This is a genomic window from Rhizobium sp. 42MFCr.1 (assembly GCF_000377185.1).
Taxonomy (GTDB): domain Bacteria; phylum Pseudomonadota; class Alphaproteobacteria; order Rhizobiales; family Rhizobiaceae; genus Rhizobium; species Rhizobium altiplani.
The window spans coordinates 1-44,622 of sequence record NZ_KB897862.1 but is presented as its reverse complement, the minus strand read 5'-3'; the positions used below and the strand labels follow the sequence as shown (position 1 = coordinate 44,622).

The following is a 44,622-nucleotide window of genomic DNA, read 5'->3' as shown; positions in this document are numbered from 1 at the left end:
GGATGCCGAACAGGTAGCCAATGAACAGCGCCTTGAACATCAAGGTCGGATCGAGCGGCGGGCGGCCGTTGTCGGCGCAATAAAGCCCCGCAACACGATCATGGATGAAGGAAAAGTCGATCACCGCGTCGATCTTGCGCAGCAGGTGATCCTTCGGCACCAGACTGTCGAGCGTCACCATCTCAAGAGCCGTCTGGGTGGGGGCAGGTTTCTTCAACATGTCCCAATGAATCACAAACCCCCAGACGGTGCCAGGGGTTTGTCAGCAATCTGAGGGCGCCCGAAGGCGCCCTTTTTCATTTCTGCAGTTGGCCCCGCATTGGGTGGCCCTTGTAGACGCCGAGGATGCGCACCTTCTCGGAAAAGAAGCGCAGCTCCTCCAATGCACGCCGGACATTCGGATCGTTCGGGTGACCCTCAATGTCAGCATAGAACTGCGTTGCGACGAACTTGCCGCCGAGCTGATAGCTCTCCAGCTTGGTCATGTTGATGGTGTTGGTCGCAAAGCCGCCAAGCGCCTTGTAGAGTGCGGCCGGGATGTTTCGGACGTTGAAGACAAACGTCGTGACGAGCTTCTCCTCGGCCGAGCCGCGATGCGCCCATTCCTCGTCGCGTGAAAGGATGACGAAGCGAGTGACATTGTTTTCCGTGTCCTCGACATTCTCGGCAACGATGTCGAGACCGTAGAGATCGGCGGCAAGGCGCGGCGCCAGCGCCGCCATCGAGCGGTCCCCGGTTTCCTTGACGAGCTTTGCAGCACCTGCCGTGTCGCCAGCGATCACCGGCTTCCAGCCGTGCGAACGCACGATCTTGCGGCACTGCCCAAGGGCGTGGATGTGGCTGTGAACCGTGCGGATCTCATCCTTGGTGACGCCCGGGAGCACCATCAACTGGAAGCGGATCGGCATGAAATACTCGCCGATGATGTGCAGGCGCGACTCCGGCAGCAAGTGATGAATGTCGGCGACGCGGCCAGCGATCGTGTTCTCGATCGGGATCATTCCGATATCGGCATCGCCATTCTCGACCGCCACGAAGGCATCCTCGAACGTCTGGCACGGCAGCGGCTCCATGGTCGGAAACATGTCACGGCACGCCATGTCGGAATTCGCGCCGAACTCACCCTGGAAGGCGATCCTGTTGGTGGTGATGTTCATGGAAAATCCGTCACTTCGTTCTTGCGGAGAGAATGCGCCGCGCCTTTTCAAGGTCGGCGGGAGTATCGACACCGAGCGGAACCGTGTCAACGATCTCGACATCGATGCGCATGCCGGCTTCCAGCGCGCGCAGCTGCTCCAGCGACTCGCGCTTTTCCAAGACCGATGGTCCGAGCGTAACGAAACGCTCCAAGGCCGAGCGGCGGTAAGCATAGAGGCCGATATGGTGATAAAGCGGTCCATCACCGTAGGGTGCCGTCGTGCGAGTGAAGTAGAGCGCCTTCAGGCGGCTTTCCGAGATCGGCGAGCCGACGACCTTGACGATATGCGGTGCCGTCTTGTCGGCCTCGTCCTCGATCTCGATCGTCAGTGTTGCGATGTCGACGCTCGGATCCTCCAGCGGGCGCAGCGCGGCGCGAACGGTTTCCGGCTCGATCGTCGGCAGATCGCCCTGCACGTTGACGACGAACTTGGCTTTCCCCTCCGGATCCACCTTCATGAGCGCCTCGTAAATGCGATCCGAACCGGACTGATGATCCTTGCTGGTCATGATGACTTCAAAGCCTGCCGCGGCCACGACATCATGGACCTGTTGGTCATCAACCGCGACAACGACGCGGCCAATTTCGGCTTCCTTCGCCCGCAGCGCCACCTGCACGATCATCGGCAGCCCGCAAATATCGGCGAGCGGCTTGCCTGGAAGACGGGTCGATGCCATGCGGGCCGGGATCAGCACGAGCACGTCATCTAAATTTGGACTGGTCATTGTTCGGGCCTTCTAATCCGGGCGGAAAGGTGTCAAAAAGTCTCACGCAACAGGCCATTTAGACTGTTGCAACGAATAGCCAAAAGACATAGGTTCCGCGCGATTTCAAGATGGTCCGGTTTTATGTCTGCCGGCTGCAAGGGGAGCATTGCAGATGAATTCATACGTGAATATGGCTGTGGGGGCACTGCTCGGAACGGTTTTCGTTCTGATGACCGTCTCCATCGCGTCGGAGGGAATCTTTCATTCGGAGAGCCCGGAGAAGGAAGGTTTCGCGATCGTCGCCGAAGAGGCCGCTGCCGCTGGTGGCGGCGAGGCCGCACCGGCTGCAGCCGTTCCGATCGCACAGCTACTTGCAAAGGCAGACGCCAAGGCTGGCGAGGCTGTTTTCAAGAAGTGTCAGGCCTGTCATGACGCGACCAAGGGGGGACCGAACAAGGTTGGTCCGAACCTCTTCGGTCTCGTCGATCGTCCGATCGCCACGCATGAAGGTTTTGCCTACTCGTCGGGCATGAAGGACTTCTCCAAGGGCGGCAGCGAGAAGTGGACCTTCGATCATCTGAACCACTTCCTGGCAGCACCGAAGAAGTACGTTGCCGGCACGGCAATGGGCTTTGCCGGTCTTCCGAAAGACACGGATCGCGCCAACGTCATCCTTTACCTTCACACGCTGGCCGATTCGCCGGTTCCGCTTCCGGATCCGAACGCACCGGATAGCGCGACGCAGTAAGTCGCTGCTCGGTTCCAGACGAAAATCGAAGCCCGGCTGACGCCGGGCTTTTTCTTTGCCTAGCCGCCGAGCAAAAAGGCCCAGAACGAAACGGAGATGGCGCCAAGCGCCGTCGTTAGCGTGATCGTCGACGCTGCCAGGCTGTGGCCGACACCGAAACGGTTGGCGATCAGCCAAGCGTTGACGCCGGTTGGAACCGACGAAATCAGCACCAGGGCCGCCGTCCAGTCACTGGCAAGCCCGACCAGATGGCTCGCCGCCCAGACGCAGGCCGGCAACAGCAACAACTTGAAGGCGGAGGTGACGCTGGCGATGCCGGCGTTGCCTGAAATGCCGTATTTCTCAAGCGCCATGCCGAGCGAAATCAGCGCGACCGGCCCGGCGACACCGGCGATCTGATCGATTATGGCGCCTACCGGTCCCGGCATGGTGAGCCCTAACAGGTGCATGGCAGCACCGCCGGCCAAGCCGATCACCAGCGGGTTTTTGACGAGATTGTGGGCGATCTGGCGCACCACTTTGGCGATGCTGCGCTCCTTCTTGCCGGCGATCTTGTGCTCGGCGCGCTCCATCAGGATGGTTCCGATAATCATCATCACAGGCAGATGGACCGCGATCAGAATCGAGAGCGGCACGAGCCCCTTGTCACCGACCGTGCGCTGAACGAGCGGCAGTCCGATGAAGATGGTGTTGGCGAAGGCTGACGATACACCGGCAAGCACGCCAATGCGGTCATCGCGCCCGAAAAAGCGCGTCGCGGCGATATGGGCCGCGACCCAAGTCACTCCGACGCCCGAGAAATAGGCGATCCAGAGACGGAAGGGCGAGGCACCGTGAAAATCGGCGTTGGCGATCGTGCGGAACAACAACAGCGGCACGGCGATCTTGAAGACGAACTCGCTCAGCGCATCGCCGATCTCCGCCTTCATCAGCCGTAGTTTCACGGTCAGCCAGCCGATAAGGATCATGATAAAGATGGGAAGGACGTCGAAGATGATGGCTGACATTCAATGCGGCTGCCTTGCGAGGGAATAAGCATGCCTAGCAGCAAAACGGCCGTGATGACAAACCGCCAAAACATAAAAGCAAAAAAAGCGGGCTCTGCCCGCTTTTCCGCATCCGGTCCTGCCGGATAGCCGGTCTGCAATGCTGCCAGTTCATCCGTGGTCAGCGTTACTCCGGTATCGTCGAAGGGCGTCATTCCCTTCTTCATTGGCTGCCGCTCGGAAGCCGCTCATGCCAATGTCATTGAGGATGCTTATAGGACGGGGAAATGACATGCGGATGACGGATTCCCGCTATATGAAATGCGGAGGACCACCAGCCGCACGCTTATAGGTGGGACGCAACCGTGTCGTCTTGGCATGCGCAAGCTCAGAAGTCGGCCACGGCCACCAGAGCAACGCGGTGTCCCGCTGTATTTTCAAATGCTCTTGTGCCCACGGGCAAAATCGTGCGATGTCCGATGCCGGCTGGGGAGACCAACATGGGGGTAAATTTTGCCAACAGGTAAAGTCAAGTGGTTCAACCAGGACAAGGGCTTCGGATTCATCACTCCGGATGACGGCGGAACCGACGTCTTTCTTCACATCACGGCCGCTCAACGAGGCGGGATCGACACCGTGAAAGAAGGAATGGGCATAGCGTTCGAAGTCGCGCAGGACCGTCGAACCGGCAGAACGTCTGCCGACAATGTCCGGCAAGTTTGAAAACGGTCAGTGCGGCCGAAGGGCCGCACTGACTCCGCCGCTCGGAGACGACATGAAGCGTACTTTGGCTGCCTGCCTCGTCATTCTCTTTGCCGCCGGGCCATCATTTGCCGATGACGCGAGTTCCAAACTTTCATTTTTTTACGACAGCTGCGTTTCCTCTGGCCCGGACTTCGAGCGCACGGCTGAGCGTGCGAAAGCCGACGAATGGCCTTCGATGGCAGAGGATATGGCGCTGACCTTCACCCCGATGGAGAATCCGGAAGCGCTGGAAGGATGGATCGTCAGCGGCGGCGAAGCTGAGAGCTTTCAAGCGCTGGTGGTCTCGCGGGCGGATGTCGGCGGCAAAACCGTCGAAGGCTGCACGGTGGCACTGGGGGACGTCGACGCGGATGTTTTCGAGAAAGCGCTGGTCGAGAAGGTGAACGCTGTCTCGGCGGGTGAAGAGCAAGGGCAGGATCGCGTTTACAAGCGATATACCGCCACCATCAACGGGCGCAGCGAGGCGATCACCTTGACGCTCCCGCTCTATGCAAAGGGTTCCGATCAGATCATCGCCAGCACCGTGGCAGAGCAGCAGATCGAACACTAGCTCGCCGCCGTCGGCCATGCGCCCTTATCAGATGATATGAGATTTTAATGTCGGAGGCCCGTCGTCCGAATGGAACGGCTATGGCTTTGTCCGCATCCTGTGACGAGAGGTCACGAACCCCGGCCGCCCGTCGAGGGCATATTCACGTGCCCTGTTTGCCAACCAGCAGGAAACGTACATGCATCCCCAAAGGAAGCCATTTGTCGTGGAGATCAAGAAAACACGTCGTCTTTTTCCAGGGTCGCCATCAAAAAGCGACTTTCATTTGGAGAAAGCCAGCCCCGACGACGAAAAGCGCGCCCGCGAGGCTGCGCAGGGCACACGACCAAACGACGAAAGATAGTAAATTAGGATGGTAAGCAGGAACCTCCCCCATGAGTATTTCTTCCTCAACGGCGCACTTTCCGACGGACCGGTTATCGGCCATATCGACGGCACACCGATCCCCGCTCGCGTAGTCGACACCAGGGGCAGCCGCTATCGTTTTGTTGGAATTGCCCGTCGTGATCGACGTGGCAGGCTCGATGTCACTGCCTTGCGCAAGAACGAGTGGCTCGTAAAGCCCGACCTGATCTATGCTGCCGCTGCTTGAGACGCGCCTTTTGAACGCCGCGGTCACGGGGGGGCGGCCGGCGACATTTGACCCGTCACAGTGCATTTTTGCGATGAGATAGACGGCCCAGCGGCATTTCCGCTTCCCATGCGGCGAAAATTCGCTAAGACCGGTCACCGGCTATCACCTAACCCGGGACCTTCCCTTTCATGACCAAATTCGATGTTCTGACTGTCGGCAACGCGATCGTCGATATCATCGCGCGTTGCGACGACCAGTTCCTCATTGACAATGAGATCACCAAGGCCGCGATGAACCTCATCGATGCCGAGCGCGCAGAACTTCTCTATGCGCGCATGGGACCGGCGGTGGAGGCCTCCGGCGGCAGCGCCGGCAACACGGCCGCGGGTGTGGCGAGCTTCGGCGGCAAGGCCGCCTATTTCGGCAAGGTCGCGGAAGACCAGCTCGGCGAAATCTTCGCGCACGATATCCATGCGCAGGGTGTTCACTATCAGACACAGCCGAAGGGGACATTCCCGCCGACCGCGCGCTCGATGATCTTCGTCACCGAAGACGGCGAACGCTCGATGAATACCTACCTCGGCGCCTGCGTCGAGCTCGGGCCCGAAGACGTCGAGGCCGATGTCGTCGCCCAGTCCAAGGTCACCTATTTCGAAGGCTACCTCTGGGATCCGCCGCGCGCCAAGGAAGCGATCCGCGAATGCGCCCGTATCGCCCACGAGAACGGCCGTGAGATGTCGATGACGCTTTCCGACAGCTTCTGCGTCAACCGCTATCGCGGCGAATTCCTCGACCTGATGCGCTCCGGCACCGTCGACATCGTCTTCGCCAATCGTCAGGAAGCGCTGGCGCTCTATGAAACCGACGACTTCGAAGAAGCGCTGATCCTTATCGCCAAGGACTGCAAGATCGCGGCCGTAACGATGAGCGAGAACGGCGCCGTGATTCTCAAGGGCAGCGAGCGCTTCTACGTGGATGCTATCAAGATCAGGGAACTGGTCGACACCACAGGCGCGGGCGATCTCTTTGCCGCCGGCTTCCTCTATGGCTACACACAGGGTCGGACGCTGGAAGACTGCGGCAAGCTCGGCTGCCTCGCGGCTGGCATCGTGATCCAGCAGATCGGCCCGCGGCCGATGAAGTCGCTGGCCGAGGCCGGCAAGCAGGCGAACCTTATTTAAAGGCTTCGCCTGGATAAGCGCCCCAGATTTCCGACTGCGCCACCCATCCTTCGGCGCCGTCTATCTTGGCAAAGCACCAGTCGCCATTGCACTCGCCGATGTTCATCATGACGCCGGGCTCGAGCTTGGCGACGACGCTTGCCGACGGCTGGGCATCGCGGCGCATGTTGACGTAGACAGACTTACCCTTGCCCTTCATCCACGGGGCGGCGATTGCCGCACGCGAGCCCGACAGCAGCGATTGGTTGACCCAACCCTCGGTGCCGTCGGCATCGCGGATCTGGCGCCAGTTGTCGTATTCCTGAATGATTTCGACCGGCAGGCCGGCCTTCAGATACATCCATGAGGCCGCATAGTCGGTGCCAGGGCCGATGCGCAGGTTGACGCGCTTGGACTTGAGCGTGACGAAGCGCGGCAGCGGCAGGCCACTCGGTCCCTTTGCAGCCTGTGCGGAGGCCATTTCAGCCGTTCCCGCAGAAAGCACGAAACCGATCGCAAGGGCGAGGCAAGATTTCAGGACTTTGCTATGCATGGGACTTCCGTTTGCTCAGAGGAGGGCAGGACTGCTGCCTGATTCCGGGAATTCGACATTCCTGCGCACGCTGAGCGAGTTTTGTTTGTCTTCGCGCGCGGGTCTGGTAGAAATTCCCCGGAACGGGAAAATTATCCCGCGTCTTGGTTAAGGACCTCTGAACAAGTTAGCGCCGGCGCACATGACGACGAAGAAAAAACCGAAGGTCTACATCACGCGGAAGCTGCCCGATGCGGTCGAGACGCGCATGCGCGAACTCTTCGACGCGGAACTCAATATCGACGATGCACCGCGCTCCAAAGCCGAGCTGATCGCCGCCGTCAAAAGCGCCGACGTGCTCGTTCCGACCGTCACCGACCGGATCGATGCCACGGTGATCGAGGAGGCCGGGCCGCAGCTGAAATTGATCGCCAGCTTCTCGAACGGCACCGATCACATCGACGTCGAGGCGGCGGCTCGCAAAGGCATCACCGTCACCAATACGCCGAACGTGCTGACCGAAGACACCGCCGACATGACCATGGCGCTGATCCTCGCCGTTCCGCGCCGCTTGGGTGAAGGCGCGCGGGTGCTGACCGACCATCCCGGCGAGTGGCCCGGCTGGTCGCCGACCTGGATGCTCGGGCGACGGATCCACGGCAAGCGCATCGGCATCGTCGGCATGGGGCGGATCGGGACCGCCGTTGCGCGCCGCGCCAAGGCTTTCGGCCTCTCGATCCACTATCACAACCGCAAGCGCGTCAACCCGGCGACCGAAGATGAGCTGGAGGCGACCTACTGGGAGAGCCTCGACCAGATGCTCGCCCGCGTCGACATCGTTTCTGTCAATTGCCCCTCGACACCGGCAACGTTCCATCTGTTGTCGGCCCGCCGTCTGGCGCTGCTGCAGCCGACGGCCTACCTCGTCAACACCGCCCGCGGCGACGTGATCGACGAAGCGGCACTGATCAAGAGTCTGCGGGAGGGAAAGCTGGCGGGCGCCGGTCTCGACGTCTTCGAGAATGAACCGGCGGTCAATCCGAAGCTCGTCAAGCTCGCAAATGAAGGCAAGGTCGTACTTTTGCCGCACATGAGCTCGGCGACGATCGAAGGCCGCATCGACATGGGCGACAAGGTGATCATCAACATCCGCACCTTTATCGATGGCCATCGCCCGCCGAACCGCGTGCTGCCGGGCCGCTAGGCCGGAACAGGCTTGCGCATCTCGATCGATGTCGTCCTGGTGAATCCGGGATGGGCATTTTCAGCAGTCTTCTCAAATCCCCAGCGGATAAAGACATCGTGGTTTTCGACAAGCTCGATGCGCGTTTCGAGCCTCAGTGATGGCAGGGAGTGGGACCGCGCCACTTCTTCCGAGACCGCCAGCAGCCGACGGCCGATACCCCGGCCCTGCGCGTCGGGCGCGATCGCCAGCTTGCCGACATAGAGGCAGGCTTCTTCTGGTCGCAGAAAGACACAGCCACATAAAGCATCGCCTTCCGTTGCCGCATAGGCGATTTCAGAACGCGCCTTATCGGCAAGCGTCGTCGGCGTGAGCTTCAAGGCGGAGGATGGCGGATCGATCCGGTCGTTCATATAGGCGAACGACGACAGGACTAGCGCCAGCAACTCCTCCCAGCGTTGAAAGTCTTCATCGATCCGAATGATGTTCATGACGCCGGGCTCTGTTTCTGGCGACGCCTCTTGTAGCGGATCGTGTCGAAGCGGGCGGCAAGCGCATCATAGAGCAGCAGCCGTCCAATCAGCGGTTCGCCCGTGCCGGTGACGAGCTTGATCGCTTCCATTGCCATCAGCGTGCCGATCACGCCGGTCAGCGCACCGATGATGCCGGTCTCCGCACAGGCCGGGATCAGACCAGCCGGCGGCTTCTCGGGGAAGAGATCGCGATAGGTTGGGTTCGGTGTGCCATCCTCCGCCGTCTCGTAGGGCTTGAGCACTGTGACGGAGCCATCGAAGCGACCAACCGCGCCTGTCACCAAGGGGATTTGCGCAGTCTCGGCAGCGTCGGCCGCCGTATAGCGCGTATCAAAATTGTCGGAGCCGTCGATCAGCAGATCGAAGCCTGAGAGATGGCGGCGCGCCGTGTCAGGCGAGAAGCGCTCTTCGAAGCGGATCACGTTGACGTGCGGGTTCAACCTTGCAATCGCTAAGGCGGCGCTCTGCGTCTTCAGTTCGCCGATCGTGCCGGAATCGTGGATCACCTGCCGCTGCAGGTTGGAAAGCGAAACGCGGTCGTCATCGGCGATACCGAGCGTGCCGACGCCGGCGGCTGCGAGATATTGCAGGACCGGCGCTCCCAGCCCACCGGCACCGATGACAAGCACGCGGGCGGATTTCAGTTTCTGCTGGCCTGCGCCACCGATCTCGGGAAGCAGGATATGGCGCTGATATCGCGCGATTTCTTCCGGGCTGAGCGGTTCCATGGGCGCGATGCTAGCATGGCCTTTGGTTGAGGGGGAAGCGGCATCGGTCATTCGAAAACCTTTCCATCGGCGACGGTGAAGAATTGCGCGCGCTCGCCGAGAGCGGAAAACATGGCGCAGTCCGTGCCTGTCATGAAGGCCTGGCCGCCGAGCGCGTCAATGAGGTCGAAAAGCGCAGCACGCCTGCCTTCGTCGAGATGCGCGGCAATCTCATCAAGCAAGAGAATCGGCGCATGGCCCGTGAGATTAGCCACCAGACGGGCATGGGCAAGAATCAGTCCGACCAGCAGCGCCTTCTGCTCGCCGGTGGAACAGCGCGATGCTTCCATCTGCTTTTGCCGGTGGCGGACAAGCAGATCTGCGCGATGGGGGCCGTCGAGCGTGCGGCCGGCCGCGGCATCGCGGTAGCGGCTCTCGGCAAGCATAGCCGCATAGTCATCCTCAAGATCAACGGCGGGGCGCGAGAACTGACCATCCATAAAGCCCGCAAGCTCCAGCGCAGCGGCGGGAAAGGGCGAGGTTTCGTGCGTCTCGTCGATGAGGCGGGCAAGAAGACTGAGCATCTCCTGGCGTGCCATCGCCATGGCAATGCCGAGGCTTGCCATCTGCTGTTCGAGGCCGGAGAGCCAGGCGGGATCGAAGCGACGCTCGTCGAGCAGCTTGTTGCGGCTGCGCATGGCGCGCTCGAAATCGCTGGCACGGCGGCCATGGGCCGGATCGAGCGACAGCACGAGCCGATCAAGGAAACGGCGGCGCTCGGACGAACCACCGGTGAAGAGGCCATCCATCGAGGGCGTCAGCCACAGGAGACGGAGATGGTCGGTCAGTTCATCGGCCGACTTTGCAGGCGTGCCGTTGATCCGCAGGCGGCGGGAAATGCTGTCGTCGGTGGTATCGACACCCGTGCCGATTTCCACCTCGCCTTCTATGCCATCGAGCTCCGCGAAGATCGAAAATCCGGCCGTCGCACCGACACGGGTGACATCGCCATAGGTGGCACGACGCAGGCCGCGGCCCGGCGACAGGAAGGATACGGCCTCCATCAGATTGGTCTTGCCGGCGCCATTGTCCCCCGTCAGCACCACATGCCGACCGTCGAGCGACAGCGAGACAGACGCATAGTTGCGAAAGTCGGTCAGCTTGAGACGGGACAGGGAGACCTTGTGCGGCATTCGATATCCGGATTCGTGGTGCCCGAGAGCTAAGCGCAACGGGGCCGGATGGCAAGGGTGCGGGTGTAGTCGGGATGCCGATGATGCATGGGTGCGCACCTGGATGTTGGCCACATGACCGGAGAATCGTATGATGACGTCGAGGTTGGGGGGACTTCGATGAGACGTTTGACGAAAACACGGATGGCGATCGGCGGTGTGGCGGTCTTGTTGGTCGCCTATCTGCTTGTCACTTATTTCCTCATTCCCGAAATATGGATCCATCGCGACGCCAGCCGTATTGCGGAATTCGGTCCAATGGTGACGACCACCAAGCAGGATATTCCCGGCGACCCCATCAATGTTGGGCTCGTCGGTTCGAAGGAGAACGTGCTTCGGGCATTTGCATCGGCTGGGTGGGACCCGGCCGACAAGATCACGCTGCGGACATCAGCCGAAATCGGCTTGAGCGTCGTGCTCGATCGGCCCGACCTCGACGCTCCCGTGAGCCCATTGCTGTTCGAGGGCCGCCAGCAGGATCTGGCATTTGAAAAGGCCGTGGGCAAGAGCGCCGACGAGCGCCACCACGTCCGTTTCTGGCAAACCAAGAGCAGCGGTGCAGATGGGCAACCGCTGTGGCTTGGATCGGCGAGTTTTGATCGCGGGGTAGGCTTCAGCCACGATACCGGCCAGATCACCCATCACATCGCGCCTGATGTCGACGCTGAGCGAGATCTTGTTATCGGCGATCTTCAGGCAGCCGGGCAATTGTCGTCGACTTACGAGATCGCGGGCATCGGCGCCACGAGGACCGGCCGCAACGGTGGCGGCGATCCCTATTTCACCGATGGAAAGGCGCTGATCGGCGTGCTGCGCGCTGTCGGCGCCCCTTAACGCGCTTCGCCTCGCGCACCTTCATCGTCGCCAATTTGCGGTTCCAAATAGCGTCGAATAGTTGAAAAATGCGGGCCGAATCGCGAGAGGTGCGCCGTTGAAGATAGCCGCAGCACAGACCATCGTTTCGCCTGACATTACCGCGAATGGCCGAACAATCCGGAGCATGATTGCGGCCACCGCTGCTGATGGCGCGCGGGTCATCAATTTCTGCGAAGGCGCACTTTCGGGATATTCGAAATCGCAGATCCTGCATCCCGAGGACTGGGCCAGCTTCGATTGGCGGCAGCAGGAGGCCGAGCTTCGGGCAATCGCCGATCTCTGTGGTGATCTTCGCATCTTTGCGGTTGTCGGCGGAGCACATCGGCTGGCGGAGGGCTACCCCCCGCACAACAGCCTGTATGTCTTTTCCGAAACCGGAGCGCTGCTTACCCGCTATGACAAGAGGTTTCTGTCGAACAGCGAACTTGGCGGCTGGTACTCTCCCGGCACCGCGCCGATCACTTTCGATATCAACGGCTACCGATTCGGTTGCGCGATCTGCATCGAAGCTACGTTTCCGGAGGTATTCCAGGAGTATGCCAATCTCGGCGTCGATGCCGTGCTCTTCTCCTCCTATGGCATTCCCGAATATTTCCAGATTGCGCTGCGCGCGCATGCGGGACTGAACTGCATCTGGATCGGCGCTGCAACGCCGGTGCAGAAGGCCGCCAAGGGGCCGGCCAGCATCATCGGCCCGGATGGAAAATGGGTGGCGCAGTGTGCTGCCACTCCCGAACCAGGCCTGGCAACCGCGGTGTTGAACCGAGACGACCCGGCATACGACATTCCGCTGCAGAAGGCCCGACCGTGGCGCCTCAAGGCGCGACAGGGTGATATCTATCGCGAGAGGATGGCGGACGATCCCCGAAGCGAAGACAGAAGCGGCTACTGACGCGCAATGCTGCCTTGCGTCGCGGTCCCTTCATCTCGAGACGCAGATGGCCTATATGAGCGCTGTCGCGGATTGCGACGCGCCGGAGTTGACGATGGATACAGAAATTCAGGGCCGCGCGGCACATGTCGCCGCCATACGCGAGCGTGCCGAAGCCGAGATGAAGGCGATGGGCGTCGACGAGGCGTTCATCGATCGGTTGGTCGAGACGTTCTACGCCCGTGTGCTGCAGCATGCGACGCTTGGACCCGTGTTTGATGCCCGGCTTTCCGGCCGCTGGTCCGACCATATGCAGAAGATGAAGAGCTTCTGGTCATCAATTGCCTTTCGCAACGGCGCTTATGGCGGCAAGCCGGTGCAGGCGCACACGGGCGTCGCGAACCTGACGCCCGATCTCTTCCCGCAATGGCTGGCACTGTTTTCCGCGACGCTCAGCGATATCGCGCCGAACCCTGAGGCCAAGGCCTGGTTCATGACGACCGCTGAACGCATCGCCAAGAGCCTGACGCTGTCGCTGTTCTACAATCCAGCACTCGACGCGCCCCAGGCCAAACCCGCCTGAGCGCCACTTCAGGCGACACGCTTGTAGAAAAATGTGGTGGCGCAGAGGCCGCCCTCCGGCCACAGCGCATAATCCGGGATGACACCGACCGGCTCCCAGCCCAGCCTGGGGTAGATCGCCTCGGCATCGCTGCCGGTTGCCGTGTCAAGCACGAGGAGCGTCTTGCCGCGGACGGCGGCTTCTCGTTCCGCAGCATCCATCAGCAGACGTGCAAGGCCCTTGCCCCGGGCCGAGCGATGCACCAACAGCTTCTTCAGATCGCCGCGATGCGGCTGATTCGGCATCTGTGCGGCACCGACCTGCACCGTGCCAACGGCTCTGCCGTCGATCTCCGCCACGAGGAGCAGCGTTGCACCGGACGCGACGGCATCGGCGACGCCCTGCCAGTAAGGCTCGGCATCCGCGTTGCCATAAGGCTGCATGAAGCCGACCGAGGCGCCGCCGTTGACGCAATCGGTCAGCACGTCGCAGAGGTCGGGGATCGCCGCACGGGCTTCTGCCGCATCAAGAAGGCGGATCGTAGCTGTCATCACTTTTTCTCCTCAAATGAATTAGCGCCCGCGCCGATCGAGTACGACGCAATAGCGGGCGGGAATGTTGCCGGGGTTATGAAAAACATGGCCTTCGCCGACCGGCATGAACAGGCAGTCGCCAGGCAGCAGTCGGTAGACGGTGTCGCCCGTCGTCATTTCCATTTCGCCATCGAACAGCCAGACATGCTGTGTCATGCCGTTGCTGGCTGCGTGCGGCGGGAAACTAACGCGACCGCCTGGCGGGAATTCGACATCGACGATATCGACAGACGAAGCGGCTCCCGGCGGGGAGACGGAGCGCCTGACGTAACCGGTCTCCGGATCCCGCCAGACCTGCTGGTCCTGACGGCGCGACAGCGGCGAGACCTCGCCGTCCTCGGCAAAGAAGGCCGACAGCGACAGGCCGAGCGCTGCGCAAATCCTGGCGAGGAGCGGGGCCGTCGGGCTCGCTTCGCCGCGCTCGATGCGGGAGATCATCGCCCGGCTGACGCCGGAGGCGTTGGCCAGGTCTTCCAGCGTCAAATTCCGCTCGATCCGCAGTCTGCGGATGCGAAGGCCGATCGCCGTTTCGAGTTCTTGTTCCATCACTGGATCCGATTTTCTATTATAATAGACTTTCACGATCTGATAATAGAATCAAGTATCATGTTTCGGTCCGCGAAACGGCGACTTATCGTAAACGAACCCCTGCTTTTCCGCTTTGCGGCAAGGGTCGGCGCTGCTATATGGCGCGCATGAGCACCAATTCGACGACTCCGCTTTCCCATATCCGCAATTTCTCGATCGTGGCCCACATCGACCACGGCAAATCGACGCTTGCCGACCGCCTGATCCAATCGACCGGCGGCCTGGCAGAGCGCGAGATGTCCGAGCAGGTGCTTGACAACATGGATATCGAGCGCGAGCGCGGCATCACCATCAAGGCCCAGACGGTGCGTCTGCACTACAAGGCCAAGGATGGCGAGACCTATATCCTGAATTTGATCGACACGCCCGGACACGTCGACTTCGCCTATGAGGTCTCGCGCTCGCTCTCGGCCTGCGAAGGTTCGCTGCTCGTTGTTGACGCCAGCCAAGGCGTGGAAGCCCAGACGCTCGCCAACGTCTACCAGGCGATCGACAACAACCACGAGCTTGTCACCGTCCTCAACAAGATCGACCTGCCAGCCGCCGAACCTGATCGCATCAAGGAACAGATCGAGGAAGTGATCGGTATCGATGCCTCGGAAGCCGTGTTGATTTCGGCAAAGACCGGCCTCGGCATCCCCGATGTCCTCGAGGCAATCGTTCAGAAGTTGCCGGCGCCGAAGAGCCCCGGCGGTGAAAAGGCACCGCTGAAGGCGCTGCTCGTTGACAGCTGGTACGACACCTATCTCGGCGTCATGGTCCTCGTCCGCGTCATCGACGGCGTGCTGACCAAGGGCCAGACGATCCGCATGATGGGCACGGACGCCAAGTACCAGGTGGAACGCGTCGGCGTGCTGACGCCAAAGATGGTCAATGTCGACAGTCTCGGGCCTGGCGAAATCGGCTTCATCACCGCCTCCATCAAGGAAGTGGCCGATACGCGCGTCGGCGATACCATCACCGAGGACAAGCGCCCAACGACGCAGGCCTTGCCGGGCTTCAAGCCGGCACAACCGGTCGTGTTCTGCGGTCTCTTCCCCGTCGATGCCGCGGATTTCGAGGATCTGCGCGCGGCGATGGGCAAGCTTCGCCTGAATGATGCCTCCTTCTCCTTCGAAATGGAATCATCGGCCGCACTCGGCTTCGGCTTCCGTTGCGGCTTCCTTGGCCTGCTGCACCTTGAGATCATCCAGGAACGCCTTGAGCGCGAATTCGACCTCGACCTGATCGCCACTGCGCCTTCGGTCGTCTACCAGCTGACGATGACCGACGGCAGCGAGCGCGAACTGCACAATCCGGCTGACATGCCCGATGTCGTCAAGATCGACGAGATCCGCGAGCCCTGGATCAAGGCGACGATCATGACGCCTGATGATTACCTCGGCGGCATTCTCAAGCTCTGCCAGGATCGTCGCGGCATCCAGACGGAACTCACCTATGTCGGCACCCGCGCAATGGTGACCTACGAGTTGCCGCTCAATGAAGTTGTCTTCGACTTCTACGACCGGCTGAAGTCGATTTCGAAGGGCTACGCCTCCTTCGACTATCACCTCGAAGGCTACCGCGAAGGTAACCTCGTCAAGCTGTCGATCCTCGTCAATGGAGAGCCTGTCGATGCGCTCTCCATGCTCGTCCACCGCGCGTCTGCCGAGAAGCGTGGCCGCGACATGTGCGAGCGGCTGAAGGAACTGATCCCGAAGCACATGTTCAAGATCCCAATCCAGGCAGCGATCGGCGGCAACGTGATTGCCCGCGAGACCATCTCGGCGCTGCGCAAGGACGTGACGGCCAAGTGCTACGGCGGCGACGCCACCCGAAAGCGCAAACTTCTGGACAAGCAGAAGGAAGGCAAGAAGCGCATGCGCCAGTTCGGAAAGGTGGAGATTCCACAGGAAGCCTTCATCGCCGCGCTCAAGATGGGCGACGAATAAAAGCATCATTTTCAGCCCGGCCGGCGCACGACGCATGGCCGGGCTTTTTGATCCTGCGCTGCCTCAACTGCAGGCCATGTATTCCTTCACCAGCCCTTGATAGGCGTCCATCGACGGCAGCGCCTCGTAGCTGCGGACCGCGCCGGTTTCGGCGAAGGGCAGTTTTTCGCGGGTCCAGGTCTCGATGAACGGCCGGAACCAGCGCGGATCGTCCAGCATCGTCGGACGCAGGTTGACGAACCAATCCATCCCGTCCGAACGTGTGAACATCCAGGTCATGCAGTGGCCGCAGAAATAGTGGTGCGCCTCGACGCCGTGCAGCCCACCGATGACGGGCTCTCCTTCGGTGATTTCGAAGGCCTCCGCCGGGATCGCGGCACTCAGCGAAAAGGCGCTCGACGACATCTTCTGGCACCCTGTGCAATGGCACGCCATGGTCAAAAGCGGCTTGGCGCGGATCTTCAATCGCACGCGGCCGCATCGGCAGCCACCGGTCCAAGGTAGATTTACTTCGGTCATCGCGACCTCCCTTCGTCATGCTCAATCTAGCGGCAGGCGGCGCGGCGTCAAACTGTCGGCTGCAGGCAAACCGGCATCGCCTCCTAGGAATCGGAAAGCCATGATCGCGCGGATATTCGCGCCACTGGCAGCGACCAAGCGATAGCGACCTTTGGATCGAGTGCACACTGGCCCACCTCCGCACCGGCCCGCTTGTCGACCAGAATCAACGCACCGTTTTCCGTCAGCGTCTGCAAGCCACGGGCGAAGACCGGTGCCACCTAATCCAGTCGTTCCCCGAAATCGCGGGACAACGCAGCATTTCAAAAACAGACGGCGGCAAGATGTCGCAAACGAGCCTATCCGTCATTGAATAGTCAACGTAATTCGCCGCAAAGGCATCAAAAGATGAGCCGGCTACCCTCGGTATCTGCAATCATTGATTGAATGCATTGAAGCTTGCCCATCGTACGAAACGGCACAGCACGGGCGAAATCCCTCCTTCTGCGGCAGGCCGGGCGGCTACAGACTAGAAATTTTCGCGGCGGCAAGGAGTGTCGCTCGCTGCTTCATTTGGGGACTTGCAACGGCAGGCCTTTACGATAGGTTGTGCGCTGACCTGAACGTAACTGGTCATGGGAACAAACGACTAATAAAGGCGAAAAGCCTAGAAAGGTGGCCCCCATATGAACTTTCTCACGAAAAAATTCCTGGCTTCAGCCGTGCTTGGCTCACTGCTGGCCGTGACCGCGCACGCCGCGACACTCAACATCCACAATGGCGGCGACCCGCAGTCCCTCGACCCGCAGAAGCTGTCGAGCGACTATGAGAACCGCATTGCTGGCGACATCTTCGAGGGCCTCGTCACCGAAGACCCGAAGGACGATCCGATCCCGGGACAGGCTGAAAGCTGGACCGTCTCGCAGGACGGCAAGGTTTATACCTTCAAGCTTCGCGACGGCATCAAGTGGTCGGATGGGCAGCCGGTGACGGCCGGCGACTTCGTCTTCGCCTTCCAGCGCCTTGTCGATCCGAAGAACGCCGCGGAATACGCCTATCTGCAATTCACCATCAAGAACGCGGAAAAGATCAACAAGGGCGAAATCACCGATTTCAGCCAGCTCGGCGTCAAGGCGATCGACGACAAGACGCTCGAGATCACGCTTGAGAACCCGACCCCCTATTTCATCAATTCGCTGATGCACTACACCGCCTATCCGCTGCCGAAGCATGTGGTTGAAGCAAAGGGCAATGACTGGGTGAAGATCGGCAACATCGTCACCAACGGCCCGTACAAGCCGACCGAGTGGATTCCGGGCGCGTCCGTCACGACAGTCAAGAACGACCAGTACTACGGCGAGAAGGACCTGAAGATCGATGGCGTGAAGTTCTTCACGCTCGAGGATCAGGAAGCGGCTCTGAAGCGCTTTCGCGCCGGCGAATTCGACATCATGACCGACTTCCCGACGGATCAGTATGAATGGATGAAGAAGAACCTGCCGGGCCAGGCCCATGTCACGCCGTTCCTCGCCAGCTACTACTACGTCCTCAACGCCACGAAGCCGCCGTTCGACGACAAGCGCGTTCGTCAGGCCCTCTCGATGGCCGTCAACCGTGAAGTCATCGGCCCGAAGATCCTCGGCACCGGCGAACTGCCGGCCTATTCCTGGGTACCGCCGGGCACCGCGAATTATGGTGAGCCGGCCTATGTGAGCTGGAAGGACATGCCCTACAAGGAAAAGGTGGAAGAGGCGAAAAAGCTGCTCAAGGAAGCAGGCTTCGGACCTGACCACCCGCTGAAGGCACAGCTCCGCTACAACACCAATGACAACCACAAGCGCGTAGCTGTGGCGATCGCCTCGATGTGGAAGCCGCTCGGCGTACAGATCGAGCTCTACAACACCGAAACCAAGGTCCACTATGACGAGATGCAGCACGGTCAGGTCGAAATCGGCCGCGCAGGCTGGATCGCGGACTACAACGATCCTGATAACTTCCTGGGTCTACTCGTTTCCGGCGTTTCCATGAACTATGGCCGCTGGAGCAATGCCGACTTCGACAAGCTCGTCAAGGAAGCAAACGCTCAAACCGACCTGAAGAAGCGCGCCGAAATCTTCAAGCAGGCCGAACAGCTTGCGCTCGACGACAGCGCCGCCATTCCGCTTTATTACTATGTCTCGAAGAACGTGGTCTCGCCGAAGGTCCAGGGCTTCGTCGACAATATTCAGGACATCCATCGCACGCGCTGGCTGTCGGTCAAAGAATAAGGAACACCGGCCCTTCCCGCTGAATGTGGGAAGGGCCGATCCACGACCATGATCAAATATGCACTCCGTCGCCTGCTGTCGACGATCCCCGTGATGTGGATCGCCGTGACACTCAGCTTTTTTGTCTTGCGCCTTGCTCCCGGCGGCCCGTTCGATGGCGAGAGGCCATTGCCGCCGGTGATCCTGAAGAACCTCGCGGCTCACTACAATCTCGACAAGCCGCTGATCGAACAATACCTGATCTACGTCTTCGACGTGTTGAAGGGTGATCTAGGCCCGTCGTTCGCCAACGAAGATTTCAGCGTTGCCCAGCAAATCATGATCGGCGTGCCTTACACGTTCACGATCGGGGGCCTCGCCTTCATTTTTGCCATCCTTATCGGCGTGACAGTCGGCTGTCTTGGGGCACTTTATCAGAATAAAGCGCCTGACTACCTCCTCGGGCTGCTCGTTCTCGTTGGCCTCGTTCTTCCGAACTTTCTGATTGCGCCTATCCTGCAGCTGGTCTTCGGTATCCATCTCGGCTGGCTGCCTGTCGGCGGATGGGGTGACGGCTCGTTCCGCTATCTCGTCATTCCGATCGTTGTGCTGGCTTTGCCACATGCGGGCCGCATCTCGCGCATGACCCGCGGCTCGATGATCGAGGTGATGAACCAGAACTACATCCGGACCGCCAAGGCCAAGGGCATCGGCCCACGGCTAACCGTTATTCGTCACGCGCTAAAGCCCGCCATGATGCCTGTCGTTTCCTATCTCGGTCCGGCGGCAAGCTACCTTCTCACCGGCTCGCTGGTTGTCGAGAGCATCTTCGGACTGCCGGGCATCGGCCGCTACTTCGTCAACGCAGCGCTGAACCGCGACTACGGCATGGTTCTCGGCACGGTCATCTTCTACATGGTGCTGATCGTCTTTCTGAACCTTCTCGTCGACATTGCCTATGCATGGCTCGATCCGAAAGTGAGAAACCGATGATCCTCAATCCAGCAAAGAGAGAGCTGCTCGCGGCCGAGCTTCTCGAGGCCGAAGGGCTTTCGCACAAGAGCCGCTCGCTGACCAGCGATGCGCTGCGTCGTCTCTCCCGCAACAAGGCAGCAGTCGTCGCCATCATCGTGTTGCTGCTCCTGATACTGGTCGCATTCATCGGCCCGTACCTGATCCCGTTCGACTACGAGGAACCGGATTGGGCGGCGTTTCGCATGCCGCCGGATATGGAAAGCAGCCATTATTTCGGAACAGATCCAAATGGCCGCGACCTGCTTGCGCGCGTGCTCTACGGCACCCGCGTCTCGCTTGCGGTTGCGGCAACTGCCACGATCGTTTCGGTGGTCATCGGGGTGCTCTATGGAGCGATCTCCGGATACATCGGCGGCAGACTCGACGCGCTCATGATGCGCTTCGTCGATATCATGTATGCGCTGCCTTACATCCTCTTCGTCATCCTGCTGATGGTGGTGTTCGGCCGAAACGTCTACCTGCTTTTTGCGGCAATCGGCGCGCTGGAGTGGCTGACCATGGCTCGCATCGTGCGCGGGCAAACACTCTCGATAAAGCAGCGCGAGTTCATCGAGGCGGCACGTGCATCCGGCCAGAAACCGTTCAAGATCATCCTCAAGCACATCATTCCGAACCTGGTCGGCCCAGTGGTGATTTTCGCCGCGTTGACCGTTCCTGAAATCATCGCGACCGAAAGCTTCCTGTCCTACCTCGGCTTCGGTGTTCAGGAACCGCTGACATCACTCGGGACGCTGATCGCCGAGGGCACCGACGCCATGGAAAGCATGCCGTGGCTCTTGGCCTTCCCGGCCTGCTTCCTCGTCGCCCTGCTGATGAGCCTGCTTTTCATCGGCGACGGCCTGCGCGATGCGTTCGACCCGAAGGATCGATAGAATGCGACACGAAACCAAAAACGATACGCTTCTCGAACTGAAGGACTATTCGATCACCTTTGCGACGCCGGATGGCGAGGTGAAGGCCGTCTCGAACATGAACCTGTCGATCCGGCGCGGCGAGCGCGTGGCGATCGTCGGCGAGTCCGGCTCGGGCAAGAGCCAGACCTTCCTCGGCGTCATGGGTCTGCTTGCCAAGAACGGCCGCACCAGCGGCCAAGCACTACTCGAGGGCAAGGATGTGCTGGCGCTAAGGCCGCGCGAGCTCGACCATGTCCGCGGCAAGGACATGGCCATGGTGTTCCAGGACCCGATGACCGCGCTCAATCCGTCTCTGCGGATTTCCCGGCAATTGACGGAGCAGCTTGAGGTTCACCGCGGCTTCACCGCGCGGGCTGCCTCCAACGAGGCGCTCGATATGCTGAAGCGCGTCGGTATCCCCGACCCGACGCGGCGCTTCAGCCTCTACCCGCACGAGCTGTCGGGCGGCATGCGCCAGCGCATCGTCATTGCCATGGCGCTGTTGACGAAACCGAAGCTGCTCATTGCCGACGAGCCGACGACGGCGCTTGACGTGACGATCCAAGCGCAGATCCTCGATCTCTTCAACGACCTGACGGCGGAAATGAACACGGCGCTCGTCATGATCACGCATGATCTGGGCGTCGTCGCGGGCCTCGCGGATCGCGTGGCCGTCATGTATGCCGGGCGGATCGTCGAGGAAGCGCCAGTCGACGAGCTCTTCGAGGTACCGGCGCATCCCTATACCGCTGCGCTGCACGCTTCGATCCCGCGGCCGGACCAGGACGTCGATCAGCTCGCCGTCATTCCCGGCCGCCCGCCCAATCTGCAGCACCTGCCGAAAGGCTGCAGCTTCTCGCCGCGCTGTCCAATGGTCCAGAACGATTGTATCGACGCGTCGCCGAAACTTGAGATGTTGGCGAAAGGCCATTCCGCGGCCTGCTTCCATCCCTTCCCCCGCCGCGAGGAGGTTTTGAACCATGGCTGAACGATCACTCCTAAGGGTCGAGAACCTCACCACCCAGTTCGAAATTCCGTCGAAGAGCTTCTTCAAACCGCCGATGACGCTGACTGCGGTGAACAATGTCAGCTTCGACCTCAGAGAAGGCCGGACGCTGGGGATCGTCGGAGAGTCCGGTTGCGGCAAGTCCACACTTGGCCGCTCGATCCTGCGTCTGTTGAAATCGCAGAAAGGCCGCATTCTCTGGCAGGGGCGCAATCTGCTCGACCTGTCGGATGAGGAAATGCGCGCGGCTCGCCGCGACATGCAGATCATCTTCCAGGATCCGATTGCCTCCCTCGATCCGCGCATGACGGTCGGCGACATTATCGCCGAACCGCTCACCGTCTTCGAGCCGAAGCTTACAAAAGCGGAACGCGTGGCGCGCGTACAGGAGATCATGGGTGCCGTCGGCCTCGTGCCTGAAATGATCAACCGCTATCCGCACGAGTTCTCGGGCGGCCAGGCACAGCGCATCGGCATTGCCCGCGCAGTCGTAACACGGCCGAAGCTGATCATCTGCGACGAGCCGGTTTCGGCGCTCGACGTGTCGATCCAGGGGCAGGTCATCACGCTCTTGCGCAAGCTTCGCAAGGAGTTCGGGCTGACGCTGATCTTCATCAGCCACGACCTTTCGGTCGTACGTCTGATCTCAGACGATGTGCTGGTGCTCTATCTCGGCAAGGTGGTCGAGGCTGGCGATTGCGCCACCGTGTTCGACAGCCCGGCGCATCCCTACACGCAGGCGCTCTTCTCGGCCGCGCCAGTGCCCGATCCGAAGCTTGCACGCAACCGGCAGCGTATCCGGCTTCAGGGCGACCCGCCCTCGCCGCTCAATCCGCCGCCCGGCTGTGTCTTCTCTCCGCGTTGCTGGAAGGCCACGGACATCTGCCGCACGGAGATGCCGCCAACGGAGCAGGTCAGGCCCGAGCAAACCGCCGCCTGCTATCACATGGACCGGTAAGCCGGCATCGACAGAACTGCAAACGGCCCGCCCGTTTTCCAGCCGGCCGTTTGACCTATTCGACACCGAAGGCATAGTCGCTAGTTCTTGGCAGGTGTGGTCGTGCTCATCGAGGCGCGCTGTGCTTCGACCCGCTCCATCAGCAGGCTGTAGGCGATGTAGTATTTGAAGATGTTGCTGACATATTGGACCGTTTCCCGGCCGACGATGGCAGCTGCGGCATTCTCGACGTTTCCGAACCAGACATTGGGATCGAGCCCCATATCCTTTGCCTTGGCGCGAAACTTCCGGAGATTTCCCGGACCCGCATTGTAGGCGGCAAACGCCATCAGCTGCTGGTCGCGCGGCGAAACACCCTCCCCCTTGATGGAGACTTCAACCAGATAGCGTAGGTATTTCGCGCCGGCCTCGACATTGAGATTCTCGCTCTTGGCGATGCCGGTTATGCCGATCTCCTTGCCCGCCGCCGTGGCAGGAAGCAGTTGCATCACGCCGACGGCGCCCCTCGGACTACGCCGCGACTGGTCAAGCTGGGATTCCTGATAGCCCTGCGCCATCAGCATCAGATAGTCGAACGAGTACGTGCCCGCATGCTTGCGGAAGATTTCGACCAGTTCCTTGAAGCGATCGACATCGGCAGGCGAATAGGCACGCCGCAGAATCGTATCGCTCTTGAAATAGCGGTTGCGCAGCAGATTGCCGAAGGTCGTGCCAACCTTGTGCTGCTCGGCGAACTTGTCGAGGACGGCTTTCAACTGCGGACTATTCTTGCGGATCGCCCAGGCGATCTGCCCGTGAGTGGCCACGGCGACATCAGGATGGACCTTCAATTCCGTGAACACCTTCGCCCATATGTCGGCCTTGTATCCATCGACCACCGTCCAGGGCAGGAGGCCGGCATTCACCATCTCCATGAGATCCTCGTCCTCAAGGTTCTCGTCGATCGGCTTGACTTGGATCTCCGGCTTTCCGTCCTTCTTCAATTGCTCGTTGAGCGACAGAAGATGCTCGTAGTAGCTGCTCGTCTGACGGACGCGGATTTCCTTGCCTGCCAGATGGGCGATGTTGGTAACCGCCTCCGCGGATGGCCCTGATACCAGCACCTCGCTCGCGTCGCTGTAGATCGGCGCGCTGAAATCGACGTCCTGAAGCCGCGCAGGGGTGACCGTCAAGTTGGCCATGATGATGTCGCCGAGCCCTTCCTTGAGGGCTGGAATCAATCGATCTCGCCCGGTCGGAATGAAGGCGACGCGGATGTGTTCGATCGCTTTTTTCCTGCCCTTGTTGAGCTCGGCCTCCAGGGCCGTCCCAAACTCCACCGCGGTTCCGAACTGGCGTCCCTTGTCGATGAAATAGATGGTCTTGCTGTAGGGCACCAGGATTCGAACGAGGCGGATCTTGGTCATAGCATCGAGATCGCCCGTATTCGGCTTCGGCATGATCCCGCCGACCTCGACATTCGTTTGGGCGAACGCAGCAACCTGACCGAACAGAATGGTGATGATTGCAAGCACTATGCTGAAAAGAAGACGTCGCATGACTTGCCCCCAGCTGATGCTGCGAGCGTACCACGTCTGTTGCACAATCAAAGGTGTGCAGGCGCCTTGAGCGGAGATTATCCGTACCGCTCAAGGCTGGTCAGGCAATCAGCGGGCACCCCAGGTATCGGTCAACCGATAGCCTTCCGGCCAGGGGTCGGACGGATCGAGCATGTGCTGATGGGTACCGGTAATCCAGGCGCGGCCGGAGATCTCAGGCAGGATGGCCGGGCGACCGCCAACATCGGTCGTGCCTAGAATGCGGCCAGAGAACGTGGAGCCGATCAACGACACCGCAGTCAGACGATCTTCGAGCGTCATTTGTCCACGCGCGTGCAATACGGCCATGCGGGCCGACAGCGCCGTTCCCGTGGGCGAGCGATCGACCTTGCCGGGCTGGATCGCGACGGCTGCACCCGCACGTAGACCTTCGGCGGTACGCTCCACCGGCCCTGCAAAGAGGCAGAAGGAGAAATGATTCCAGTCCGGATTTTCCGGGTGATGAAATCCGAGCGCGGCGTTGGCGGCATTGGTAATGCGCACGCCGAGCTTCGCAATGTCATGGGCCTCGTCGGGCGACAGGCTGAAGCCCATCGCCGCCGCATCGACGATGACAAAGCTGTCACCGCCATAGGCGGTATCGACGGTCAGCGTACCCGCGCCCTCGACTTCCAGCTTCGCATCCAGTCGTTCCGCGAAGCTTGGTAGGTTCTGCACGAAGATGCGCTCGGCCTTGCCGTTGCGGCACTCGGCGCGCACACGGACGAGCCCGCCGGGCGCTTCGAGGGTGATCTCGGTGATCGGCTCCTGCATCGGCAGGATGCCGCTGTCCAGCAGCACCGTGGATACGCAGATCGAATTCGATCCCGACATGGGTGGCGTATCTTCCGGCTCCATGATGATGAATGCGGCATCGGCGTCGGGATGCTTCGGTGGCACCAGCAAATTGACGTGCCGGAAAACGCCGCCGCGCGGTTCGTTCAGCACGAAATTGCGCAACGTCCCGTCTTGCGCAATCCAGCGGCTTTGCTCCCAGATCGTTTCGCCGGGCGGCGGCGTCACACCGCCGACGATGACATCGCCCACTTCGCCCTCGGCATGGGCGGAAACGACATGGATGGTCTTGGTGCTGTGCATGATACCTCCTCAGGAAAGCCAATCGGGCAACTGGGGCGGAACGCGCCCAGTCAGAGCGGCGGTGACGCAATCGGCAAGGCTGCCGAAGCGAACGGCACGACCGGAAAGGCCGGGGCCATAGTGGGCATATTTGCCCGAGTTCGTCATCAGGGAGCGGGTTCGCGTCGGGAACACGGGCTCGGAAATCGAACACCAGCAGAGATCGGGCAGGACCTGCACGCCTGCATCCTCCAATCTCTTCAACAGGCCTTCGTTGCGCGCTTCGCTGATGACCTGGCGACCGGCGGTCACGATTACCGTGACATCCGCGTGCCGGCTGCGGCCGGCAAGCGCTTCTTCCAAGGCTCGACATTCGGTCAGGGAGGCATGCGGGCTGCCAATGGCAACGAGTTCCACCTCTTCCGGCCCCTCGTTTAGAACCGTCCAGGCCGCAGCCATGTCGGCGCGCGAGATGACAACCCGATCGGCATCGTCGCGGGCCGAGCCGGCAGCTTCGGGCGTAACGCCCTCCACATGCAGCATGGGTGCTGCTGACGTGGTGCCAAAAGCGGCGCACAGCGCCTTCAGGTCGTCCTGCGAAGGCCGCGCGGAGCTTAGGCCGCGCAATAGCGGGATGCGATCCGGCGCCGCGCGACCTGCGAGATAACCGATGAGCGGCCAGAAAGCGTCATCGACGCGCTCGGGCAATTCGACATCAATGATCCGTCGTGCCTTGCGATGCTCGTCGAGATAAACGCCGGACAGCGGCGCACGTCCCGTTAGCGCGATGCAGAGATCGAGGAAATCGGGGTGTTTTGCCGTCCGCGCGCCGAGCACGGTATTGGCGAAGATCACTGCGTTGGACTCTGCCCATGCAATCGATTCGCCCGCCTGCGGTGCGCTATCCAGCAGATAGGGAGAGCAGGTGAAGGTCGGGCGACAGCCCATGCGCACATAGGCATCGGCAAGCCGTGCAGCCGGGTCGCCGAAGCTTTCCGGAACGCCTTGCGCTTGCCAATTGGCGCGGTCGACGGAAATGGCGTTCATAGTCGTCGGCACGCGGACCTGTGCGCCCATATCAGCCATCTTTTCCGCAAAGGTGAGATTGGCGGGGCTCGCATAGATGCAGCCGTCGATATGGCCCTGCGTGACATCCACGAGGCCGCGCGCGCCCTGCTGCGCCGCCATGGCGCAGATGATGCGCATGGCCTGCTGCACGGCGATGCCCTGCTGCCCGTCAAGCATGGCGCGATCTGCATCGTTGAGGTCGAGCGCAGCGGTTGCCGGAGGAGCGATCGGAATCTCCACCTCGTCTGCGACAACCGCCGTATCGCTGATCTCGGCGGTCTTCGCGCGGGAGAGCGCCGCAAAGGCCTCCGGCCCAAGCCGTACGACGGGCAGAGGCTTGCCGAACATTTCGGACGCGATCAGCGCGCCGAGCGTCAACACATCCTCGGCTTCGGAAAAAACCAGGGCGGCCGGTGCGCGACCCGTCAGGACGAGGTCGAGGAGTACGCCGGAACCCGTGCAGGATCCGCGGCTCGAGGGCATCATCAGAATGCAACCGGTGAGGCGGCTTCCGTGAAGCGGGTGGTGGACGTCGATCACCAAGCCAGTAGCGGGATCGACCCCGCCCCAGAAGCTCAATGCCTCCTTTGCGACAATGACGGGGCCATTCGCGGTACCGCCGAGAATGCTGCGATCGAGTGCGAGGGTTTTCATTTCACCACGAAGCCTTGAGCGGAGGGAGTCATTCACCAATGGGGGCTGATGCGGCCAACTGTCATGAGCGCGCTCCCGCCTCCATCAGAACCTTTGGGGTGAGAAGGATGCAATGTCGATCGCCGGCTTCTTGCCCGTGAGCAAATCCGCGACGATGCGCGCGGTGCCAGCCGACTGAGTCAGGCCAAGATGGCCGTGACCGAATGCATAGACAACGCGCTGCGTGGCGCGGGCGTGACCGACGGCGGGCAGGCTGTCCGGCAAGGATGGGCGGAACCCCATCCACTGGACGCCGCCCTGAGGCTTCAGGCCGGGCAGGAAGCTCTGTGCCTTCTTCAGCATCGCCTCCGATCGACGGAAGTTCGGCGGAAGCTTCAAGCCCCCAAGCTCGACGGCGCCGCCCACGCGGATGCCTGTCGACAGCCGGGTAACGACAAATCCGTGCCCGCCGAAGGTAATCTGCGTGCGCAGATCGAAAGCCTCGGGAGGGAGCGTGGTATTGTAGCCCCTTTCCGTTTCGAGCGGGATATTCTCCCCGATCGTACGGGCCACCTGATGTGAAAATGCACCCGCCGATAGGACCACCTGTGCTGCCCGTCGCGAAGCGCCGCCGGAACTGACGACATCTACGCCGCCATCAACAGGACGCAGTGCGATGACCTCCGCACGCTCGATGGAGCCGCCGATGGCGCGGAAGTGGTCTGCCAGGGCAAGGGTATAGAGCTTGGGATCGGCGATGGAGTACCAGCCAGGCGTGAAGGTGCCATGGGTGAAGCGAGGCGCGATACCAGGCTGGATCTCATTGATGCCGGCCGCATCGAGGTGATGGAACTCGATCCCATGCTCCTCCCGCGCTTTCCAGCCGGGAAGCGAAGCCTTCAGTTCCGCTTCGCCCTCATAGACCTGCAGATTGCCATCCTTGCGCAGCATGCCCACGGTGCCGCTCTGCTGCAGGAACGGCTCAAGCTCCGCCTTCGAAAGGTCCATCAGCGCGGTTTGCGCCGCAGTCGAATGGGCGACACGGCCCGGCGCGCAGGCGCGCCAGAAGCGGAACATCCATGGCGCGATCTGCAAGGCATAGGCTGGCGGCACCGAAAGCGGGCCGAGCGGATCGAGCAGCCACTTAGGTGCTTTCTTGAGGATGCCCGGCGAAGCAAGCGGCAGGATGTCGGTAAAGGCGAAGGCGCCGGCATTGCCAGCCGAGGCGCCGGCAGCGGGACCCTCCCGGTCGAGTACGACCACCGAAAGCCCCCTTGCCTGTGCCGCGATTGCAGCGGATAGCCCAACGACCCCCGCGCCGATTACGATGACATCCGTCTGAATTTGATCGTTCATCATCGCCTCAATGGGTGGCAGCGAGGAAAGCCTGCAACTCCGGATCCTTCGGCGCACCGAACAGCTCTTCCGGGGGAGCGATCTCGGCCATCACGCCCTTGTGGAAGAAGGCGACGCGGTCTGAAACCTCACGCGCAAACTTCATTTCGTGCGTGACGCAGATCATCGTCATGCCTTCGGAGGCCAGCATGCGCAGCGTGTCGAGCACTTCGCCAACCAGCTGTGGGTCGAGCGCCGAGGTGACCTCGTCGAACAGCATGTATTCTGGCGACATGGCAAGCGCACGCGCAATCGCCATGCGCTGCTGCTGGCCGCCCGACATGCGGTTAGGATAGACCTTGAGCTTCTCCCCGAGGCCGACGTGGGTGAGCTGCCTTACCGCGATCGCCTCGGCTTCCGCCTTGGAAAGGCCGAGCACTTTTCGCGGCGCAAGCATGACGTTTTCCAGCACCGTCAGATGCGGAAAAGCGTTCCACTGCTGGAAGACGATGCCGAGCTTGCGGCGAAGCTTGTTGAGGTCGGTCGCCTTGGCATGCACATCCGTGCCGTCGACAACGATACGGCCACTGTCGATGGCCTCAAGGCCATTGATGCAGGTGAGCAGCGTCGACTTCCCCGAGCCGGAACCACCGATGATGGTCAGCACCTCGCCCTTCGGAACAGTGAGGTTGATGCCCTTCAGAACCTCCAACGGGCCGAAGGATTTGCGGACGTTTTCAATCTCAATCATTGGGGGACCACCGTTTTTCGAGATACCCGCCAATCCGGGCGATGGGGAAGCTGATAATGAAGTAGACGGTGCCGCAGATCATCAGGATGAACAGCGGCTCCTGCAGCCGGGTCACGAGAATCTGCGAGGCGCGCAGCAACTCGATCAGGCCGAGCCAGAGCACCAGCGCGGAATCCTTCATGACGCCGAGCGTCAGTCCGATCCAAGACGGCAGCGAAACGCGCGTTGCGAGCGGGGCCACAATATAGCGCATGTCCTGCCACCAGGTCATGCCGAGCGAGCGAGCCGCACGGCGCGTGGTCGGCGGCACCGCGGAAATGCCACCGCGGACGATCTCCGTGCAATAGGCAGCCGTATAGAGCGACAGCACCACGCAGGAGGTCGTGAATGGGGGCCAGCCAAGCCGCATGATCGACTGCAGCGCATTTCCGAGCACAAGCTGGATCAACAAAGGCACGGAGCGGAAGACGTCGAGCGCGAAGGTCAGCGGTGCGGACCAGTAAGGTCCGAGTTCGACGCGGATCATCCCGAAGAAGATGCCGAGAACGGTTCCGGCAGCCACCGAGACGGCCGTGACCGCGAGCGTCATTCCCGCGCCTTGCGCCAGAAAGGCCAGATCACTCCAGGTGAGGGCAGTACTAAACATCTCTCACCTCTCTCAATAACGGAACATGCGCCAGGCGAGTGCCCGGGCGGCAAGGGTCAGAACCTTGGCGATGACGTAGTAGATCACGGCAGCCAAGGCGAAGAATTCAAAGGTGCGGAAGGAGCGCGCATTCAGTTCCTGCGTCACGCCGGTAAGGTCAGTGTTCATACCGACGGTTACGCCGAGCGACGTCATCAGGACCGCCCAGACCATCTGGTTGGTCGCCGGCAGAAACGCCACGCGCAGCATCTGCGGCAGGACGATCAGGCGAAAGGCCTGCATCGAGGTCATGCCGAGCGAGCGTCCGGCGCGCGTCTGCGTGTCCGGGATCGCCTTCAGCGCGCCGCGGAAATTTTCTGCCAGGTAGCCAGCGTTGTTGAAGGCAATGCCAACCAGGAGCGCGGTAAACGGCGTGAGGTGAATGCCAAAGTTGCCGAGTCCGAAATGAGCCATGTAGATCTGGAACAGCGCCGGCGTATTTCGGGCGATCTCGACCCAAGCCGTGGCGAAGCCACCAAGGATGCGGTTGCCGGATAGCCGGAACAAGGTCAGCGCGATCGCACAAGCCAGTCCGATGACCATGGACAGGAGCGCAATCTGCATCGTGACCAGCGCACCGTCGAGCATCTGCGGCAATGCCTTGAGTGCCTGGTTCCAGTGGAAGGTGTAGTTGAACATTACCGTCTCACCTTGTCATAAAGCTGCGGCGCGAGGTCATGCCTCGCGCCGCGGGAGAAACGGTGCGGGTTAGCGGTAAACGCCATTGACCGCGAGCGACGGCAGGTCGCCACCAACCCACTTCTTGTAGAGCTCGGCGTAGCGGCCGGTGCGAACCTGCTGGTTAATGAACAGGTTCAGGTAGTTGATCAGGCCGTATTCCTCACGGTTGGTGAAGAGCGAGACGTAGTCGATGTCGAACGGTGCCTTGCCGACCACAGCGATGCCGGCGAACTTGCCGGTCTTGACGTTGGCTTGGGCAACGGTCGAGGTCGAAACGGTGGCATCGATTTGGCCCTGGCTCAACGCCAGGAATACGTCGGCTTGCGTCTGGTAAGGACGGAACTCACCGACGCCCCAGGCCTTGACCTGCTGTTCGAGTGCGATCGCTTCGTAAGTGCCAGCGGTTGCGCCGACAACCTTGCCCTTCATGTCTTCGAAGGACTTCACGCCCGACTTCTCGTTGGCCGTAACCGCCATCTCGAAGGCGAAGTAGGGAACCGTCATGCCGACAGTCTTGGCACGCTCGAGCGTGTCAGAGGTGGAGGCCACGCCGACATCAACGCGACCCGACATCAGCGCCGGAATACGCTCAGGGAACGGGGTCTCAACGATTTCGGCGGTTACACCCAGCGCCTTAGCCAGATCGTTGCAATAGTCCACGTCGAAGCCGATCGGGTTGTTATTCTCGTCGCGCGAACCCATCGGTGGGAAGTCCAGTACGACCGCGCAGCGCAGCGTGCCCGAGCCGATGATGTCGTCCAACTTGTCGGCCTTCGCCGGGCTGGTCAGAACGGTTGCGGCAGCCAGAAGGCCGAAGGCGAGGACCGAAGGTTTCATTCTATTCTCTCTCCCAGAGTTGGATTGTCGATTGACAGCGAGGCGCACTATTCCCCTTCGGCGCGCGCAAATCAATGCTAAAATACATGAAGTATGCAAAAAGTATAAGTTGAATAGCGACTACGTCGACAAAAAAGGGCGGCCAAGTCGTGGCCGCCCTTTGCTTTTCTACCCTTGATAGGAATCAGCCGAGAAAATCTTCCGGCAGCAGATCTTCCGGCATGTTCTGGTACGAAACCGGGCGGAGGAAGCGCCGGATCGACATTGTGCCGACGCTGGTTGCGCCGAAGTTGGTCGAAGCCGGATAGGGTCCGCCATGCACCATCGAATCGACCACCTCGACACCGGTCGGGAATCCATTGACCAGGACACGTCCTGCCTTGCGTTCCAGCACGGGGCGCAGACGACGGGCGTCGGCAATGTCACCTGCATCCATATGGATCGTCGCCGTCAACTGACCTTCGAAGCCACGAGCGAGCTTCTCCATCTCATCGATCGTCTGGACACGCACGACAAGGCCGAGCGGTCCAAAGACCTCTTCGCCCAGGGCGTGATCGGCGAGGAACTGTGCGCCGGTTGTCTCAAACAGGTTCGGAGCGGCTGAGCGGCCAGAGGACTCGCTGGCGAACAGCGATTTGACCGTATTGCGAGTTGCAAAGCGTGACTGCCCATCCTGGTAGGCCTTCGCAATGCCATCCGTCAGCATCGTCTGCGGCGCGACCTTGCCGAGCGCTTCGACCGTTGCGGCTACGAAGCGATCGGCTTCGGCGCCTTCGGTCACAACTGCAATGCCGGGGTTGGTGCAAAACTGGCCGGCGCCCATCGTCAGCGACCCGGCCCAGCCCTGGCCGAGCGCTTCAGCGCGTGCCTTCAGCGCCTCGGGCAGCAGGAACATCGGATTGACCGAACCGAGTTCACCGAAGAACGGGATCGGCTCCGGCCGCGCGGCGCAAAGATTGAAGAGTGCGCGGCCGCCGGCGAGCGAACCGGTGAAGCCAACAGCTTTGATCCGCGGATGCTGCACGAGTGCATGACCGACATCACGGTTCCCACCCTGGATCAACGAGAAGACGCCGGGATGAACACCCGTCTTGCGAATAGCGGCCTCGATCGCCTGCGCGACGATTTCGCCGGTTCCCGGATGCGCCGAGTGACCCTTGACGACAACAGGGCAACCTGCCGCCAGAGCGGCTGCGGTATCACCGCCGGCCGTTGAGAAGGCCAGCGGGAAGTTCGAGGCGCCGAAGACGGCGACCGGGCCGACCGGGCGCTGGATAAGCCGGATTTCCGGCCGTGCCGCGGGCTGGCGGTCGGGCAGTGCCGCATCACGACGGCGGTCGAGATATTCGCCCTTTTCGATATGGTCCGCGAAGAGACGTAGCTGACCGGTCGTGCGGCCGCGTTCGCCCTGCAGGCGAGCTTCCGGCAGGCCCGTTTCCTGGCTACCGATCGCGGTGATCGCCTCGGCGCGAGCTTCGATCTCGTCGGCGATGGCGCGCAAGAACGCCGCGCGTTCTGCCCGCGTGGAGTAGCCATAGCTCCAGAACGCATCTTCGGCGGCCTCGCAGGCGCGATTGACAAGATCTACCGTACCGACTGCAAACTGATGGACTAGACCGTGCGCCGGCGCGGATGCAAAAGTACCCGCTCCGTCGAGCCATTCGCCCGCGACGAGGTGTTTTCCATTGGGAGTGAAGACCATCTGCGATTCCTTTCTTGAGAGCCCGTGGTGCTTTACGCGAAAATCCATCCAAAGGCGAATTGCGCATGTCGGATCTTTGTATACTCTATGTATTTATAACATCAACACTCGATCGCCGTCGGCGGCCGGGCCATTCACGAGAGACACGAGATGAGCGACAACACCACCCTGACCGTATCGGCCCTGCAGGAGCGGGTCGATGCGATTTTCCGCAAGGCTGGCCTCAACGAGATCCAGGCCGGCGCACTCGCGCGCGTAATCGTCTCCGGAGAGCGGGATGCCTGCAAATCGCATGGCATCTACAGGATCGAGGGTGCGCTGCGGACCGTCAAAGCGGGCAAAGTGAATCCGGACGCGGTGCCGGAACTTATGCTGCAGGAGGGCTCCGCGATCGTGAAGGTCAACGCCAAGGGTGGCTTTGCCAATCCGGCCTTCGAACTCGGCTTGCGGGCTCTCGTGGAGCGCACCCGATCCTGCGGGCTTGCAGCCCTCGTCATCAACGACTGCACGCATTTCTCCGCGCTCTGGTCGGAAGCGGAAGCCCTGACCGAACAGGGCCTCGCCGGCCTGGTCATGTGCCCGAGCTATGCAACCGTTGCGCCAACCGGCGGCAACAAACCGCTGCTCGGCACCAACCCCTTCGCCTTTGCCTGGCCGCGCGTCGGCCAGCCGCCCTACGTCTTCGATTTTGCCACGTCGGTTGCCGCGCGCGGGGAAATCGAACTGCACCGGCGGGCTGGAAAGTCGCTGCCCGAGGGCTGGGCGATCGATGCCGACGGCAATCCGACGACCGATCCGGAGGCTGCGCTTGCCGGCGCCATGCTGCCGTTCGGCGGGCATAAGGGCTCGGCCATCGGGACGATGATCGAGCTGCTGGCCGGAATCATGATCGGCGACCTGACAAGCCCCGAGGTTCTGGACTATCTCGGCACGACGACGCTGGCCCCTTTCCACGGCGAATTGATCATCGCCTTCTCGCCGGAAGCCTTCGCCGCCGGCCGGCCAGGCAATCCGTTTGCGCGGGCAGAGACCCTGTTCGAGGCCATCGTCGGCCAGGGCGCCCGCCTTCCCTCGCAGCGCCGGTATGCGGCGCGCGCAAAATCGGAGGCCGACGGCATCGCGCTGACCGACGCCGAAATCAAGCAGCTCGAGCGTTTGTTCGCGCTCGGCCTGGAGGCGGTGGCTTGAGCCACCGGCAGAAATCGCCGCCAATACAAAAAGGCCCTCCAATCGGAGGGCCTTTCGATTTGAGAGCCTTTGAAAATCAGGCCTTGTATTTCTCAACGGCACCCGGGAGCTTGCTCCATTCGGCGTACCAGGTGTTGAAGAGCTTGAACTGAGTTTCGACGTAACCGCGCTGGCTATCGGTCAGGGCGTCGGTTTCGTAGAAATGGAGGGTGTATTCCTTGTCGCCCTTCAATACCATCATGTGCTTGAAGAACAGCACGAGGTCCGGGCCTTCGTCGAACGACGAGAGGACGGCCAGTGCCTGCTCGAGCTCCAGCGCGCGCTGGCGGGCATCTGCGTCGCCGGCAGCAGCGGCCTGGGCGAGGTTGCAGAGGTGCAGCACTTCCTTCGGCAGCACGTTGCCGATGCCGGTGATCGCTCCGGTCGCACCGCAATTGACGAAGCCATGGAAGACGGCCGTGTCGACGCCGATCATCAGCGAAACGCCATCATCGCGGCTGGTGATATTCTCTGCTGCATAGCGCATGTCTGCAGCGCCACCGAATTCCTTGAAGCCGACGAGGTTCGGATGCTCGGCTCGCAGTGCGAGGAACAGGTCCGCGCGCGTGGCGAAGCCGTAGTAAGGGCTGTTGTAGATGACAGCAGGAAGATCGGGGGCAGCCGAGAGGATTGCCTTGAAGTGCGCCTTCTGGGCCGCGATTACCGAACCACGCGACAGGACGCGCGGGATGACCATCAGACCCTGTGCCCCGACCTTCTGGGCATGGGCCGCATGCGCGACAGCCGAGGCGCTGTTGACGGCGCCGGTGCCTACGATGACCGGAATGCCAGCCTTCACGAGACGCTCCACGCCTTCCATGCGCTGTGCATCGCTCAGCAGTGGCCAATCCCCCATGGAACCGCAATAGACGACAGCCGACATGCCCTGCGCGATCAACTCCAGGCCCTTGCGGACGAGTGCGTCGTAGTCGGGGGTACGGTCTTCCTTGCAGGGGGTCATCAGGGCCGGAATTACACCGGAGAAAATCTTGGCCTTCATTGCGAAACTCCTATTGCCTGGCGGGACGGGCAGGGATCGCCGCGCGCCTCCACCGGCACCGGTCCCCGTGTCTTCGACGGCGGTTATATCACTTGCATATTATTTGTCGACAAAAATTATGCAGCAGATCAGAGGGCGATATCCAGTTTTCCGCCGCGCGCGAAAAGCTTCTGTATTTGCTGCACGATCTGCTCGGCATGGATCGTCGCCAAGCGGTCGGCGGCCTCGCTGTCGCGCGCGGCGATGACAGCGATAATGTCTTCGTGCTCGTCGACGAAACGTTGCGGCAAGCGGTCTTCATAGGACTGGTAATAGAGCCGCAAGATGCGTCGCCCCTCATCGAGGAGACGATTGAAGAGACCGGAGAAGTAGGCGTTGCGGCCTGCCTCGGCGATGGCTGAATGGAAGGCAGCGTTGGTGGCAATCATCGCCAGGGCGTCCTGGGCCGCGACCGCCGCGGCGAAGTCGGCCTGATGCGCGCGGATCACCTGCAGATCATCGAGGCGATGATACTGGGCGGCCAGACGGGTGGTCACGCGATACATCAGCACCAGCGCATCGAAGAAGGTATGCATATTGAGGAAATCGATATTCGATACCATGGTCGAGCGATTGGGCAGCGTGTCGATCAGGCCCTCGCCGGCCAACCTCACCAGCGCCTCGCGGATCGGCGTGCGCGACATCTTGAAACGCTCGGCCAGTTGCACCTCATCGATCGGACTGCCGGGCGGTAAAACCAGGTCCAGGATCTCATCGCGCAAGAGGTCGTAAACCATCTTGACGCCGGAGCCTCGCTTGCGTTCGGGAGTGGACTTCGTGTCGGTATCAGTCATGCCGGTATCCTCTTGTCGACAAAAGGAATACTTTTTCTCGCGTGCTGGTCAATAGCTCTGGCAACTCGGGCGGGTGAAATGCCCGGAGCAAGGCCTCTAAAATCGGAATCGATTTTCGATTCTGACGTAACCTGTCATGCTGAGCCGTCGGAGCGGGAATTTTCGACTTCTGGTTCCTGCAAGGGAGAGAAGGGAAAGTCCCATGGAGGCGGCATCGACTTTTCGGAAGCGCAGATTGCCTTTTACGACTCGCTTGCCCCTGCTCTAGCAAGGCCGTCGCCGCGGAGATTCTGGCCCGCCGGGGATATCTGGCTGCGATTGTTTCGGGTATCTGGGAAGGTATCGGTTGCAGGGCCTGATGGGACGGAGACTTGTAAAGTCTCGGCCTCAAGCCGACCCTCGCGGCAACAATTTCAGCTTTGCGCCAAGCGCGGTCACCGCGGACGTCGAGCACTTTTTCTTTGGGCGATGCAGACGAGTGAGCAAATATAGAAGCAGCGGTCCGGCACCTGTAGCCAGTTCGATTTCTCTTTCTTCGGTTGCTTGACGACAGTATCAGCGATGACACAAACGGCTCTCCATCATCCCATGCATTGATACGGCCGACCGCCAAATAGTTTAGGGACGCGGTGTTTGCCGCTCAGCGTGTCAAAAGGCTAGCGCGGGCCGGTGGCTGCATCACGGGGTTCAGATCAAAGTCCAACGCCAATACTACGTCTGGATTCTAGCAGGACAGCCCCAGACTTTACTTCCAGCTGGAACATCGTGATTAACAAAAGACATCGCGCCAACCACCGCACCATCTCCAATCGTCACGCCACGAGAAATAACGCTGTTGGGACCGATGTAGACGCCGCTGCCAATCTTGGTTGGAGAATATTCGATCGGCGCTTTTCCCAGTGTTAAGCTTCTTTGCACAGTGTCATGTGAATAGATCTGAACACCAGTGGAGATTGAGCAGTGGTCACCGATCGAAAGCCCGCCAGTCCCATCCAATACCGTTCCAGGACCAATCCAGGTATGGCAACCGACACGGACCTCTCCCATAACGAGGGCACTGTCATAACAGGATGTACCCTCACCAAATCCATATTCACGCGCATTTTCCCAACGATCAGTTATCAAATCGCCGAAGGACACGCGCCGCTGGAATTGCGCGAGCTTCTTGAGTTGCAGCGTTTTTTGAAGTGCTCTCAATGTTTCAATCATGAGTGAACTTGCTCTATCTACTTTGACCGTTGAGATAAACTCACCACAATGGGCCAAAGACGCGGTAGCCTCGCACGTGTGATATTCCACCACCTATCGCTCTTGCCCAAGACTAGACCGTTGCAGCTTCGGTAGTCGTCCGCCCCACCGATTTCACACGCATGGCAAGAAGACCTTCGATATCGAGTGCGCGATCGTGGCGACTATTTGCGCGGAACAATCGCGCCATTAAATCAAGCCAACTATCAAAGTCCTCATTTCCAATCCAAGCAACCGAGAGGCAGTCCCCAGGCAACGGTCCGTCAAACGAGTCGTCGTTGGATGGATCCGTAAGCTCGTTTGTTTCGATCAACCATTTGGTTCGCCTAATGGAAACGTGAGGGACGGTCTTGGCTTGTTCAAGCAGGAAATCCCTCAAATCCTTGTCGCCAATGATATCACTCAGGAGGAGAAGCCAAGCGATCTCGACCGGATCCATCTGCGCCAAGGCCGGCGACGATGTGCCTTGGAGATTGCTACGACGACTAAGTAGAATGGCGGCCTCTCCTGCATCTCCCTCGAGCAGCGAGATAATGCCGAGCAGAACCCATGGCTCGGCGATATGGCTAATCCAAGTACTTAGCTCTCTCAGGGTCTGCGCGACCTCCTTGAAATCTCCTCCCTTCAGAATTGCCGATCTGGCCGAACGAAGCACTGCGGCCATCGGGCTGTCCGGAACGGCCGCGTTCACGAAAACTACGGAAGGGGATTGCATTGGAACGATCTCGAATTTGCCGAACCAATTGATTTGTCTGACAACTTCGCCTGAACGAACGGCGCGGCGGCACTCGTACCAATCTGCAATATAAGTCCACGCCTGACGCGTATAGCGGCTGTGGACGAGTTCATAACCCTTTTTGCGGATGTCGGAATAAAGATCGAGGTCTTTGCTGACCTCGTTGATCTTTTGGTAGAGCTCCTTTCCGCTGCCCATGATGCAGTTTTGCATATCCACAAAGCCGTATTCTTTCAGACGATCGGAGTCAGGAGCAAGAAGAACCGTACCGCAAGCTGGTATCTCAAGGTGCTTGCGAACGACGTAGTCCAGCCGCGTCGTGTCGGCAGCCGAAAAGTAGCTTTGAGAAATTAACTGAGCGTATCTAGCGTCACGAACCTCAAATGGCCTGCGGTCCTGTAGCCTATAGCCCGGATGAGTATAAATTAGCGTTGGAAAGAAGTGTTGAATCTCGTGGGTCAGCTTTGCCCGCCACGGGTAGAAACTCGGGAATAGATGCCCACTCATTATGTTGATGGGGATGATCTTTTCCAAGTTATAGTCATGGAATATCTCGGGATCGATAAATTTCGGAATGACGAAACAGGCAAATTGCGAGAGCTCCGGCATATGCTGCAGATGTTCCAGCCCGAAGCAGAAGATCGTGTCAATGCCGTATTCAGTGAGAGCGCTCAACGTGAGTGGCCGCATCGGGTCGTGTGGATCGCAATTGAAGTACAGCGCCCGCGGTATCTCTGGGTAGGTATGAATGTTTGTGATGTTAAGCCGTAGTGGTCTGCCGGAATGCACTGCCGAAAATATGACGAAATCGGGCTGCAGCTCATCGCAGACGGCTTTGAAATCGAAATCGCGGTCGACAACACTAACCTCGCAGTGGTGAGCAAGCGCGTAAATCCACTCGTCGACCACATTGGTGAGAACTGGAGCAGTGGTCGTATTGAGCTGCGGCAACACGCATAGAACGCGTCTGCGCTGTGTTGCCACCGTCATCTCTCACCCTTTTCGAAAAATGAGCAAATTGCATCGACGACTTGTTGCTGCTGCGCCGCGGTTATGCCAGCGAACATGGGCAAAGACAGCCCCTGGCCGGCAAATTCTTCCGTTGCAAGAAATTCACTTTGGGCGCTTTCGACTTGCGCCAAGCAAGGCTGCCGATGCAATGGAATGGGGTAGTGCAATCCGGTCTGGATACTTCTTGAATCAAGGTGCGACCGTAGGTCGTCGCGCCGATCCGTGCGTACAACGTAGAGATGGTAAACATGATCGCCATGCACGACTTCAGGGAGCGTAAGGGGCGTGCCTTTCAAGCCCTCCCTATACCGTTCTGCGGCCCGCTTCCGCTGATCAGTCCAATCATCAAGATGCCTTAGCTTGCTGTTCAAGACCAACGCTTGCAGGCCATCCATGCGGTAGTTATAGCCGATCTGTTCGTGGAGATAACGCTGCGTCTGCCCGTGATTTCTCAGTGCCCTCAGCCGCTGAGCGAGGTCGGCGTCTTGCGTGACGATGAGGCCGCCTTCACCCGCTGCACCGAGATTCTTGCCCGGGTAGAAACTGAAACAGCCCATTGACCCCATCGATCCGAGCGGTCGACCGTTGTAACGAGCGCCGATTGCTTGGGCCACATCTTCTATCATTGTCAGTCCGTGACGCTCGGAAAACTCCAGCGCTGCCTTCATATTTGCGGGCTGACCATAAAGATGAACCGGAATGACTGCTTTCACATCGCCATCCAGACGCCTTTCCGCATCCGCAAAGTCGATCGTACCCGTAGCACGTTCCACATCACAAAAAACCGGAACAGCACCCTGATAGATCACCCCCCACAAGGTGCCGATAAAGCTATGGGCCGGTACCAGAACCTTGTCTCTCGGGCCTATGCCCGCTGCAATGACCGCCAGATGCAGGGCAGCACTGCCACTGCTGACGGCAATGGCGTGATCGACTTCAAGATAGGAGGCGATGGCCTTTTCGAATTCGTCAACCCATGGCCCCAGGCAAAAAGCGCTCGCATCGAACAGCCGTTCGATCTCCGGCATGACATTATGGCGAATCTGCTCCCATTGGATAGAGAGATCGACGAAAGGTACCGTTGTCTGTGAACTCATCGCCCACTCTCCGACATGTCGCGAGTAGACCCTATCACACGTGCTGGATTGCCCGCGACGATGGCATATTCGGGAACGTCTTTGGTCACCACCGCCCCCGCTGCTACCATAGCCCTTCGTCCAATTACAATGTCCGGTAGAATCGTGGCATTACTTCCGATCGATGCGCCGGAGCAGATACGGGTGGGAAGGCAGACCCAATCTTCCGAGCCCTGCAATGCACCGTCAGCGTTTGTCGCAGCCGGATAACGATCGTTTGTGAACATGACGCCATGGCCCACGAACACCTCGTCCTCAATGATGACACCAGAGCAGATGAAGCTATGGGACTGGATCTTGCATTTTGCACCGACATGGACATCCGATTGGATTTCCACGAAGGTGCCGATCCGTGTTCCACGGCCGATTGTGCAGCCATACAAATTGACGAGATCTGGATGGAAAACCAGTACGTCATCTTCAAAAACGACATTGTCAGCGATGGGCATTGGGCCACTCCTTTTCAGCAAGGATCTCTGACAAGGCAGTCACCACGCTGACTTGTTCGGCATCCGTCATTCCGGAGAAAAGTGGCAGTATGAGATGAGCTGCGCTGACATGTTCGGATCGGGAAAGCCCTGCATGCCGAGCCCCGCGCCAGGGCGCCTCAAGGTGGCTGGACATGACTGCACGTCGGGTCGCTATTTTTCGGTCGAGCATCTCCTGCATGACCACTTCGCGATCTGCACCTTCAGGCAACCCAATTGAATAGCTCTGCCAGTTAGATTTCGCCCAGTTCGGCTCTTGCGGTACGATTATACCGTTGACGGGCATCAGGAGTTCGCCGTAACGCTTCGCCAATTTCCGCCTTTCGGCAACAATTCCATCGAGACGCTTTAGCTGCTCTCGTCCAACCGCAGCCTGAAGGTCGGTCATGCGGTAGTTGAAACCCGTCTCGGTGTAGGTCTCGATCACAACACGATTGGATGCATGACGGGCGAGGTCGGAGACAGACATTCCATGTTGCCTCAGAAGGCGGCACTTCGCGTCTATTTCAGGGTTGTTCGTGGTGATCATTCCGCCCTCACCCGTCGTAAGAACCTTGCGGGGATGAAATGAGAAGCATGCCACGTCGGAGAGCACGCCACCGATCCGGTGCCATTGGTCATCGACCAGGATCATCGATCCGCTGGCGCAGGCGGCGTCTTCCACCACTGCCAGCCCATACGCATGAGCGACCGCGCAAATCGCCTGCAAGTCGCACGGCATACCAATTTGGTCCACACACAACACGGCTTTAGTCCGCGACGATATCAGCACCTCAATACTGGTCGGATCCATGTTGTAGCTACCTGCACCGATGTCGGCGAAGACCGGCTCGGCACCACACATATGGATGGCATTCGCTGTCGCAATGAAGCTGTGACTGACCGTGATCACCTCGTCACCCGGTCCAACACCGACAGCCAGCAGTGCCAAATGAAGCGCTGTCGTACAGTTGGAAACCGCGCACGCATATGAGGCACCGGTCATTGCAGCGAACTCCGTCTCGAACCCAAGAACCTGTGGTCCCTGGGTCAACCAGCCGGAAGCGATGACGGAAGCGAGTGCGTCTGCTTCTTCTGGACCCACCGTTGGGCGCATAAGGGGGATCACTTGGCCGTCTCCAGCACGAAGACACATTCATCCCGCCACCATCGCACCAGATCGCGCAATCCATCTTCCAGCCCGATCGAAACTTGGAAACCAAGTTGCGCCCGCGCCTTTGACGGATCGGCCAACCGCCGCTCGACTGGGTTAACGTTGCGAGCAGGTTCATGGTGGATTCCGAGATTTTCCCGTCCCATGATCTTGAGCAGCGTCTGCGCCAATTCTTTTAGAGAAACTTCGGCCCCTGACGCGACATTGTAGACTTCGTCCGAAGCAGAAGAGAGAGCCGCCGCGATATTCGAAGACGCGACGTCACGAACCTCCACGAAATCCATGGTTTGCAAGCCGTCACCAAAGATGATCGGAGGTTGATTGGCAGCAATTCTCTCCATCCACCGGATCAAGACTTCCGTGTAGCGGCCGTGGATATCCATGCGCGTTCCATAGACATTGAAGTAACGAAGCGCACAGTAGTTAAGGCCGTACATATCGTTGAATGATCGGAGCAGCTTTTCGTTGAAGAGCTTCAGGCCGCCGTACAATGTTCGATCGGCGTAGGGTGCTGCGGCCTCCGTGGTCGGAAATTCTGGAGCATAGCCATAGATTGAAGCGGACGACGCAGCGATGATCTTCTGAATTTTGTGTTTCACGCAGAGCTGCAGAAGATCGAATGTGGCGCGGCCCATAACCTCAAAGGCCTCGGCGGGTTCGGCGGCACAATGTGTAATCCTCAAAGCGGCCTGATGGAATACGATATCGGCGTCTCGCACCAGCTCGTCCATGAGCGCATTGTCACGAATATCGCCGTTTACAAGCCGCAAGCGCGGGTCGGCGGCAACGGAAGAGAGATTCTCAGACCTCCCACGCACCATATTATCGACAGCCACAACGGCCTGGACCTCGTGGCCCATGAGTTGATCGACAATGTGCGAGCCGATGAAGCCGGCGCCTCCGGTTACTAAAATGCGCTTCCCTCTTAGGAAATCTGAGGCGTTCGATTGTTTAACCTTTTGTTCCATCGTCTCACTCTGCCGCGATGATATTGAATGTGTTGCGCTTACTGCATGCGACCTGCTGCAAGCTGCGCTCCAGTGCCGACTGCGCCCGCTCCAGCGTTCTGACAATCCTCAGTCCGAAATCACCATCAGTTTGGCAACGCTCCTGCCCGAGGATGGAGCGACGGAGGTGTTCAACCACTTCTGTAAGCGGCTCGGGGCCGGAAATGCGCGGGGATGTCACCGCGCCGATTCTGTAATTCGGAAGATTGATCTCGCGATCCTGATTGGAATGGATAGTGATGCCGGAATCATAGATCTTGACCGGCTCATCGCGGTTCAAATCATCCCAGACAGCCATTTGCTTGCTGCCCCCAAGAGCAATCCGCCGCATTTTTACCGGCGACATCCAACTCAGATTGAGGTGCGCGACCATAGAGTTCTCGTAATGCAAGGTGATGTAGGCGATATCGGGCGATTTGTCGTTGACGTGACAATACCCGCTGGCCTCCACTGAAACCGGCTCTGCCGCAAACAGATAGTCCAGGATCGATAGGTCGTGAGGAGCGAGATCCCAGAGCACATTTACGTCCGGTTGAAAAAGGCCCAAATTGACGCGCTGGGAGTCAAAATAGGAAATATGCCCGAGCGTGCCGCTTGCAACGAGATCTCGGAGCTTTCGAACGGCAGGATGGAAGAGGAAGGTGTGATCAACCATCAGAGTTAAGCCATAGGCTTTGGCCCGCGCGACCAGGTCTTCCGCCTCTTCACTTGAACCGCACATGGGCTTCTCGATCATCACATGCTTGCCGGCGTCCAAACCGGCCTTAGCAAGCGAGTAGTGCGAGGACACCGGCGTTGCGATGACCATTGCATCAATATTTGGATCGAGAATGACAGACGAAGCGTCTTCGTAAATCGCGGCGCTCGGGAACGATTGCGCCAGTCGTTCTCGAACCTCCAGCCGCGTGTCAACAATTGCGGCTAACTGAATCCCAGGATTGCTGGAAAGGACACGTAGCAGGTTGCGCCCCCAGTAACCTACGCCGCATAAAGCCACCTTGATCATGCCAGCAAGACCCTCACACTTAATCGGCATGACTTATCGTGGTGCAATCTTGCCCCAGCCTGACGGTTACTGTTGAGGCGAACTCTAATCCTCGATCGAAGGTGAAACTTGTATTCCGGCTCCGCAGTCAGCGGCAAAGCTTCGTGTTGGGCTTCGGCTGGGCGTTGTGTCGCTGCTGAAACACATGCGAATTTGGGCGAACCTGGCGGCTTGAGAAATCGACACGGAGTCCAAAAAAAAGCTCCTCGACGCCTATGCGGAGGAGCTTTCTGTGAGGCGACTTGACTGGCAAATATTCAGGTTTTGTTGGTTGCGGGGGCAGGATTTGAACCTGCGGCCTTCAGGTTATGAGCCTGACGAGCTACCGGGCTGCTCCACCCCGCGCCAAGTGCAAAACCCTTTGGGTTTTGTCACGGTGCGTAAACTGCGAAGCAGTTTACGCTACTGCCCGAGCAAATTGCCGAAGGCGATTTGTCTCGTGTAAGGGACGCACTGCATG

46 protein-coding genes and 1 tRNA gene are annotated in these 44,622 nt (G+C 60.0%); 16 read left to right on the top strand and 31 right to left on the bottom strand.

The window, feature by feature from the left end; translation table 11 throughout:
• The 3 genes from C934_RS0127550 to C934_RS0127540 form a co-directional block, all read right to left on the bottom strand.
• On the bottom strand, positions 1 to 220 hold a 220-nt coding region (locus C934_RS0127550; protein ID WP_198011839.1), incomplete at its 3' end, for a transposase.
• Positions 221 to 296: 76 nt separating this feature from the next.
• Positions 297 to 1,157, bottom strand: coding sequence for a prephenate dehydratase (locus C934_RS0127545; RefSeq protein ID WP_018859768.1), 861 nt, complete (start codon positions 1,155 to 1,157; stop codon positions 297 to 299).
• A 10-nt stretch (positions 1,158 to 1,167) separates the two neighbouring features.
• The gene (locus tag C934_RS0127540) at positions 1,168 to 1,923 is read right to left on the bottom strand and encodes a 3-deoxy-manno-octulosonate cytidylyltransferase (RefSeq protein ID WP_018859767.1); all 756 of its coding nucleotides are present in this window, start codon (positions 1,921 to 1,923) and stop codon (positions 1,168 to 1,170) included.
• Positions 1,924 to 2,077: 154 nt separating this feature from the next.
• Here C934_RS0127540 and C934_RS0127535 point away from each other — a divergent pair, with 154 nt between their 5' ends.
• Positions 2,078 to 2,653: a c-type cytochrome gene (locus C934_RS0127535; protein ID WP_018859766.1), complete on the top strand. Its 576-nt coding sequence runs from the start codon at positions 2,078 to 2,080 to the stop codon at positions 2,651 to 2,653.
• Between the two features lie 59 nt (positions 2,654 to 2,712).
• Here the strand turns inward: C934_RS0127535 and C934_RS0127530 are convergent, their stop codons facing one another.
• Both C934_RS0127530 and C934_RS34850 read right to left on the bottom strand, forming a co-directional pair.
• Positions 2,713 to 3,660, bottom strand: a complete 948-nt coding sequence (locus C934_RS0127530; RefSeq protein ID WP_018859765.1) for an AEC family transporter — start codon at positions 3,658 to 3,660, stop codon at positions 2,713 to 2,715.
• Positions 3,618 to 3,854, bottom strand: coding sequence for a hypothetical protein (locus C934_RS34850; RefSeq protein WP_156828811.1), 237 nt, complete (start codon positions 3,852 to 3,854; stop codon positions 3,618 to 3,620). The genes C934_RS0127530 and C934_RS34850 overlap by 43 nt, the downstream gene beginning before the upstream one ends.
• A gap of 298 nt (positions 3,855 to 4,152) precedes the next feature.
• On the opposite strand from C934_RS34850, the gene C934_RS0127525 reads away from it, so the two are divergent.
• The 4 genes from C934_RS0127525 to C934_RS0127510 all read left to right on the top strand — a co-directional run bounded on the left by C934_RS0127525 (position 4,153) and on the right by C934_RS0127510 (position 6,709).
• The gene (locus C934_RS0127525) at positions 4,153 to 4,362 is read left to right on the top strand and encodes a cold-shock protein (RefSeq protein ID WP_018859764.1); all 210 of its coding nucleotides are present in this window, start codon (positions 4,153 to 4,155) and stop codon (positions 4,360 to 4,362) included.
• A gap of 52 nt (positions 4,363 to 4,414) precedes the next feature.
• The gene (locus C934_RS0127520; protein WP_018859763.1) at positions 4,415 to 4,954 is read left to right on the top strand and encodes a hypothetical protein; all 540 of its coding nucleotides are present in this window, start codon (positions 4,415 to 4,417) and stop codon (positions 4,952 to 4,954) included.
• 352 nt (positions 4,955 to 5,306) lie between these two features.
• Positions 5,307 to 5,546: a hypothetical protein gene (locus C934_RS34210; protein WP_083929923.1), complete on the top strand. Its 240-nt coding sequence runs from the start codon at positions 5,307 to 5,309 to the stop codon at positions 5,544 to 5,546.
• A 170-nt stretch (positions 5,547 to 5,716) separates the two neighbouring features.
• The gene (locus C934_RS0127510; protein ID WP_018859761.1) at positions 5,717 to 6,709 is read left to right on the top strand and encodes an adenosine kinase; all 993 of its coding nucleotides are present in this window, start codon (positions 5,717 to 5,719) and stop codon (positions 6,707 to 6,709) included.
• On the opposite strand, the gene C934_RS0127505 is transcribed toward C934_RS0127510, so the two are convergent.
• Positions 6,702 to 7,241 carry an SH3 domain-containing protein gene (locus C934_RS0127505; RefSeq protein WP_018859760.1) on the bottom strand — a complete coding sequence of 180 codons (540 nt, stop codon included), beginning with the start codon at positions 7,239 to 7,241 and terminating at the stop codon, positions 6,702 to 6,704. The genes C934_RS0127510 and C934_RS0127505 overlap by 8 nt on opposite strands.
• 181 nt (positions 7,242 to 7,422) lie before the next feature.
• Here C934_RS0127505 and C934_RS0127500 point away from each other — a divergent pair, with 181 nt between their 5' ends.
• Entirely contained in the window at positions 7,423 to 8,424 is a 1,002-nt protein-coding gene (locus tag C934_RS0127500) for a 2-hydroxyacid dehydrogenase (RefSeq protein ID WP_018859759.1), read from the top strand.
• Here C934_RS0127500 and C934_RS0127495 read toward each other — a convergent pair.
• Genes C934_RS0127495 through recF form a run of 3 tightly spaced genes read right to left on the bottom strand, consistent with a single transcriptional unit; the run spans position 8,421 to position 10,836 of the window.
• Positions 8,421 to 8,894 carry a GNAT family N-acetyltransferase gene (locus tag C934_RS0127495; RefSeq protein ID WP_018859758.1) on the bottom strand — a complete coding sequence of 158 codons (474 nt, stop codon included), beginning with the start codon at positions 8,892 to 8,894 and terminating at the stop codon, positions 8,421 to 8,423. The genes C934_RS0127500 and C934_RS0127495 overlap by 4 nt on opposite strands.
• A complete protein-coding gene (locus tag C934_RS0127490) occupies positions 8,891 to 9,715 on the bottom strand; it encodes a molybdopterin-synthase adenylyltransferase MoeB (protein ID WP_018859757.1) in 825 nt (274 codons plus the stop codon). Before C934_RS0127490 ends, C934_RS0127495 begins: the two co-directional genes overlap by 4 nt.
• A complete protein-coding gene (gene recF / locus C934_RS0127485; protein ID WP_018859756.1) occupies positions 9,712 to 10,836 on the bottom strand; it encodes a DNA replication/repair protein RecF in 1,125 nt (374 codons plus the stop codon). The genes C934_RS0127490 and recF overlap by 4 nt, the downstream gene beginning before the upstream one ends.
• Before the next feature lie 159 nt (positions 10,837 to 10,995).
• Between recF and C934_RS0127480 the strand changes: the two genes are divergently transcribed.
• From C934_RS0127480 to C934_RS0127470, 3 genes are all read left to right on the top strand, one after another.
• Positions 10,996 to 11,709, top strand: coding sequence for an LssY C-terminal domain-containing protein (locus C934_RS0127480; protein WP_026372131.1), 714 nt, complete (start codon positions 10,996 to 10,998; stop codon positions 11,707 to 11,709).
• 97 nt (positions 11,710 to 11,806) lie between these two features.
• A complete protein-coding gene (locus tag C934_RS0127475) occupies positions 11,807 to 12,643 on the top strand; it encodes a carbon-nitrogen hydrolase family protein (RefSeq protein ID WP_018859754.1) in 837 nt (278 codons plus the stop codon).
• Positions 12,644 to 12,737: 94 nt separating this feature from the next.
• Positions 12,738 to 13,205: a group III truncated hemoglobin gene (locus C934_RS0127470; RefSeq protein WP_026372130.1), complete on the top strand. Its 468-nt coding sequence runs from the start codon at positions 12,738 to 12,740 to the stop codon at positions 13,203 to 13,205.
• An 8-nt stretch (positions 13,206 to 13,213) separates the two neighbouring features.
• Here the strand turns inward: C934_RS0127470 and C934_RS0127465 are convergent, their stop codons facing one another.
• Positions 13,214 to 13,735, bottom strand: a complete 522-nt coding sequence (locus tag C934_RS0127465; RefSeq protein WP_018859752.1) for a GNAT family N-acetyltransferase — start codon at positions 13,733 to 13,735, stop codon at positions 13,214 to 13,216.
• Positions 13,736 to 13,756: 21 nt separating this feature from the next.
• A complete protein-coding gene (locus C934_RS0127460) occupies positions 13,757 to 14,323 on the bottom strand; it encodes a helix-turn-helix domain-containing protein (RefSeq protein WP_018859751.1) in 567 nt (188 codons plus the stop codon).
• Between the two features lie 140 nt (positions 14,324 to 14,463).
• Here C934_RS0127460 and lepA point away from each other — a divergent pair, with 140 nt between their 5' ends.
• Complete coding sequence (gene lepA, locus C934_RS0127455; RefSeq protein WP_018859750.1) at positions 14,464 to 16,296, top strand: translation elongation factor 4; 1,833 nt, start codon at positions 14,464 to 14,466, stop codon at positions 16,294 to 16,296.
• 63 nt (positions 16,297 to 16,359) lie between these two features.
• On the opposite strand, the gene C934_RS0127450 is transcribed toward lepA, so the two are convergent.
• Positions 16,360 to 16,815, bottom strand: coding sequence for a GFA family protein (locus C934_RS0127450; protein WP_018859749.1), 456 nt, complete (start codon positions 16,813 to 16,815; stop codon positions 16,360 to 16,362).
• A gap of 665 nt (positions 16,816 to 17,480) precedes the next feature.
• Here C934_RS0127450 and C934_RS0127440 point away from each other — a divergent pair.
• The 5 genes from C934_RS0127440 to C934_RS0127420 are packed head-to-tail and all read left to right on the top strand — an operon-like array spanning position 17,481 to position 22,932.
• Entirely contained in the window at positions 17,481 to 19,061 is a 1,581-nt protein-coding gene (locus tag C934_RS0127440; protein ID WP_018859747.1) for a peptide ABC transporter substrate-binding protein, read from the top strand.
• Positions 19,062 to 19,109: 48 nt separating this feature from the next.
• Positions 19,110 to 20,033, top strand: a complete 924-nt coding sequence (locus C934_RS0127435; RefSeq protein ID WP_018859746.1) for an ABC transporter permease subunit — start codon at positions 19,110 to 19,112, stop codon at positions 20,031 to 20,033.
• On the top strand, positions 20,030 to 20,947 hold the full coding sequence (locus tag C934_RS0127430; protein ID WP_018859745.1) for an ABC transporter permease: 918 nt from the start codon (positions 20,030 to 20,032) through the stop codon (positions 20,945 to 20,947). The genes C934_RS0127435 and C934_RS0127430 overlap by 4 nt, the downstream gene beginning before the upstream one ends.
• Position 20,948: 1 nt before the next feature.
• Positions 20,949 to 21,956, top strand: coding sequence for an ABC transporter ATP-binding protein (locus tag C934_RS0127425; RefSeq protein WP_018859744.1), 1,008 nt, complete (start codon positions 20,949 to 20,951; stop codon positions 21,954 to 21,956).
• Positions 21,949 to 22,932, top strand: a complete 984-nt coding sequence (locus C934_RS0127420; RefSeq protein ID WP_018859743.1) for an ABC transporter ATP-binding protein — start codon at positions 21,949 to 21,951, stop codon at positions 22,930 to 22,932. Before C934_RS0127425 ends, C934_RS0127420 begins: the two co-directional genes overlap by 8 nt.
• An 80-nt stretch (positions 22,933 to 23,012) precedes the next feature.
• On the opposite strand, the gene C934_RS0127415 is transcribed toward C934_RS0127420, so the two are convergent.
• From C934_RS0127415 to C934_RS0127375, 9 genes are all read right to left on the bottom strand, one after another.
• Positions 23,013 to 24,470, bottom strand: a complete 1,458-nt coding sequence (locus tag C934_RS0127415) for a lytic transglycosylase F (protein WP_018859742.1) — start codon at positions 24,468 to 24,470, stop codon at positions 23,013 to 23,015.
• Between the two features lie 108 nt (positions 24,471 to 24,578).
• Positions 24,579 to 25,607 carry a trans-3-hydroxy-L-proline dehydratase gene (locus C934_RS0127410; protein ID WP_018859741.1) on the bottom strand — a complete coding sequence of 343 codons (1,029 nt, stop codon included), beginning with the start codon at positions 25,605 to 25,607 and terminating at the stop codon, positions 24,579 to 24,581.
• Positions 25,608 to 25,616: 9 nt separating this feature from the next.
• Positions 25,617 to 27,308: a cis-3-hydroxy-L-proline dehydratase gene (gene lhpI, locus C934_RS0127405; RefSeq protein WP_018859740.1), complete on the bottom strand. Its 1,692-nt coding sequence runs from the start codon at positions 27,306 to 27,308 to the stop codon at positions 25,617 to 25,619.
• Between the two features lie 84 nt (positions 27,309 to 27,392).
• On the bottom strand, positions 27,393 to 28,643 hold the full coding sequence (locus C934_RS0127400) for an NAD(P)/FAD-dependent oxidoreductase (RefSeq protein WP_018859739.1): 1,251 nt from the start codon (positions 28,641 to 28,643) through the stop codon (positions 27,393 to 27,395).
• Between the two features lie 7 nt (positions 28,644 to 28,650).
• On the bottom strand, positions 28,651 to 29,373 hold the full coding sequence (locus C934_RS0127395; RefSeq protein ID WP_018859738.1) for an amino acid ABC transporter ATP-binding protein: 723 nt from the start codon (positions 29,371 to 29,373) through the stop codon (positions 28,651 to 28,653).
• A complete protein-coding gene (locus C934_RS0127390) occupies positions 29,366 to 30,019 on the bottom strand; it encodes an amino acid ABC transporter permease (RefSeq protein ID WP_018859737.1) in 654 nt (217 codons plus the stop codon). The genes C934_RS0127395 and C934_RS0127390 overlap by 8 nt, the downstream gene beginning before the upstream one ends.
• 12 nt (positions 30,020 to 30,031) lie before the next feature.
• Positions 30,032 to 30,697 carry an amino acid ABC transporter permease gene (locus C934_RS0127385; RefSeq protein ID WP_018859736.1) on the bottom strand — a complete coding sequence of 222 codons (666 nt, stop codon included), beginning with the start codon at positions 30,695 to 30,697 and terminating at the stop codon, positions 30,032 to 30,034.
• A 69-nt stretch (positions 30,698 to 30,766) separates the two neighbouring features.
• Positions 30,767 to 31,576, bottom strand: a complete 810-nt coding sequence (locus C934_RS0127380; RefSeq protein WP_018859735.1) for an ABC transporter substrate-binding protein — start codon at positions 31,574 to 31,576, stop codon at positions 30,767 to 30,769.
• Between the two features lie 184 nt (positions 31,577 to 31,760).
• On the bottom strand, positions 31,761 to 33,278 hold the full coding sequence (locus tag C934_RS0127375) for an aldehyde dehydrogenase (NADP(+)) (protein WP_018859734.1): 1,518 nt from the start codon (positions 33,276 to 33,278) through the stop codon (positions 31,761 to 31,763).
• 150 nt (positions 33,279 to 33,428) lie between these two features.
• Between C934_RS0127375 and C934_RS0127370 the strand changes: the two genes are divergently transcribed.
• Entirely contained in the window at positions 33,429 to 34,466 is a 1,038-nt protein-coding gene (locus tag C934_RS0127370; protein WP_018859733.1) for an Ldh family oxidoreductase, read from the top strand.
• Positions 34,467 to 34,542: 76 nt separating this feature from the next.
• Here C934_RS0127370 and C934_RS0127365 read toward each other — a convergent pair whose 3' ends face one another.
• The 10 genes from C934_RS0127365 to C934_RS0127325 form a co-directional block, all read right to left on the bottom strand.
• A complete protein-coding gene (locus C934_RS0127365; RefSeq protein ID WP_018859732.1) occupies positions 34,543 to 35,505 on the bottom strand; it encodes a dihydrodipicolinate synthase family protein in 963 nt (320 codons plus the stop codon).
• 128 nt (positions 35,506 to 35,633) lie between these two features.
• Positions 35,634 to 36,338, bottom strand: coding sequence for a GntR family transcriptional regulator (locus C934_RS0127360; protein WP_018859731.1), 705 nt, complete (start codon positions 36,336 to 36,338; stop codon positions 35,634 to 35,636).
• Between the two features lie 711 nt (positions 36,339 to 37,049).
• The gene (locus C934_RS34205; RefSeq protein ID WP_083929922.1) at positions 37,050 to 37,547 is read right to left on the bottom strand and encodes an acyltransferase; all 498 of its coding nucleotides are present in this window, start codon (positions 37,545 to 37,547) and stop codon (positions 37,050 to 37,052) included.
• 112 nt (positions 37,548 to 37,659) lie between these two features.
• Complete coding sequence (locus C934_RS0127355; protein WP_018859730.1) at positions 37,660 to 39,312, bottom strand: glycosyltransferase family protein; 1,653 nt, start codon at positions 39,310 to 39,312, stop codon at positions 37,660 to 37,662.
• Entirely contained in the window at positions 39,309 to 40,430 is a 1,122-nt protein-coding gene (locus C934_RS32710) for a DegT/DnrJ/EryC1/StrS family aminotransferase (protein WP_018859729.1), read from the bottom strand. Before C934_RS32710 ends, C934_RS0127355 begins: the two co-directional genes overlap by 4 nt.
• Complete coding sequence (locus C934_RS0127345; RefSeq protein WP_018859728.1) at positions 40,427 to 40,918, bottom strand: acyltransferase; 492 nt, start codon at positions 40,916 to 40,918, stop codon at positions 40,427 to 40,429. The genes C934_RS32710 and C934_RS0127345 overlap by 4 nt, the downstream gene beginning before the upstream one ends.
• On the bottom strand, positions 40,905 to 42,053 hold the full coding sequence (locus tag C934_RS0127340) for a DegT/DnrJ/EryC1/StrS family aminotransferase (protein ID WP_018859727.1): 1,149 nt from the start codon (positions 42,051 to 42,053) through the stop codon (positions 40,905 to 40,907). Before C934_RS0127340 ends, C934_RS0127345 begins: the two co-directional genes overlap by 14 nt.
• An 8-nt stretch (positions 42,054 to 42,061) precedes the next feature.
• Complete coding sequence (locus C934_RS0127335; RefSeq protein ID WP_051085626.1) at positions 42,062 to 43,078, bottom strand: NAD-dependent epimerase/dehydratase family protein; 1,017 nt, start codon at positions 43,076 to 43,078, stop codon at positions 42,062 to 42,064.
• 4 nt (positions 43,079 to 43,082) lie between these two features.
• Positions 43,083 to 44,123 (bottom strand): Gfo/Idh/MocA family protein, encoded by a 1,041-nt coding sequence (locus C934_RS0127330; protein ID WP_018859724.1) that lies wholly within the window; start codon positions 44,121 to 44,123, stop codon positions 43,083 to 43,085.
• Positions 44,124 to 44,430: 307 nt separating this feature from the next.
• A tRNA-Met gene (locus C934_RS0127325) sits at positions 44,431 to 44,507 on the bottom strand.
• Positions 44,508 to 44,622: the final 115 nt, after the last annotated feature.

Coding starts and splice junctions, on each gene's coding strand:
- C934_RS0127425 (WP_018859744.1), top strand. CDS start 20,949: ATGCGACACGAAACCAAAAACGATACGCTTCTCGAACTGAAGGACTAT.
- C934_RS0127365 (WP_018859732.1), bottom strand. CDS start 35,505: ATGAAGGCCAAGATTTTCTCCGGTGTAATTCCGGCCCTGATGACCCCC.
- C934_RS0127360 (WP_018859731.1), bottom strand. CDS start 36,338: ATGACTGATACCGACACGAAGTCCACTCCCGAACGCAAGCGAGGCTCC.
- C934_RS0127450 (WP_018859749.1), bottom strand. CDS start 16,815: ATGACCGAAGTAAATCTACCTTGGACCGGTGGCTGCCGATGCGGCCGC.
- C934_RS34205 (WP_083929922.1), bottom strand. CDS start 37,547: ATGATTGAAACATTGAGAGCACTTCAAAAAACGCTGCAACTCAAGAAG.
- C934_RS0127480 (WP_026372131.1), top strand. CDS start 10,996: ATGAGACGTTTGACGAAAACACGGATGGCGATCGGCGGTGTGGCGGTC.
- C934_RS34210 (WP_083929923.1), top strand. CDS start 5,307: ATGGTAAGCAGGAACCTCCCCCATGAGTATTTCTTCCTCAACGGCGCA.
- C934_RS0127355 (WP_018859730.1), bottom strand. CDS start 39,312: ATGACGGTGGCAACACAGCGCAGACGCGTTCTATGCGTGTTGCCGCAG.
- C934_RS0127540 (WP_018859767.1), bottom strand. CDS start 1,923: ATGACCAGTCCAAATTTAGATGACGTGCTCGTGCTGATCCCGGCCCGC.
- lepA (WP_018859750.1), top strand. CDS start 14,464: ATGGCGCGCATGAGCACCAATTCGACGACTCCGCTTTCCCATATCCGC.
- C934_RS0127390 (WP_018859737.1), bottom strand. CDS start 30,019: ATGTTTAGTACTGCCCTCACCTGGAGTGATCTGGCCTTTCTGGCGCAA.
- C934_RS0127435 (WP_018859746.1), top strand. CDS start 19,110: ATGATCAAATATGCACTCCGTCGCCTGCTGTCGACGATCCCCGTGATG.
- C934_RS0127415 (WP_018859742.1), bottom strand. CDS start 24,470: ATGCGACGTCTTCTTTTCAGCATAGTGCTTGCAATCATCACCATTCTG.
- C934_RS0127530 (WP_018859765.1), bottom strand. CDS start 3,660: ATGTCAGCCATCATCTTCGACGTCCTTCCCATCTTTATCATGATCCTT.
- C934_RS0127330 (WP_018859724.1), bottom strand. CDS start 44,123: ATGATCAAGGTGGCTTTATGCGGCGTAGGTTACTGGGGGCGCAACCTG.
- C934_RS32710 (WP_018859729.1), bottom strand. CDS start 40,430: ATGAGTTCACAGACAACGGTACCTTTCGTCGATCTCTCTATCCAATGG.
- C934_RS34850 (WP_156828811.1), bottom strand. CDS start 3,854: ATGACGCCCTTCGACGATACCGGAGTAACGCTGACCACGGATGAACTG.
- lhpI (WP_018859740.1), bottom strand. CDS start 27,308: ATGAAAACCCTCGCACTCGATCGCAGCATTCTCGGCGGTACCGCGAAT.
- C934_RS0127420 (WP_018859743.1), top strand. CDS start 21,949: ATGGCTGAACGATCACTCCTAAGGGTCGAGAACCTCACCACCCAGTTC.
- C934_RS0127335 (WP_051085626.1), bottom strand. CDS start 43,078: ATGGAACAAAAGGTTAAACAATCGAACGCCTCAGATTTCCTAAGAGGG.
- C934_RS0127380 (WP_018859735.1), bottom strand. CDS start 31,576: ATGAAACCTTCGGTCCTCGCCTTCGGCCTTCTGGCTGCCGCAACCGTT.
- C934_RS0127385 (WP_018859736.1), bottom strand. CDS start 30,697: ATGTTCAACTACACCTTCCACTGGAACCAGGCACTCAAGGCATTGCCG.
- C934_RS0127535 (WP_018859766.1), top strand. CDS start 2,078: ATGAATTCATACGTGAATATGGCTGTGGGGGCACTGCTCGGAACGGTT.
- C934_RS0127500 (WP_018859759.1), top strand. CDS start 7,423: ATGACGACGAAGAAAAAACCGAAGGTCTACATCACGCGGAAGCTGCCC.
- C934_RS0127370 (WP_018859733.1), top strand. CDS start 33,429: ATGAGCGACAACACCACCCTGACCGTATCGGCCCTGCAGGAGCGGGTC.
- C934_RS0127345 (WP_018859728.1), bottom strand. CDS start 40,918: ATGCCCATCGCTGACAATGTCGTTTTTGAAGATGACGTACTGGTTTTC.
- C934_RS0127470 (WP_026372130.1), top strand. CDS start 12,738: ATGGATACAGAAATTCAGGGCCGCGCGGCACATGTCGCCGCCATACGC.
- C934_RS0127465 (WP_018859752.1), bottom strand. CDS start 13,735: ATGACAGCTACGATCCGCCTTCTTGATGCGGCAGAAGCCCGTGCGGCG.
- C934_RS0127460 (WP_018859751.1), bottom strand. CDS start 14,323: ATGGAACAAGAACTCGAAACGGCGATCGGCCTTCGCATCCGCAGACTG.
- C934_RS0127545 (WP_018859768.1), bottom strand. CDS start 1,157: ATGAACATCACCACCAACAGGATCGCCTTCCAGGGTGAGTTCGGCGCG.
- C934_RS0127400 (WP_018859739.1), bottom strand. CDS start 28,643: ATGAACGATCAAATTCAGACGGATGTCATCGTAATCGGCGCGGGGGTC.
- C934_RS0127490 (WP_018859757.1), bottom strand. CDS start 9,715: ATGACCGATGCCGCTTCCCCCTCAACCAAAGGCCATGCTAGCATCGCG.
- C934_RS0127495 (WP_018859758.1), bottom strand. CDS start 8,894: ATGAACATCATTCGGATCGATGAAGACTTTCAACGCTGGGAGGAGTTG.
- C934_RS0127520 (WP_018859763.1), top strand. CDS start 4,415: ATGAAGCGTACTTTGGCTGCCTGCCTCGTCATTCTCTTTGCCGCCGGG.
- C934_RS0127410 (WP_018859741.1), bottom strand. CDS start 25,607: ATGCACAGCACCAAGACCATCCATGTCGTTTCCGCCCATGCCGAGGGC.
- recF (WP_018859756.1), bottom strand. CDS start 10,836: ATGCCGCACAAGGTCTCCCTGTCCCGTCTCAAGCTGACCGACTTTCGC.
- C934_RS0127375 (WP_018859734.1), bottom strand. CDS start 33,278: ATGGTCTTCACTCCCAATGGAAAACACCTCGTCGCGGGCGAATGGCTC.
- C934_RS0127440 (WP_018859747.1), top strand. CDS start 17,481: ATGAACTTTCTCACGAAAAAATTCCTGGCTTCAGCCGTGCTTGGCTCA.
- C934_RS0127505 (WP_018859760.1), bottom strand. CDS start 7,241: ATGCATAGCAAAGTCCTGAAATCTTGCCTCGCCCTTGCGATCGGTTTC.
- C934_RS0127395 (WP_018859738.1), bottom strand. CDS start 29,373: ATGATTGAGATTGAAAACGTCCGCAAATCCTTCGGCCCGTTGGAGGTT.
- C934_RS0127430 (WP_018859745.1), top strand. CDS start 20,030: ATGATCCTCAATCCAGCAAAGAGAGAGCTGCTCGCGGCCGAGCTTCTC.
- C934_RS0127510 (WP_018859761.1), top strand. CDS start 5,717: ATGACCAAATTCGATGTTCTGACTGTCGGCAACGCGATCGTCGATATC.
- C934_RS0127340 (WP_018859727.1), bottom strand. CDS start 42,053: ATGCGCCCAACGGTGGGTCCAGAAGAAGCAGACGCACTCGCTTCCGTC.